Source organism: Ruegeria sp. F5 (genome assembly GCF_056533845.1).
The window spans coordinates 55,110-109,248 of the sequence record NZ_JBQFOU010000010.1; the positions used below are offsets into that span (position 1 = coordinate 55,110).

General features: G+C 61.7%; 62 protein-coding genes (2 of these 62 only partly in view). 25 read left to right on the top strand and 37 right to left on the bottom strand.

What is annotated here, in order from left to right:
- Together ACR0K1_RS15840 and ACR0K1_RS15845 are read left to right on the top strand one after the other, a co-directional pair.
- Positions 1–32, top strand: the 3' portion of a protein-coding gene (locus ACR0K1_RS15840; protein ID WP_480851258.1) for an adenosine kinase. It extends 958 nt beyond the left edge of the window; the window shows 32 of its 990 coding nt (coding positions 959–990); the start codon falls outside the window, past its left edge; its stop codon occupies positions 30–32.
- A 140-nt stretch (positions 33–172) separates the two neighbouring features.
- Entirely contained in the window at positions 173–832 is a 660-nt protein-coding gene (locus ACR0K1_RS15845; RefSeq protein ID WP_480612116.1) for an NYN domain-containing protein, read from the top strand.
- 5 nt (positions 833–837) lie between these two features.
- On the opposite strand, the gene ACR0K1_RS15850 is transcribed toward ACR0K1_RS15845, so the two are convergent.
- Positions 838–1,323: an RNA pyrophosphohydrolase gene (locus tag ACR0K1_RS15850; protein ID WP_480612115.1), complete on the bottom strand. Its 486-nt coding sequence runs from the start codon at positions 1,321–1,323 to the stop codon at positions 838–840.
- Between the two features lie 133 nt (positions 1,324–1,456).
- On the opposite strand from ACR0K1_RS15850, the gene ACR0K1_RS15855 reads away from it, so the two are divergent.
- Complete coding sequence (locus ACR0K1_RS15855; RefSeq protein WP_480612114.1) at positions 1,457–3,484, top strand: FAD-dependent oxidoreductase; 2,028 nt, start codon at positions 1,457–1,459, stop codon at positions 3,482–3,484.
- A gap of 46 nt (positions 3,485–3,530) precedes the next feature.
- On the opposite strand, the gene ACR0K1_RS15860 is transcribed toward ACR0K1_RS15855, so the two are convergent.
- On the bottom strand, positions 3,531–3,971 hold the full coding sequence (locus ACR0K1_RS15860; RefSeq protein WP_480612113.1) for a DUF4399 domain-containing protein: 441 nt from the start codon (positions 3,969–3,971) through the stop codon (positions 3,531–3,533).
- 227 nt (positions 3,972–4,198) lie between these two features.
- Between ACR0K1_RS15860 and ACR0K1_RS15865 the strand changes: the two genes are divergently transcribed.
- Positions 4,199–5,104, top strand: coding sequence for a LysR family transcriptional regulator (locus ACR0K1_RS15865; RefSeq protein WP_480612112.1), 906 nt, complete (start codon positions 4,199–4,201; stop codon positions 5,102–5,104).
- Positions 5,105–5,354: 250 nt separating this feature from the next.
- On the top strand, positions 5,355–6,668 hold the full coding sequence (locus ACR0K1_RS15870; protein WP_480851259.1) for a hypothetical protein: 1,314 nt from the start codon (positions 5,355–5,357) through the stop codon (positions 6,666–6,668).
- Between the two features lie 89 nt (positions 6,669–6,757).
- Here ACR0K1_RS15870 and ACR0K1_RS15875 read toward each other — a convergent pair whose 3' ends face one another.
- From ACR0K1_RS15875 to ACR0K1_RS15890, 4 genes are read right to left on the bottom strand one after another with little or no spacing between them, the layout of a single operon-like run.
- Positions 6,758–7,660 carry an OmpA family protein gene (locus ACR0K1_RS15875; RefSeq protein ID WP_480612110.1) on the bottom strand — a complete coding sequence of 301 codons (903 nt, stop codon included), beginning with the start codon at positions 7,658–7,660 and terminating at the stop codon, positions 6,758–6,760.
- Positions 7,657–8,214: a peroxidase-related enzyme gene (locus ACR0K1_RS15880; protein ID WP_480612404.1), complete on the bottom strand. Its 558-nt coding sequence runs from the start codon at positions 8,212–8,214 to the stop codon at positions 7,657–7,659. Before ACR0K1_RS15880 ends, ACR0K1_RS15875 begins: the two co-directional genes overlap by 4 nt.
- A 29-nt stretch (positions 8,215–8,243) precedes the next feature.
- Positions 8,244–8,954 carry a GNAT family N-acetyltransferase gene (locus ACR0K1_RS15885; protein WP_480612109.1) on the bottom strand — a complete coding sequence of 237 codons (711 nt, stop codon included), beginning with the start codon at positions 8,952–8,954 and terminating at the stop codon, positions 8,244–8,246.
- A complete protein-coding gene (locus ACR0K1_RS15890; protein ID WP_480612108.1) occupies positions 8,951–9,673 on the bottom strand; it encodes a competence/damage-inducible protein A in 723 nt (240 codons plus the stop codon). The genes ACR0K1_RS15885 and ACR0K1_RS15890 overlap by 4 nt, the downstream gene beginning before the upstream one ends.
- A 51-nt stretch (positions 9,674–9,724) precedes the next feature.
- Here ACR0K1_RS15890 and sfsA point away from each other — a divergent pair, with 51 nt between their 5' ends.
- The 3 genes from sfsA to map all read left to right on the top strand — a co-directional run bounded on the left by sfsA (position 9,725) and on the right by map (position 12,082).
- A complete protein-coding gene (gene sfsA, locus ACR0K1_RS15895; protein ID WP_480851260.1) occupies positions 9,725–10,441 on the top strand; it encodes a DNA/RNA nuclease SfsA in 717 nt (238 codons plus the stop codon).
- Positions 10,438–11,148 (top strand): imm11 family protein, encoded by a 711-nt coding sequence (locus ACR0K1_RS15900; RefSeq protein ID WP_480612106.1) that lies wholly within the window; start codon positions 10,438–10,440, stop codon positions 11,146–11,148. Before sfsA ends, ACR0K1_RS15900 begins: the two co-directional genes overlap by 4 nt.
- A 121-nt stretch (positions 11,149–11,269) precedes the next feature.
- Positions 11,270–12,082: a type I methionyl aminopeptidase gene (gene map, locus ACR0K1_RS15905; protein WP_480612105.1), complete on the top strand. Its 813-nt coding sequence runs from the start codon at positions 11,270–11,272 to the stop codon at positions 12,080–12,082.
- Here map and ACR0K1_RS15910 read toward each other — a convergent pair.
- Genes ACR0K1_RS15910 through ACR0K1_RS15925 form a run of 4 tightly spaced genes read right to left on the bottom strand, consistent with a single transcriptional unit; the run spans position 12,070 to position 14,695 of the window.
- The gene (locus tag ACR0K1_RS15910; protein WP_480851261.1) at positions 12,070–12,249 is read right to left on the bottom strand and encodes a hypothetical protein; all 180 of its coding nucleotides are present in this window, start codon (positions 12,247–12,249) and stop codon (positions 12,070–12,072) included. The genes map and ACR0K1_RS15910 overlap by 13 nt on opposite strands.
- 26 nt (positions 12,250–12,275) lie before the next feature.
- The gene (locus tag ACR0K1_RS15915) at positions 12,276–12,911 is read right to left on the bottom strand and encodes an HAD family hydrolase (RefSeq protein WP_480612103.1); all 636 of its coding nucleotides are present in this window, start codon (positions 12,909–12,911) and stop codon (positions 12,276–12,278) included.
- A 15-nt stretch (positions 12,912–12,926) separates the two neighbouring features.
- A complete protein-coding gene (gene rsmD, locus ACR0K1_RS15920) occupies positions 12,927–13,487 on the bottom strand; it encodes a 16S rRNA (guanine(966)-N(2))-methyltransferase RsmD (protein WP_480612102.1) in 561 nt (186 codons plus the stop codon).
- Positions 13,484–14,695, bottom strand: a complete 1,212-nt coding sequence (locus ACR0K1_RS15925) for an NAD(P)/FAD-dependent oxidoreductase (protein ID WP_480612101.1) — start codon at positions 14,693–14,695, stop codon at positions 13,484–13,486. The genes rsmD and ACR0K1_RS15925 overlap by 4 nt, the downstream gene beginning before the upstream one ends.
- 99 nt (positions 14,696–14,794) lie before the next feature.
- Here ACR0K1_RS15925 and ACR0K1_RS15930 point away from each other — a divergent pair, with 99 nt between their 5' ends.
- The 4 genes from ACR0K1_RS15930 (at position 14,795) to ACR0K1_RS15945 (ending at position 16,316) form a co-directional block, all read left to right on the top strand.
- Complete coding sequence (locus ACR0K1_RS15930; protein WP_480851262.1) at positions 14,795–15,280, top strand: redoxin family protein; 486 nt, start codon at positions 14,795–14,797, stop codon at positions 15,278–15,280.
- A gap of 104 nt (positions 15,281–15,384) precedes the next feature.
- Positions 15,385–15,630 carry a glycine zipper 2TM domain-containing protein gene (locus ACR0K1_RS15935; protein WP_480612099.1) on the top strand — a complete coding sequence of 82 codons (246 nt, stop codon included), beginning with the start codon at positions 15,385–15,387 and terminating at the stop codon, positions 15,628–15,630.
- Between the two features lie 11 nt (positions 15,631–15,641).
- Positions 15,642–15,989: an EF-hand domain-containing protein gene (locus ACR0K1_RS15940; protein ID WP_480612098.1), complete on the top strand. Its 348-nt coding sequence runs from the start codon at positions 15,642–15,644 to the stop codon at positions 15,987–15,989.
- A 15-nt stretch (positions 15,990–16,004) separates the two neighbouring features.
- Positions 16,005–16,316, top strand: coding sequence for a hypothetical protein (locus ACR0K1_RS15945; RefSeq protein WP_480612097.1), 312 nt, complete (start codon positions 16,005–16,007; stop codon positions 16,314–16,316).
- Here the strand turns inward: ACR0K1_RS15945 and ACR0K1_RS15950 are convergent.
- The 4 genes from ACR0K1_RS15950 to ACR0K1_RS15965 are packed head-to-tail and all read right to left on the bottom strand — an operon-like array spanning position 16,313 to position 19,055.
- Positions 16,313–16,606: a 4a-hydroxytetrahydrobiopterin dehydratase gene (locus ACR0K1_RS15950; protein ID WP_480612096.1), complete on the bottom strand. Its 294-nt coding sequence runs from the start codon at positions 16,604–16,606 to the stop codon at positions 16,313–16,315. The two genes, ACR0K1_RS15945 and ACR0K1_RS15950, sit on opposite strands and share 4 nt — an antisense overlap.
- Complete coding sequence (locus ACR0K1_RS15955; RefSeq protein WP_480612095.1) at positions 16,603–17,790, bottom strand: GNAT family N-acetyltransferase; 1,188 nt, start codon at positions 17,788–17,790, stop codon at positions 16,603–16,605. Before ACR0K1_RS15955 ends, ACR0K1_RS15950 begins: the two co-directional genes overlap by 4 nt.
- A 45-nt stretch (positions 17,791–17,835) precedes the next feature.
- The gene (locus ACR0K1_RS15960; RefSeq protein WP_480612094.1) at positions 17,836–18,603 is read right to left on the bottom strand and encodes a glycerophosphodiester phosphodiesterase family protein; all 768 of its coding nucleotides are present in this window, start codon (positions 18,601–18,603) and stop codon (positions 17,836–17,838) included.
- The gene (locus ACR0K1_RS15965; RefSeq protein ID WP_480612093.1) at positions 18,600–19,055 is read right to left on the bottom strand and encodes a RidA family protein; all 456 of its coding nucleotides are present in this window, start codon (positions 19,053–19,055) and stop codon (positions 18,600–18,602) included. The genes ACR0K1_RS15960 and ACR0K1_RS15965 overlap by 4 nt, the downstream gene beginning before the upstream one ends.
- Positions 19,056–19,393: 338 nt before the next feature.
- Here ACR0K1_RS15965 and ACR0K1_RS15970 point away from each other — a divergent pair, with 338 nt between their 5' ends.
- Both ACR0K1_RS15970 and ACR0K1_RS15975 read left to right on the top strand, forming a co-directional pair.
- Positions 19,394–20,164: an MlaA family lipoprotein gene (locus ACR0K1_RS15970; protein ID WP_480612402.1), complete on the top strand. Its 771-nt coding sequence runs from the start codon at positions 19,394–19,396 to the stop codon at positions 20,162–20,164.
- Positions 20,154–20,753 (top strand): MlaC/ttg2D family ABC transporter substrate-binding protein, encoded by a 600-nt coding sequence (locus tag ACR0K1_RS15975; RefSeq protein WP_480612092.1) that lies wholly within the window; start codon positions 20,154–20,156, stop codon positions 20,751–20,753. Before ACR0K1_RS15970 ends, ACR0K1_RS15975 begins: the two co-directional genes overlap by 11 nt.
- Positions 20,754–21,014: 261 nt before the next feature.
- On the opposite strand, the gene fliP is transcribed toward ACR0K1_RS15975, so the two are convergent.
- The 4 genes from fliP to fliF are packed head-to-tail and all read right to left on the bottom strand — an operon-like array spanning position 21,015 to position 24,199.
- Positions 21,015–21,746 (bottom strand): flagellar type III secretion system pore protein FliP, encoded by a 732-nt coding sequence (fliP, locus tag ACR0K1_RS15980; RefSeq protein WP_480851264.1) that lies wholly within the window; start codon positions 21,744–21,746, stop codon positions 21,015–21,017.
- Positions 21,746–22,033: a FliM/FliN family flagellar motor switch protein gene (locus ACR0K1_RS15985; protein WP_480612090.1), complete on the bottom strand. Its 288-nt coding sequence runs from the start codon at positions 22,031–22,033 to the stop codon at positions 21,746–21,748. Before ACR0K1_RS15985 ends, fliP begins: the two co-directional genes overlap by 1 nt.
- On the bottom strand, positions 22,026–22,622 hold the full coding sequence (locus ACR0K1_RS15990) for a FliH/SctL family protein (protein WP_480612089.1): 597 nt from the start codon (positions 22,620–22,622) through the stop codon (positions 22,026–22,028). Before ACR0K1_RS15990 ends, ACR0K1_RS15985 begins: the two co-directional genes overlap by 8 nt.
- Positions 22,622–24,199 carry a flagellar basal-body MS-ring/collar protein FliF gene (gene fliF, locus ACR0K1_RS15995; RefSeq protein ID WP_480612088.1) on the bottom strand — a complete coding sequence of 526 codons (1,578 nt, stop codon included), beginning with the start codon at positions 24,197–24,199 and terminating at the stop codon, positions 22,622–22,624. Before fliF ends, ACR0K1_RS15990 begins: the two co-directional genes overlap by 1 nt.
- A gap of 119 nt (positions 24,200–24,318) precedes the next feature.
- Here fliF and ACR0K1_RS16000 point away from each other — a divergent pair, with 119 nt between their 5' ends.
- The 5 genes from ACR0K1_RS16000 to ACR0K1_RS16020 are packed head-to-tail and all read left to right on the top strand — an operon-like array spanning position 24,319 to position 28,971.
- Positions 24,319–24,816, top strand: coding sequence for a flagellar basal body-associated FliL family protein (locus ACR0K1_RS16000; protein ID WP_480612087.1), 498 nt, complete (start codon positions 24,319–24,321; stop codon positions 24,814–24,816).
- A gap of 9 nt (positions 24,817–24,825) precedes the next feature.
- Positions 24,826–25,344 (top strand): hypothetical protein, encoded by a 519-nt coding sequence (locus ACR0K1_RS16005; RefSeq protein WP_480851266.1) that lies wholly within the window; start codon positions 24,826–24,828, stop codon positions 25,342–25,344.
- The gene (locus ACR0K1_RS16010; RefSeq protein WP_480612085.1) at positions 25,341–25,919 is read left to right on the top strand and encodes a MotE family protein; all 579 of its coding nucleotides are present in this window, start codon (positions 25,341–25,343) and stop codon (positions 25,917–25,919) included. Before ACR0K1_RS16005 ends, ACR0K1_RS16010 begins: the two co-directional genes overlap by 4 nt.
- Before the next feature lie 47 nt (positions 25,920–25,966).
- Positions 25,967–26,836, top strand: a complete 870-nt coding sequence (gene motA, locus ACR0K1_RS16015; protein ID WP_480851267.1) for a flagellar motor stator protein MotA — start codon at positions 25,967–25,969, stop codon at positions 26,834–26,836.
- On the top strand, positions 26,833–28,971 hold the full coding sequence (locus tag ACR0K1_RS16020; RefSeq protein ID WP_480612083.1) for a hypothetical protein: 2,139 nt from the start codon (positions 26,833–26,835) through the stop codon (positions 28,969–28,971). Before motA ends, ACR0K1_RS16020 begins: the two co-directional genes overlap by 4 nt.
- A gap of 40 nt (positions 28,972–29,011) precedes the next feature.
- Here ACR0K1_RS16020 and ACR0K1_RS16025 read toward each other — a convergent pair whose 3' ends face one another.
- Both ACR0K1_RS16025 and ACR0K1_RS16030 read right to left on the bottom strand, forming a co-directional pair.
- On the bottom strand, positions 29,012–30,364 hold the full coding sequence (locus tag ACR0K1_RS16025) for an MmgE/PrpD family protein (RefSeq protein WP_480612082.1): 1,353 nt from the start codon (positions 30,362–30,364) through the stop codon (positions 29,012–29,014).
- A complete protein-coding gene (locus tag ACR0K1_RS16030) occupies positions 30,361–32,802 on the bottom strand; it encodes a GcvT family protein (RefSeq protein ID WP_480612081.1) in 2,442 nt (813 codons plus the stop codon). The genes ACR0K1_RS16025 and ACR0K1_RS16030 overlap by 4 nt, the downstream gene beginning before the upstream one ends.
- A gap of 380 nt (positions 32,803–33,182) precedes the next feature.
- On the opposite strand from ACR0K1_RS16030, the gene ACR0K1_RS16035 reads away from it, so the two are divergent.
- Positions 33,183–33,512, top strand: a complete 330-nt coding sequence (locus ACR0K1_RS16035) for a hypothetical protein (protein ID WP_480612080.1) — start codon at positions 33,183–33,185, stop codon at positions 33,510–33,512.
- A gap of 4 nt (positions 33,513–33,516) precedes the next feature.
- Here ACR0K1_RS16035 and ACR0K1_RS16040 read toward each other — a convergent pair whose 3' ends face one another.
- Positions 33,517–34,017 (bottom strand): potassium channel family protein, encoded by a 501-nt coding sequence (locus ACR0K1_RS16040; RefSeq protein ID WP_480612079.1) that lies wholly within the window; start codon positions 34,015–34,017, stop codon positions 33,517–33,519.
- Positions 34,018–34,082: 65 nt separating this feature from the next.
- Positions 34,083–34,988, bottom strand: coding sequence for an oxygen-dependent tRNA uridine(34) hydroxylase TrhO (gene trhO, locus ACR0K1_RS16045; RefSeq protein WP_480612078.1), 906 nt, complete (start codon positions 34,986–34,988; stop codon positions 34,083–34,085).
- A 96-nt stretch (positions 34,989–35,084) separates the two neighbouring features.
- Here trhO and pncA point away from each other — a divergent pair, with 96 nt between their 5' ends.
- Entirely contained in the window at positions 35,085–35,678 is a 594-nt protein-coding gene (pncA, locus tag ACR0K1_RS16050; protein WP_480612077.1) for a bifunctional nicotinamidase/pyrazinamidase, read from the top strand.
- On the opposite strand, the gene ACR0K1_RS16055 is transcribed toward pncA, so the two are convergent.
- Complete coding sequence (locus ACR0K1_RS16055) at positions 35,675–36,202, bottom strand: hypothetical protein (RefSeq protein WP_480851268.1); 528 nt, start codon at positions 36,200–36,202, stop codon at positions 35,675–35,677. The genes pncA and ACR0K1_RS16055 overlap by 4 nt on opposite strands.
- Positions 36,203–36,365: 163 nt before the next feature.
- On the opposite strand from ACR0K1_RS16055, the gene pncB reads away from it, so the two are divergent.
- Positions 36,366–37,658 carry a nicotinate phosphoribosyltransferase gene (gene pncB / locus ACR0K1_RS16060; RefSeq protein WP_480612075.1) on the top strand — a complete coding sequence of 431 codons (1,293 nt, stop codon included), beginning with the start codon at positions 36,366–36,368 and terminating at the stop codon, positions 37,656–37,658.
- An 8-nt stretch (positions 37,659–37,666) separates the two neighbouring features.
- Here the strand turns inward: pncB and ACR0K1_RS16065 are convergent, their stop codons facing one another.
- The 6 genes from ACR0K1_RS16065 to ACR0K1_RS16090 are packed head-to-tail and all read right to left on the bottom strand — an operon-like array spanning position 37,667 to position 45,172.
- The gene (locus ACR0K1_RS16065) at positions 37,667–39,118 is read right to left on the bottom strand and encodes an aldehyde dehydrogenase family protein (RefSeq protein WP_480612074.1); all 1,452 of its coding nucleotides are present in this window, start codon (positions 39,116–39,118) and stop codon (positions 37,667–37,669) included.
- Between the two features lie 45 nt (positions 39,119–39,163).
- A complete protein-coding gene (locus ACR0K1_RS16070) occupies positions 39,164–40,759 on the bottom strand; it encodes an ABC transporter ATP-binding protein (RefSeq protein ID WP_480612073.1) in 1,596 nt (531 codons plus the stop codon).
- Positions 40,756–41,571, bottom strand: a complete 816-nt coding sequence (locus ACR0K1_RS16075; RefSeq protein ID WP_480612072.1) for an ABC transporter permease — start codon at positions 41,569–41,571, stop codon at positions 40,756–40,758. Before ACR0K1_RS16075 ends, ACR0K1_RS16070 begins: the two co-directional genes overlap by 4 nt.
- Positions 41,568–42,515 (bottom strand): ABC transporter permease, encoded by a 948-nt coding sequence (locus ACR0K1_RS16080; protein ID WP_480612071.1) that lies wholly within the window; start codon positions 42,513–42,515, stop codon positions 41,568–41,570. Before ACR0K1_RS16080 ends, ACR0K1_RS16075 begins: the two co-directional genes overlap by 4 nt.
- A 40-nt stretch (positions 42,516–42,555) precedes the next feature.
- Positions 42,556–43,626, bottom strand: a complete 1,071-nt coding sequence (locus ACR0K1_RS16085) for a ligand-gated ion channel (RefSeq protein WP_480851269.1) — start codon at positions 43,624–43,626, stop codon at positions 42,556–42,558.
- Positions 43,627–43,684: 58 nt separating this feature from the next.
- On the bottom strand, positions 43,685–45,172 hold the full coding sequence (locus ACR0K1_RS16090) for an ABC transporter substrate-binding protein (RefSeq protein ID WP_480612069.1): 1,488 nt from the start codon (positions 45,170–45,172) through the stop codon (positions 43,685–43,687).
- Between the two features lie 169 nt (positions 45,173–45,341).
- On the opposite strand from ACR0K1_RS16090, the gene panB reads away from it, so the two are divergent.
- From panB to glpK, 3 genes are all read left to right on the top strand, one after another.
- The gene (panB, locus tag ACR0K1_RS16095) at positions 45,342–46,181 is read left to right on the top strand and encodes a 3-methyl-2-oxobutanoate hydroxymethyltransferase (protein ID WP_480612068.1); all 840 of its coding nucleotides are present in this window, start codon (positions 45,342–45,344) and stop codon (positions 46,179–46,181) included.
- Positions 46,178–47,029 (top strand): pantoate--beta-alanine ligase, encoded by an 852-nt coding sequence (gene panC, locus ACR0K1_RS16100; RefSeq protein ID WP_480612067.1) that lies wholly within the window; start codon positions 46,178–46,180, stop codon positions 47,027–47,029. The genes panB and panC overlap by 4 nt, the downstream gene beginning before the upstream one ends.
- Before the next feature lie 71 nt (positions 47,030–47,100).
- The gene (gene glpK, locus ACR0K1_RS16105) at positions 47,101–48,579 is read left to right on the top strand and encodes a glycerol kinase GlpK (RefSeq protein WP_480612066.1); all 1,479 of its coding nucleotides are present in this window, start codon (positions 47,101–47,103) and stop codon (positions 48,577–48,579) included.
- A 268-nt stretch (positions 48,580–48,847) separates the two neighbouring features.
- On the opposite strand, the gene ACR0K1_RS16110 is transcribed toward glpK, so the two are convergent.
- The 8 genes from ACR0K1_RS16110 to ACR0K1_RS16145 form a co-directional block, all read right to left on the bottom strand.
- Entirely contained in the window at positions 48,848–49,420 is a 573-nt protein-coding gene (locus ACR0K1_RS16110) for a hypothetical protein (RefSeq protein WP_480612065.1), read from the bottom strand.
- A gap of 233 nt (positions 49,421–49,653) precedes the next feature.
- A complete protein-coding gene (gene smpB / locus ACR0K1_RS16115) occupies positions 49,654–50,136 on the bottom strand; it encodes an SsrA-binding protein SmpB (protein WP_480612064.1) in 483 nt (160 codons plus the stop codon).
- Between the two features lie 47 nt (positions 50,137–50,183).
- Positions 50,184–50,726: an isopentenyl-diphosphate Delta-isomerase gene (gene idi, locus ACR0K1_RS16120; protein ID WP_480851270.1), complete on the bottom strand. Its 543-nt coding sequence runs from the start codon at positions 50,724–50,726 to the stop codon at positions 50,184–50,186.
- 200 nt (positions 50,727–50,926) lie between these two features.
- Positions 50,927–51,340, bottom strand: a complete 414-nt coding sequence (locus tag ACR0K1_RS16125) for a c-type cytochrome (RefSeq protein ID WP_480612062.1) — start codon at positions 51,338–51,340, stop codon at positions 50,927–50,929.
- Positions 51,341–51,454: 114 nt separating this feature from the next.
- The gene (locus ACR0K1_RS16130) at positions 51,455–52,471 is read right to left on the bottom strand and encodes a P1 family peptidase (RefSeq protein ID WP_480612061.1); all 1,017 of its coding nucleotides are present in this window, start codon (positions 52,469–52,471) and stop codon (positions 51,455–51,457) included.
- Between the two features lie 82 nt (positions 52,472–52,553).
- Entirely contained in the window at positions 52,554–53,300 is a 747-nt protein-coding gene (locus ACR0K1_RS16135) for an SDR family oxidoreductase (RefSeq protein WP_480851271.1), read from the bottom strand.
- 60 nt (positions 53,301–53,360) lie between these two features.
- Entirely contained in the window at positions 53,361–53,780 is a 420-nt protein-coding gene (gene arfB, locus ACR0K1_RS16140) for an alternative ribosome rescue aminoacyl-tRNA hydrolase ArfB (protein ID WP_480851272.1), read from the bottom strand.
- Positions 53,781–54,043: 263 nt separating this feature from the next.
- On the bottom strand, positions 54,044–54,139 hold the 3' portion of the coding sequence (locus ACR0K1_RS16145) for a queuosine precursor transporter (protein ID WP_480612058.1). The gene runs 552 nt beyond the window's last position; 96 of the gene's 648 nt are visible here — the last part of the coding sequence; the start codon falls outside the window, past its right edge; its stop codon occupies positions 54,044–54,046.

Genomic DNA, 54,139 nt, shown 5'->3' on the forward strand with positions numbered 1-54,139 from the left:
AGGAATTGCTGCGCGCTGAAGGGTTGTTGTAAGACTCTGAGCCACGCAAAAAGCCCTGTGCCACGCCCCCTCACAGCGATTTGTCGCAGACTTATCTACGGAGCGGCAGGTCAAATTTCCGCCTCAAAATCAGCCTATGGAAAGCGGACCGATGCAAGGGAATGAAACGGGCATGACAAAGCGGGTCGTCGTATTGGTCGACGGGGACAATATCGGTGCCGGTTACGGCGATGAGATTCTGCAGATCGCGCGGGCAGAGGGACGGGTCGACGTTGCGAGGGTCTACATGAACGCCCGAACCAACGCGCTCTGGCACAATGCGGACAGCTTTCATCTGATCCACAGCGGCACCGGGAAGAATGCCACCGACCTCATGCTGGCCATTGATGCGGTGGACATGGCCCTGCGGATGCACATTGACGCCATCGTTGTCGCAAGTTCGGACGGGGATTTCGTACATCTGCATCGGCGGCTGAGAGAGTGCGGTGTCAAATCAATCGCGATCGGCGAGGCCAAGGCCCCGCCCCTTATTCGCAGTTCATGCGCGCAGTTCCACGAATTGTCGCCCCCACGGGTTGAAGCGCCGTCAAATCCTGGCAGCTGGGAAATGGATCACCGGATCCGCGAATTGATAGTGGCGAACGGCAAGAACGGGGCGGGAATGCGGATGACCATTCTGGGGGCCAAGATGCATCGCCTTTACGGGATCAAGATCAGCGAACGGCCCGAACGCACCTGGCGGCGATACCTTCAGTCCAAACCTGATCTATACGATCTGGACAGCGCCGGGCAGAATGCGCATGTCCGGCTGAAAGCCCAACAGAATGCATAAAGCCGTCAGTCAAGGTGTCCCGCAAACGCCGCCACGACCTGTTCATACACCTCCCGCTTGAACGGCACGATTTCTTCGACCAGTTGCGAGGGGTCCTGCCATTTCCAGCGGGTAAATTCGGGGTGATCGGTTTCGATATTGATCTGATCGTCGCGGCCCTTGAAGCGCAGCAGGAACCATTTCTGTTCCTGACCCCGATACCGGCCTTTCCAGATTTTCGGAACGACGTCATGAGGCAGGTCATAAGGCAGCCAGCCGTCGGTCTCGGCGATGATCTCGACCAGATCAGCGGTGACGCCGGTTTCTTCCCACAGCTCGCGCAGGGCAGCGTCGCGCGGGTCCTCGCCCTTGTCCACGCCACCCTGGGGCATCTGCCAGGCGTCGGCGTGGCGATCATTGCGCTGACCCACGAAAATCTTGCCTTGCGGATTCATCAGCATCAGCCCGACGCAGGGGCGATAGGGCAGTTTGGCGATCTGGTCGGGGGTCATGCGCGGCCTCATCAGCAGGGTCTGACGCGTCTGTAGCAAGCACCGCGGCAAAGGCAAAGGGCATGACGTTAGGTTTCGCGTGACAAAGCTGACGCGCGCGTCAATCTTGGCCGAAATTGAGGGAGAGTTCGTCATGACCGCGTACCCAAACATGCTGGCCCCGCTGGATCTGGGCTTTACCACATTGAAAAACCGCGTGCTGATGGGCTCGATGCATACCGGGCTCGAGGAAACCGGCGACTGGAACCGGGTGGCCGAGTTTTATGCCGACCGGGCGCGCGGCGGCGTGGCGCTAATGGTGACGGGCGGAATCGGTCCGAACCTTGAAGGTTCGGTGCTGCCGGGGGCGGCGATGATGACCTCGGACAAGGATGTGGCGAACCACTCGGTCGTGACGGAGCGCGTGCATCAGGCGGGCGGCAAGATCGCGATGCAGATCCTGCACGCAGGCCGCTATGCTTATGGGCCGAAATGCGTTGCCCCCAGCCCGGTGAAATCCCCGATCTCGCCCTTCCCGCCACATGAACTGGACGAGGACGGGATCGAGAAGCAGATCGCCGACATCGTCAATGCGGCCCGATTGGCGCAAAAGGCAGGCTATGACGGCGTCGAGATCATGGGGTCCGAAGGGTATTTCCTGAACCAGTTCCTGGTGACCCACACCAACAAGCGCGAGGACCGCTGGGGCGGGTCTTATGAGAACCGGATGCGCCTGCCTATCGAAGTTGTACGCCGCACACGCGCGGCGGTGGGGACAGATTTCATCATCATCTACCGGCTGTCGATGATCGATCTGGTGCCCAATGGCTCGACCCATGACGAGGTGGTGCAACTGGCGCAAGAAATCGAAAAAGCCGGGGCCACGATCATCAATACCGGGATCGGCTGGCACGAGGCGCGGATTCCCACCATTGCCACCAGCGTCCCGCGCGCGGCCTTTGCGTGGGTGACGAAGAAACTGATGGGCAAGGTCGGCATCCCGGTGATCACCTCGAACCGGATCAACACGCCCGAGGTCGCCGAAGAGGTTTTGTCGACCGGCTGCGCCGACATGGTGTCTCTGGCCCGCCCGATGCTGGCGGATGCGGATTTCGTGAACAAGGCCATTGCTGGCCAATCGGCGCAGATCGCACCATGCATCGCCTGCAATCAGGCCTGTCTGGATCATACTTTCAATGGCAAACTGACCTCGTGCCTGGTCAATCCACGCGCCTGCCATGAGACCGAGCTGGTGATCACCAAGGCCGCGGCCGCAAAGAAGCTCGCTATTGTCGGCGCAGGTCCAGCGGGGCTGTCCACCGCGATGACCGCCGCCCAACGCGGCCATGACGTCACCCTGTTCGACCGCGCCGGTGAGATTGGCGGTCAGCTGAACATGGCCAAGCAAGTGCCGGGCAAGGAAGAGTTCTGGGGCCTTGTCGACTGGTACCGCACCATGATGGCCGATCTGGGCGTGACGGTGGAACTGAACCGCGAGGTCAGCGCCGACGATCTGACCGGTTTCGACGAGGTGGTGATCGCCACCGGTGTCACCCCGCGTGACCCCGAGATTCCGGGTCAGGCGCGTGACAATGTCCTCAGCTATGTGGACGTGCTGCGCGGCAAGGCCGAGGTCGGCACCTCGGTCGCCGTCATCGGGGCCGGAGGGATCGGGTTCGACGTGTCCGAGTTCCTGCTGGAAGAAGGGCACAGCGCAACCACCGACCTGCCGCTGTGGATGAAGGAATGGGGCGTGACGGACCCGGAACAGCATCGCTCGGGGCTGGCACCGGAAGGGCCGCAGCCGCAGGCCCCCAACCGTCAGGTCACGCTGCTGCAGCGCAAGGCGCAACGGCATGGCAAGGGGCTGGGCAAGACGACGGGATGGATTCACCGCGCGACGCTGAAGATGAAGGGTGTCAATTTCGTGGGCGGCGTGAATTATGAACGCATCGACGACGCGGGCCTGCATATCAGTTTCGGCGAAGACCGCGCCGACCCCACCGTTATCGCGGCGGATACCATTGTGCTGTGCTCCGGTCAGGTCTCCGAGCGCAGCCTTGCCGATACGCTGACCGAACGCGGCATCCCCTGCCACGTGATCGGCGGTGCCAATGTGGCCGCCGAACTGGACGCCAAACGCGCCATCAATCAGGGGACGCGGCTGGCGGCGGAATTGTAAGGAAACCGGCCCTGGTTACACAGGGCCGGTCACAAACCCCTGTTGGTTATTCGACCGTGATCGTAATCACATCCGATACAATCGGCGTCGCATGCGGCACGTGCCCTGCATCGCCCAGCACCAGTTGCAGCGTGTGTTCGCCGGGTGCCAGGTCCAGAGTCACCTCGGTCTGGCCGCCGCCGAAATGCATGTGGTTGTCGTCTGCGGGCAAACCATAAGCCAGCTCATCCGCGCCGTCTTCGCCCTCACCCAATGGTGGGCGGTCGATCAGCAGGTGATGATGGCCGGTGTTCTCTGCCTCGGTCCCGGCGGGCGCGACGCCCATGCCGCTTAGGCCAAAGACAATCGTCACCGGTGATTGCACCGTGTCGCCATCCGCCAGATTCACGAAATAGACTTTGGCGTCGGGGTTGGATGGTGTTTCTCCTCCGGCCAGCGCAAACGTGGCGGACAGGCACAGCGCGGCAACGGCTAAAATGGATTTCATGATTTCCTCCCACGTCACAAAAATGCCATTCTCATCATAGCACGTCAGAAAAAAAGTCCAGAAAACCTGTTGTGACAGGGCGGGCTGGCCGATCACGCGCAACTGTTTCCGCGTTTCCCATCTGCAAACGATCCACTTTAAATCCCTGATATTATCCCATGTCTGCCCCGTTTCCGCCCAGATTGGGGGCCAAAGTCGGGACAATAACCAATGCCTGGGGTACTAGAATGGATCGACTGACGGAAATGGAAGCCTTTGCCAATGTGGTGGACCAGGGTGGCTTCACCGATGCGGCAAAAAAGATGGGCATCTCCAAATCAGCCGTGTCCAAGCACGTATCGAGCCTTGAGGCGCGGCTTGGCGCAAGGCTTCTGAACCGCACCACGCGCCGTGTTTCGCCGACCGAGATCGGGTTGGCCTATTATGACCGCGCCCGCCGTGTACTGAATGACGCGGGCGAGGCGGATTCGCTGGTGACATCGATGCAATCGGCCCCGTCGGGCCTGCTGCGGATCAGTGTCGCGACCGATTTCGGCGTCAATCACCTGTCGCCGGTGCTGTCGGATTTCCTGTCGGCCTATCCCGAAATCACCGTCAACATGGTGCTGAACAACCGCTACGTGGAACTGATTTCCGAAGGGTTCGACGTGGCCGTGCGTATTGGCGAGCTGGAAGACAGCACCCTGCGCGCCCGCAAGCTGACCGAAACCGTCAAACGGATGGTCGTGGCCCCCAGCTATGTCGAAAAATTCGGACGCCCGCAAAAAATCGACGATCTGAACGAACACAAGCTGCTGCATTATTCCAGCCAGTCTTCCGGCAATGTCTGGAAACTGACCGCGCCGTCGGGTGAAAAGCGGCAGGTCCGTACCGCCGGCTGGCTGAGCGTCAATGACGGCCAGTCGCTGCTGAACGCGGCGATCTCGGGTCTGGGGATCGCGTATCTGCCCAGCTATCTTTACGCCTCGGCGATCAAGTCCGGCGAGGTGGTGGACGCGATGCCCTCGCTGCCAGACGAGGTACAGGGCGTCTACGCGGTCTACCCGCCAGGCCGTTTCACACAGCCCAAGGTACGCGCTTTCATAGATTTCCTGGCCGAGGCCTTCCACGACCGAGGCCCGATGGATTGGTAATTTCTCCCGGTGAACTCAGACGGCCCGCACTTTCGTGCGGGTCTTTTTTTTGGGGGCGGGGGAAGCCGTCGCGCGTGAAGGCTTTGAGCCGTTTTGTTGCGGATGCCACGGGGCATACAGATAACCGGCTCATAATTCAGGAAAAACTGCGCAAACTCTCATCAAATTCTGCCATCTAGTCGTGGCAAAAGAGTTTCATAAGAGTTCACAGACGTTTCTGTGACCAGATTTGAGAACTTTGGGTCCGGACATGATTCACGATATAGCTGTTTTCTGCTACTCAGCCTTCCTTATCTTAGCTTTAATCAGCCCATTTCTGCCCGCATTTCTTATGTGGAGACTGGCGGGCCTTTCCGCCACTGCCTACATAGCGGGAAAGCTCTTGGAAGGACCTGTTCATTGGTCCGATCAAAACTTGGGCTACGTTATCGGCACAGCGATAATTATTCTCTTTGTCTCAATTATCGCCCTCGCGATATTCATAAGGCTGACGGTTTCTGCGATACGAAACACCCTGAACGCCAACACCATGATCGGCCCCAAAAACCGCTTCATGTATTGCTTCGATGTTATCGCTTTAGCAACCGTGGGTTGCTGCGTTGGTCCGGCTCTGGCGATATCGCTTGCATATATGCTCTCGGGTGTGTCCGCGGGGGTGAACCTCGATATTGGCACAGCCATTCTGGCTTCCGCCGCCGCTGTTGTTGTTCTTGCAATTTCAAGACGAAAGCTCGCGATCATGCTGGCCGTCAACTTTGTCACTTTGGCGGTCGCCGCAACCATGGGTGCACAGCAACCCAACCGAATACTCACCGCCGCCGAAGCGCTTGCGGAGGGTCAGGCTTGGTGCCTGGCAACCTCAAATGGGGCAGGGCCTGTTTCTGAAATTCAACAGCTTGGTTTTTTTGCTCTGCCAAAGGGCCATGCATACCCACATCTCGGGCTTTTGAAACGCGTTGATAACCAGACCTCGTTGGTCGCGCACTGGTCGATACGGCGGCAAGAGTTCGTTAAAAACGTCAAAGCAACCTGGGGCGTTCCAACCTGCTACCCTATCGAGAATTTCGCCGAAGCAATCAAAAACGGGGAGGTTGAGAACACCATCTACGGCGTGGGTTCTGATGTATATTCCATCGGGCCAGAGCTTCATCCACACGCCTACACGGATCGGCTTTCCATCCGCAGCAATCAACTGATCGGGTCGGACGGCACCTATTCTTCGATCACAGAAACACTGGAACTGATCTACAACCCACGTGAACCAAATGTGTTTGAAAACGCTATATCGCCGGCGATGATGCCCGACCCCAACATGTTGGACCCTGATGACCTGATGGGGACAGATAGGCTGATAGTCGATGGGTTTGACGAGAATACAGAACGACGCATAATCCTGTATTGCCTAAGTGGGCGATACGCTGATGAGGTTTGTCACGCTCAGGTCTTTGAAGGATCACTGGGCTACAGTTTCAACCTTCCATTGCTTAAAATAGGCCAATGGCCTGAGGCAGCGGATCGTGTGAAGGCTTTGTTTGCATCGCTGCGCATAAATTCGCGTCAGTAGTTTACCCCCAGCGTAGGCTACAGTCGTTTCCGCACGTGAGAATCCCTTCCAATTACAACGCAAGCGCCATACCACCCGCACCCACCCCCCTAATTCACCAGCAACACCGCCTCGACCCGGCGGTTCAGGTCGCGGCCTTCGGCGGTCTCGTTCGAGGTGAGCGGGGACAGATAGCCGACGCCATCCGCCTCGATCCGATCCGCAGCGACGCCGTGCGCCTCGATCAGGCGGGCGCGGACGGATTGGGCGCGTTTGGTGCTGACATCGGTGTTGGCCTGCAGGGTGCCGGTGTCATCCGTGTGCCCCACCAGCGCCAGCCGCAGATCGGGGTTGTCGGACAGGAACCCCGCCAGCAGCGACAGCGAGGCAAACGGCCCTTCGCCCAGCGTCACTTCTCCGGTGCGGAAATGCAGGTCGTCGAGAATGACGTGGCCGTTCTGTTGCAGATCCTCCAGCAAGCCGCCTGCGCCGTCGACCGTTTCCTCGATCACCACGGGGGCGGGATCGGGCGCGTCCACCGGCGTGACGCGGATCAGCTGGACGTAGCCGTCGGGCGGGTTGCGGCTGACCAGCAGGCTCAGCACCTCGGGGCCTTTGGTGGCCGACAGGAACCGGTAATCCTGAATGGCCACGTACATGTCGGGGGTCGGAACGACCTCGGTGCCGAAGCGGAAATCGAAACCGCCGCAGGCGCGCGCCTCGCATTCGAAGAGGATGTCAAAGCCCTGCGCCTCGATCTGGTCGCGCAGCGGGGCCAGCAATTGCAGCGTGGTGCTGGACCCGGCCTGCAGCCGCCAGGTATAGCGCTCGACCCGGCCTTCGACGTTGCGGGCGGGCACCGCGCCACCGGCAAAGGGGCCGGTGGGCAGGTCATAGCTGTCCAGCGGCGAGGTCCGGTCGCTGATCTGCCGGGCGCTGGATGGCAGGGTCAGGTCCTGCGCGGCGGCGGGACCGGCAAGCAGCAGGGTACAAAGGGCAAGACGCCGGATCATCGAAACTGCGCGTGGTAATCGGGGTTTGGAACCATGCCCGTGGCGCCGGCCACCCGGTTCGACATGTTGAAAAACCCGGTCACGTTGGCGATGTCCCAGATATCGCGGTTGCTGAACCCGGCATCGCGCAGACGCTGGCGATCGGGCTCTTCGATCTCGGCGCTGGCGGTTGTCATCTTGGCAGCGAAATCCAGCATCGCGCGCTGTCGCGTGTCCAGGGGTGCAACGCGGTAATTCATCACCAGCATCTCTCCCAACTGCGGGTCGCCGGAAAGCTGCCGCACCGCCGCACCATGCGCCACTAGGCAATAGAAACACTTGTTGATCGCTGACACGACGACCGCAATCATCTCGCGGTCCAGTTTCGACAGATCGCTGTCGGCCAGCATCAGGTCGTTATACATGGTGGTGAAGGCGTTCAGCTTGTCGATATCGAACGCATAAGCTTTCAGAACATTCGGAACCATGCCCAGCTTTTCGACGCAGATATCGAAATATTTTTGCGTCTCGGGCGGCAGCGGATCGACCATCGGCAGGTCAAGCGCGGTTGGCATGTCTTTTTTGGTCACGTTGGTCCCTCTTGTCAGGCACGCTGACGGTAGTGATATTCGCCCGCGATCTCCATTCCGAGGGCACGATACAGGCCGTTGGCCCCGGCATTGGCCTTGGTGCAGATCACGCTAAGGGTCTGCGCGCCATTGTCCAGAGCCCAGAAGGCCGCAGCGCGCATGCCCCATTGGCCAACCCCCTGACGGCGATGCGCGGGCAGGATTTCCAGCGCATGCACCATGGCGATGTCGCCGTGCAGCGCCACAAATGCCGTCCCGACGGGGCGGTTGTCATGGCGCAAGAGCAGGCCGGTTTTGGGGCCGGGCGCGCGTTCCATCACCGCGACCCGCTCGGGCCCGATACCGCCCTGCGCCCAAATTTCACGCATGATCGCAAGTGGTTCCCAGACGTCGAACGCCACCAGCGGGGGCAGAGGCGGATCGGTCAGCTGGCCGACAGGGCAACGATAGATATTGACCGGATCGAGGATATCATAGCCGCGCGCGGCAAGCCGGGCGTCCAGCGCCTCATCCCCCGGGCGCAGGCAAAAGATGCGGTTCTGGCCCATCGCCAGCATCGCGGCCTCGGCGGCGTCGATATCGCTGTCGGTCGCCGGTCCCAGCCCATTGGCGGCAGATACGCGCGACCCGCCGCCCTGCCCTTCGCGCAGTTGGAAAGGTCCGCAGGTGTCATACCGGGCCGCAGGCCAGGTGCCATCGACGACGTCTGCCCAGTTGATGGTCAAAGATCAAGCTCCTTCGCCAACCGAGTCATGGCGGCATCGATCTGCGCCCCGTCCGTGCCCCGCACCACCACATTGGCCCCGAAAACGCCGTTGATCTGGAATGGGTAGCAGCCGATCGAAAGCTGCTCGAACGCATCCGCCAGCGCTGCCAGAGTGGCCGCGATATCGCCCTCGCCCCGGTTCACGCGCAGGGTCTGGGACAAAAGCGGGCTGCCGCCGGTAAGCGTCGACAGAACGCTGGCCACCATCGCCTGAAACACCAAAGGCACCCCGGCCATCACATGCACATTGCCAAGGGTAAACCCCGGCGCGGTCGAGACCGGGTTGTCGATCAGGGCCGCGCCCTCGGGGATGCGCGCCATGCGCAGGCGGGCGGCATTCAGCTCCAGCCCGGATTTGTCATAATGGGCCTGCAGCAAGGCGCGGGCATCGGCGCGGATATCGATGGGCGTATCAAAGGCACGGGCGATGCAGTCGGCGGTGATGTCGTCATGGGTCGGACCGATGCCGCCGCTGGTGAACACGTTGTCATGCGCCTTCGACAAGTCCCTGACCGCCGCTTCTATGGCCGGGGCGTCGTCGCTGACGATGCGCACCTCTTTCAGGTCGATGCCATGCTTGGTCAGTTCCTGCGCCAGGTAATGCATATTGGCGTCGCGGGTGCGGCCCGACAGGATCTCATCCCCGATCACAAGCATTGCTGCGGTTGGATTGGCCATGGCGCGCCCTCCCTCTTGATCGGCCCACAGGGCAGGTATAGGCCCTTGGCCATGCGATTTGAAACCCCCCTTGTCCCCGCCCGCCTGATCCGCCGCTACAAGCGCTTTCTGGCCGATTGCACATTGGAAGACGGGCGCGAGGTGGTGGCCCATTGCGCCAATCCCGGATCGATGATGGGTCTCGCCGAGCCGGGCGAGAAAATCTGGCTGGAGCCCAATGACGACCCCAAGAAGAAATTGAAATACGGCTGGCGGCTGGTCGATCATGAGAACGGGCATTTTACCGGTGTCGATACCTCGGTCCCGAACAAGGCGCTGCGGGCAGCGCTGGAGGCGCGCGAAGTGCCCGAACTGGCCGCATACGAAACCGTGAAACCGGAAGTCAAATACGGCGAAAACAGCCGTATAGATTTCCTGCTGACCCAGCCCGGCCTGCCGGATGCCTATGTCGAGGTCAAAAGCGTCACCCTCTCGCGCCAGCCCGGTCTGGCCGAGTTTCCCGACAGCGTCACCACGCGCGGCACCAAACATCTGGGCGAACTGGCGGCAATGGCGGCGCAGGGGCACCGGGCGGTGATGCTGTATCTGGTGCAGCGCACCGATTGCGACCGCTTTGCGCTGGCCGCCGATATCGACCCGGCCTATGCGGCGGCGTTTGAAGGGGCGCAGACGCAGGGTGTGGAGCGGCTGATCTGTGGCACGTGTATTTCCACGGAAGGAGTTTGGGTTAGCAACGGTCTAGTTTGGAACCGCGATTTCCAGACTTGAAAACAGGTTCTGACGGTGATTCTGTTCAACCGATTGAAACAAACGTTATTGAGAGCGCAGTGACACATAAGAAAGTTTGGGAATCCCTTCTTCTCCACAGTACCCGAAACATTCAGCCCATCAGCGTTCATTTGGATGCTCCGAGGCCGAAGGGGTACGTGGCGTTTCAGGACAGATATGAGGATGCTCAGGACATCCCGGTATCGGAGTATCCCGAGTACATCTATTTCACGTACTACGACCTTCAAAAGAAGAAGAAAGAGAACTTGCCAGACATATTCACGGGCGCGATGGCTTTGATTTATGCCTCCGAAGAAATGCGTAACGTGCTCACGCAGTTTGAACTGGGCCGCACCCGTTTTCACGAGGTACCATTGCTGGAATACGACCAGAAAACACCGTATCCGGGGCGACGCTGGTTTTTGATGCATATTCTGGAGAACCGGAAGACCTTTCTGCCTGATCTTTCTACGGGTCTACGTGCGGTCGGAACGAGTGGCGAAGTCTGGCAAGCAATTCCCGAAGGTAAGAACCAACTTGCCGTGGACCCTACTGCGGCCAGCGATTTGGACCTTTGGCTGGATCGTACTGTTCGGCGCCGAGTGTTTTTTTCGGATCGCCTTAAATCAGCGATCAAAGATTCGCGACTAAGTGCGCGCTGGATCGGCTTCCGTCCGTGCAAGGTCGTGGCAGTTGCGTCCCCTTGAAGTCGGCACCCGCGGCACCATCTGAACGACCGAACAGAGCCCACAACCTCACACCCTCTGGTACTTTCTGCACAAGCAGCGTAAAAGGAATGCTGCGCGAAACATTTGGAGCCTAGCGTCGATGAAAGAACATCGTGGCCGTCTGACCAAAGACGGTATCCGCATCTACGAACAGGGTGACTTTGCCGGCATGCACGCGGCAGGGGCCTTGGCGGCGCGGATATTGGATGACATCGCCGAGCATGTTTTCCCCGGTCAAAGCACCGGTGCCATCGACGGGCTGATCACCCGGATGGTCGAGGATGCGGGCGCGACCTCGGCCACCATTGGCTACAAGGGCTATCAGCACGCAAGCTGTATCAGCGTCAACCATGTGGTCTGCCACGGCATTCCCGGCGACAAAAAGCTGAAGGATGGCGACATCCTGAATATCGACGTGACCGTCATCGTCGATGGCTGGTTCGGCGACACCTCGCGCATGTATGTGGCGGGCAAACTGCCGCGCAAGGCCGAGCGGCTGATCCAGGTGACGCACGATGCCCTGTTCAAGGGCATCGAGATGGTCAAGCCGGGCAACACCTTCGGCGATATCGGCCACGCGATTCAGGCCTATGTCGAAGCACACCGGATGTCGGTCGTGCGCGATTTCTGTGGTCACGGGCTGGGCCGGGTGTTCCACGCACCGCCGAATGTGCTGCATTACGGGCGTCCGGCAACGGGTTCGGTGCTGGAAGAGGGTATGTTCTTCACCATCGAGCCGATGGTCAATCTGGGCCGCCCCGAAACCAAAACGCTGGCCGATGACTGGACCGCCGTGACCCGCGACAAGTCGCTGTCGGCGCAGTTTGAACATTCGGTGGGTGTAACGGCGGACGGGGTCGAGATTTTCACCCTGTCACCCGGCGACAAGTTTCATCCGACCTATTCGTCCTGATCCTGCGCCTGATCGCGCAGCAGCTTCAGCAGCATCGTCTCGGACCCCCATGGCGTCACTGCGTCATGGATGAACACGGGCGCGCGCCTTGGTTTCGGCGGAGGGCCGGTTGCGGCGTCGGTATCCGGTTCGAAAGCCCAGAGCGGCGGAGTTAAGGCGCGGTCCATGGCTCGGACCATAGCATGTTTTCGGGTCAGAGTCCCAAAAGCCGGGGAACATCCGCCATGTCGGAAAACACTTCTGCGCCAATTTCCGCCAGTTTCGCGCCGTCGTCATGGGCCGCATAACCCAGACAGCGCATCTCGGCGCGGATCGCAGCGGTCACACCATTGTGGCTGTCTTCAATGACGACCGGCGCGGATGCGCCAAACTGCTGAGCGGCAAGCCGGAACATCTTAGGGTCCGGTTTCGCCGTCCCCAACTGGTGCGCCGAGAACATGGCCCCGTCAAAACGATCCCACAGACCGTTCTGCCCCAGCGTGATCGCCATCTTGTCCGGGCTGCCGTTCGAGGCGACACAGAACGGGATACCGTGGTGATCCAGCGTATCGAGCAACTCGCGAACGCCAGGTATCAGCGCCACGCCCTGCCGCAGGCGCGCATAGGTTTCCGCATAGACCTGATCGACCCAATCCTCGGGCAGATCCGCCCCCAAATCGCGCGCCTTGTCACGCACGCCGGTCATTGTACCGCCCAGAAAGAAACCGACGCTGTCCTCCAGCGTCAGGTCCAGACCATAGCGGCCCAGATTGTCGACAAGCACCTGATTGGACAGCGGCTCGCTGTCGACCAGAACGCCGTCGCAATCGAAAATCACCAGATCGTGCATGGGCCCTCGCCTGTTTCAGTCTGAAATATCGCGCCACATCAATGAGATATGGGTGTCGCCATATTTTCGCGTATCGTGTTGGGCAAACCCGTTCGGCGCGACCATCGGGGTGCTTTCTTCCCAGACCAGCAGCGCGTCATCGGCGATCCATCCGCCCGCAAGAGCGGCCTCAACGGCCTTCTGGCCCAGCGCCTTGCCATACGGTGGGTCGAGGAAGATCAGGTCACAGGCCGGACCGGGATTTTCGCCCAGCTTTGTGGCATCCCGGCGGATCAGGCTCGTCCGGTCGGCGCTGCGGGTCAGGTCTATGTTCGTGCGAATGAGGCGCTGCGCCACCCGACCGTCATCCACAAATGTTGCGTGCTCGGCACCGCGCGACAGCGCCTCGAGCCCCAGCGCGCCGGTGCCTGCGAACAGGTCCAGAACCCGCAGACCTTCGAAATCGATCAGATGGGTCAGCACGTTGAACAGGCTTTCCCGCGCCCGGTCGGTGGTGGGGCGCAGATGCGCGCCTGCGTCCCCCTTGCCGACCGAGGCCAAGGCGCGGCCCCGGAAGTCTCCGGCGATGATCCTCACGCTTTGAGCAGCGGTTTCAGATCCGCCTGCGCGTCGGCCACAACCGCCGGATCAGCGGTCTTGCCTGCGTCGATAAGGCGTTTTCCGACCATATAGGCGCGCGGGTCGTTCATCGCATCAACCGCAATCAACTGGTCGCCCTTGTAATACCAGAAGGACACGGTCGCGCCCTCGCCCTTGCGGGTCACGACGCGGTCATAGCCGGTGTTCAGGCCCGCGATCTGCAGCTTGACGTCATACTGATCCGACCAGAACCACGGCGTCGCGGTATAGCCCTTGGCTGCGCCCAGCATGTTCTGGGCCACGATCTCGGCCTGATCGATGGCATTGGGCACGCTTTCCAGCCGGATACGCCCCTCGCCATGGGGGAAGGACGCACAATCACCCGCCGCCCAGATCGACGGGTCCGAGGTGCGGCCATGGGCGTCGGTCTTGATTCCGTTGTCCAGCTCCAGCCCCGCCATCTCGGCCAGTTGGGTCGAGGGCGCGATGCCCACGCCGACCACGACGAAATCGACCTCAAGCTCGGTGCCATCACTTAGCGCGGCACCCGTGACCTTGCCGTTTTCACCGATCAGACGGTCCAGCCCGACGCCTTCGCGAATATCGGCCCCGTAGCCGCTGTGCAGCGCACGGAAGTAGTCGCTGGTCTCGGGCGCGGCGACCCGTTGCAGGATGCGATCCGCCATCTCGACCAGAGTGACCTTTACGCCGCGCTTGGCACAAACCGCCGCAGCCTCGAGCCCGATATAGCCGCCCCCCACGATCAGCGCGCGCGCGCCGTCGGTGACGCGGGGCTCCATCTCGTCGATATGGGCCAGATCGCGCACCACATGCACGCCGTTCAGATCACCGCCAATCGCGGCCGGAAGGCGGCGCGGGTCGGACCCGGTGGTGAGCGCCAGCTCGTCATAGGCGATGACCTCATCCCCGACCATCACGGTCTTGGCCTGCGGGTCGATGCCGGTCACGCGCTGGCCCAGACGCAGGGTGATGTTGTTATCGGCATAAAAGCTTTCGGGGCGCAGAAACAGGCGCTCCAGCTCCATCTCGCCCAGCAGATAGGCCTTGGACAAAGGCGGGCGCTGGTAGGGCAGATGCGGCTCGGCCCCGATCAGGGTGATGTCCCCTTCAAACCCGTCTTTGCGCAGCCTGGCGACAAGCGAAGACCCCGCCTGCCCCGCACCGATCACGACAATATGGCTCATGCTCCTCCCACCCTGTCGAATTCCCGTGGTTAACTTGCTTCGCTCACCTATATTGCGGCTGAGCCCGACTCTGCAAATCCAAACGACAGGAGCTTAAAAATGATTTCAACAGGTGACACTCTGCCCGACGCAACGCTGACCCGGATCGGGGCCGAGGGGCCGGAAGAGGTTCGGCTGTCCGACAAGGTCAAAGGGCGCAAGGTGGTGATTTTTGCAGTGCCGGGCGCGTTTACGCCAACCTGCAGTTCCGCCCATGTTCCCAGCTTCATGCGCACCAAGGATCAGTTCGACGCCAAAGGCGTGGACGAGGTCATCTGCATCTCGGTCAACGATCCCTTCGTGATGAAAGCCTGGGGCGAGGCGACCGGCGCGACCGGGGCAGGCCTGACCATGCTGGCAGACGCCGCATCCGAGTTCACCAAGGCCATCGGCATGGAATTCGACGCCCCGCCTGCGGGCCTGATCGCGCGCTCCAAACGATATGCGATGCTGGTCGAGGACGGCAAGGTCACGGCGCTGAACCTGGAAGAAAGCCCCGGCACCTGCGAAGTGTCCGCCGGCGAGACGTTGCTTGCGGCCATGTAACCCTGCGCGGCCCCGGCAGCGTCGGGGCCATCCACGCCGTATTTCACTTGATAGAACGCCCCGATGCGCGAATACTCGGCGCATATGAACCGGGGAGTTAATTCATGAAACTCAAGGCTTTTTCACTTATCCTGACCGGCGCGGGGCTGTTGGCCGCCTGCGGACCGGCCCCAACCCCGCAGCAACAGGCCGCCCGCCAGCACGAGATTGCCTGCCTCGGCGGCACGCTGGGTGGCGCGTTGATCGGCGGGGCCATCGGCAACCAGTTCGGCGGCGGGTCGGGCAAAACCATCCTGACCGCAGCAGGGGCCGCCGCGGGCGGCTTTGAAGGTCAGAGATTCGCATGCTGAGGAGCGCCGCCATGAAACGTCAGATTATCGTCATCACAGCGGCTCTTCTGGCCGGAGCAGCCAGTGCCGAAACCGTGGGCGAGCTGCATGAAAACGAGCTGAAAGCCATCGACGCCAACAATGACGGCTTTCTGTCCAAGGACGAGTTTAACGCTTTTTCCGACTACGCCTTTCAGGAAATGGATGACGACAAGAACGGCACGCTGGGTCTGGACGAGGCCAAGCCGTTTCTGGACATCAAACAATTCCAAAATGTTGACCGCAACAATGACAGCCTTATCTCCAGAGCAGAATATGACGCGCAGATGGACAGCGACTTCAACGCTGCGGATTTGGACGGCAACGGTCAGCTGGATTAGGGTCAGGAGCGGGCGATGAACAAATGGATCGGTCTGGGGGCTTTGGCTCTGGTGGCGGCCTGCGACGTACCGCAGGCCCCTGTTGTCACCGGGCCGGACGGGCAGGCGCGCATCCAGATCAATACCAGCGGGCTGACCTGCTATGAAACGCGCTGTCTGGACATCAACCCGGCGGCGCGCAGCGTCCGGTCAATCGGCAACCGGACCACGGGCATCCCCCGCAATATCGACGTCAGCGATGGCACCGTGACACCGGATGAATTCCGGCAGCTGGGCATCACGGCGGCGCTTGCCGGTGGTCAGGGCTCGCAAAGCGACCGGGGTTAGACCAGACCGTCCATCTTGCGCGCCAGCTTGGCATCCAGCGCCGACAGGCCGCCGACATCATGGGTGGACAGCACCACCTCGACCGTGCGGTAGACATTCGACCATTCGGGATGGTGGTTCCACTTTTCAGCCCAGATCGCCACCTGCGTCATCCAGCCGAAGGCAGCGACAAAATTGTCGAAAATGAAGGTCTTGGTAATCGCGTCCCGGCCTTCAACCATGGTCCAGCCGTTTTTGAACAGCGGGTCCAGCAGCGGTCCGCGCGTCTCGGTCGACAAAAGTTCGGTCATTGGTGTTCCTCCGGGTTCGATTTTCTGAACGGTCCGTATTCGGTCAGAATCTCGATCTCTTCTCCCACCGCCCGGCCCTCGGCGTCCAGAAATTTCTTGACCGCGTCGGCAAATCCGGGATCGGCGACCCAGTGCAGGCTATGCGTGCGGGTCGGCAGGTAGCCGCGCGCCAGCTTGTGCTCGCCCTGCGCACCGGCCTCGACCCGCTTCAGGCCATGGGCGATGGCAAAATCGATCGCCCTATAATAGCACAGTTCGAAATGCAGGCAGGCATGGTGTTCGACGCAGCCCCAATAGCGACCAAACAGCGTCTCGCGCCCGATAAAGTTCAAGGCCCCCGCGATGGGATAGCCGTTGCGTTCGGCCAGCACCAGAGCGATGTCATTCGTCATGGTTTCCTGAGCGATATCAAAGAATTGCCGCGTCAGATAGGGTGAGCCCCACTTGCGCGCGCCGGTGTCCTGATAGAACCGCCAGAACGCGTCCCAGTGCTCGGGGCGCAGCTCGTCACCGGTTAGGGTGCGGATATCGCCGCCAAAGCCGCAGGCCTGCGCCCGTTCCTTTCGGATATTCTTGCGCTTGCGCGACGACAGGGCCGCCAGAAACGCGTCGAAATCCGGGTAGGTTTCGTTCAGCCAATGGAATTGCTGCGTATACCGCACCATCAGGCCCATTTGCGCGCCGGCCAGCGCCTCATCCTCGGTACAGAACGTGGCATGGAGCGAGGAGACCTGATTGTCAGCGGCCAGTTGCACCGCCCCCTGCGCCAGCGCCGACATGCCAATCGCCTCGTACCCCGGGCGCACCAGAAAACGGCGACCGGTGGCGGGGGTGAACGGCACGGCGATCTGCAGCTTGGGATAATACCGCCCGCCCGCGCTTTCATAGGCATGGGCCCAGCTATGGTCGAAGATATATTCGCCCTGAGAATGCGATTTGGCATACATCGGGGCCGCTGCGATCAGCATCCCGTCCAGATAGGCCGTCAGATATTGCGGCTGCCAGCCCGTGCCGCGCCCGACGGAACCGCTTTCCTCGAGCGCCAGCAGAAACCTATGCGTGGTGAAGGGATCGAGCGGGCGTCCGCCACCTGCCGCTTCGGGGCAGGCGCAGGCGTCCCACTCTGCCGCAGATATCTGCGACAGGGATGCCAGTACCTGAACCTCGATCTGTGCCTGATCCATATGCCCTCCGCGCCCCGTCTTTATCTGTGACTCCGGCGGGTGGGATCAAGCCGGATGGGCCGCCGGATAGCCCTCGAAGGTCACATTATCGGCAACCTTGCGGGCCTCTGCCTCTTGTTCGGGCGACCGGACGGTCCAGCACAGGACCGGCACGCCGCGCGCTTTCAGTTCTGCCACGCGGGGGCGGTTCAGATCGTGCACCTCGTGACTGATGAAACTGGCCCCGACCCGGTCGAAATCAGGGATGTCGCGCAGATGGTCGCAGACGCTTTGCGGCAACAGCTCGACCTTGGGCTTGTAGGAACAGGTCACCAGACCCCGCGGCAGGTGCGGGGCCAGACGGGCCAGTTCGGCCACGCTGTGCGGATTGAACGACATCAGCGCGACGGGGCCGTCATAGCCCTGCAACGCCCGGACGGCATCCGCCTCTAACGGGCCGATATCGGGACCCATCGCACCATCCTGATCCTTGAACTCGATCAACAGCGGCACCTTGCCCGCCACCATCCCAAGCACCTCGTCCAGTGTCGGGATGCCATCATCGGCCTGCAACAACGCGGTTGCCTGCGCCTGTGCCGCTGAAACCTGCCGGATCGGGCCGGGCTGCCCGGTCAGACGCGCCATGTCATAATCGTGAAAGACCATCGCCCGGCCATCCGAGGTCAGCTGCAGATCGACCTCGATCCCGTAGCCTGCATCAATAGCCGCGCGAATGGCCGCCCGGCTGTTTTCCGGGCGGTTGTCCGAGATATCGTGCAGGGCCCGATGTGAGATCGGAGCCCGCAGGAATTCAGAAGGCAGGGGCGGTGTCATTGGACCTCGAATATGCCTTCGATTTCGACCGCCACGCCCAGCGGCAGTGACGCGGCACTGACAGCCGAGCGGGAATGACGGCCCGCATCGCCCAGCGCCTCGACCAGAAAATCCGACGCGCCGTTGATCACCTGCGGCTGGGCGGTGAAATCGGCGGTCGAGTTCACGAAACCGGTCAGCTTGATCACCCGCACCAGCTTGTCGATATCGCCGCCGCACGCGGCCTTGACCTGCGCCAGCAGGTTGATGGCGCAGACCTTTGCCGCAGCCGCGCCTGCGTCAACATCCATGTCATCGCCCAGCTTGCCGGTGATCAGCTCATCCGCCTTCGAGATCTGGCCCGAGACGTAGACGATATTGCCCACGCGCACGAAGGGCACATAATTGGCCGCAGGCGCAGGCGCGTCCGGCAACGTGACGCCCAGGCTTTCCAGTTTTGCTGCGATGGTCATGTGATGCTCCTCACCCTGTGTTCGACTCGGGCGGACGCTAACCGGGAAGTGGCGCTGGGAAAAGCAGGAAACCGCCATTTTGCCGATCACCCGCGATCTGGGCATAACTTCTCTTATTGCGAACTGTTGAAGCTGTGTCACTTTACGGCGCGCCGGCAGACAGGTTAAACGCTAGGTGTTTCATTCGAGGCGTGAACCATCTATGACTCAAAAACTTGTGTTGAACCGGCACAGGCGTATTGATTGAAAGCCCTGTATCCAAATCAAAGGGCAACTTTGGAGTAACGAGACCCGTGTCGAGCAGATTTGGCCTGAAGCACATTATTGTCCTGTCCCTGATGACCGTTTTGTCGGCCTGCGCGACCCGACCCCCTGAAAACGCCCCCCCGGGCGAGGTTTTTGACCCGTATGAGGGGAACAACCGCGCGGTCCACAAATTCAACCTTGGGGTTGACCGGTTTCTTTTCCGCCCGGCCTCGAAAGGTTATGTGAAGATCGTTCCCGACCCGATGGTGACAAGCTTCAGCACATTTGCCGAAAACATTTCTCTTCCCGGTCAGGCGCTTGACTATCTGCTGCAGGGCAATCCGAAACAGACCGGCAACGCCTTGTTGCGATTTGTCATCAACATGACCGTGGGCGGTTTCGGCCTGTCTGCGCCCGCCGATGAGCTGAACCTGCCGCCGGTGGACACCGATTTTGGCGAAACCCTGCATGTCTGGGGCGTTGGCGAAGGGGCCTATGTCGAACTGCCCTTCTACGGTCCCTCGACCCAGCGGGATGCGATCGGCGTTGTGGTCAACCTGTTCTCGAACCCGATCAATTTCAGCCCGACCCGCCCGGTGGACAATATCGGCGTTTACGCCGAGGTTGTGCGGCGCATGGGCGACCGGGGCCGGTTCTCGGACACGGTCGACTCGATTCTGTATGACAGCGCAGACAGTTACGCGCAGGCCCGGCTGATCTATCTGCAAAATCGCCGCTTTGAACTGGCAAGAGATGATGAGGACGCCTATCTGGGGCTATACAGCGATCCCTATGCAGAAATCGGGACCGACCCAGTCAGAGACCCCTATCTTGACCCCTACGAGGACCCATATGCCGAATAACGCATTGAACCGACGTGGATTTATAGCCGCAGGCCTGGCACTGGCCGTCCTGCCCCTGCCCGCCTTCGCCCAGACCGAAGCCAGCGCCAAGGCGCTGGTCGACAGTGTGGTTACCGAAATCAACCGGGTGATCGACTCCGGCAAATCCGAAAACGCCATGCTGCGCGATTTCGAGAAGATTTTCGTGCAATATGCCGATGTGCCGATCATGGCCCGCTATGCATTGGGCGCGGATGCCCGCACCGCAAGCCCGGCGCAGCTGCGGCGATTCACCAAGGCGTTTCAGGGCTATATCTCGCGCAAATATGGCCGCCGGTTCCGCGAGTTTATCGGTGGTGAGGTGAATGTCCGCAACGCCCGCAAGATCAAGGCGGGGTACGAGGTCAGAACCTCGGTCAAGCTGCGCGGGTCTTCTCCGTTCGATGTGACCTTTCTGGTCTCGGACAAATCCGGGCGCGACAAGTTCTACAACATGTTCATCGAGGGCGTGAACCTGCTGCTGACCGAGCGCACCGAGATCGGCGCGATGCTGGATGCCCGCAAAGGCAACCTGAACCAGTTGATCAAGGATCTGGACCGGACCAGCTGATCTGTTTGCTCCGCCCGGTCAGAGGCCGGATTGATGTCCTGTGAACGGTGCTGCGGTTCTCGCAGCCAATTGCCGGGCCGATGACATTCCCGATGCGCCGCTCTGGTTTTCGGACCGGTGCATCACGCAGTCATTCTTGCCCATTAGGTTGCCAAATCTGAAGGTCCTTCGGACGGTTACCCGGCTCAAGAACCGACAACCCGCAGCCGTCAGACCCTGTCCAACTCTGACCTCCCCCAATCCACCGCCGTTCAGCGCGAGCTAGGGCATGTAGCTGCGCACCAATGCGCTGGCGATCAAGGCCCACCCATCCGCAATCACGAAAAACGCCAGCTTGAATGGCAGGGAGACGATGGCCGGGGGCACCATCATCATGCCCATCGACATCAGGACGGCAGCAAGCACCAGATCGATGATCAGGAACGGCAGGAAGATCAGAAACCCGATCTGAAAGGCGCGGGCGATCTCGGACAGCATGAAGGATGGCATCAGAACCGACAGAGGGGCCTGCGGCGACAGGGCCAGCGCGTCCCCTTCGGGGCGCAGGGCGGCCATCGCGTAGAATGTGTCCGCATCCAGCCTGGCCGCCATAAACTCCCGGAACGGGATCAGGGCGCGTTCCAAGGCCGGTTCAACCTCCATCCGTTCTTCCAGCATCGGGCGGATGCCGGTGGTCCAGGCCTCGGTGAAAACGGGGTCCATGATGAAATAGGTCAGAAACAGCGCCAGGCTGACGATCAGCATGTTGGGCGGCGATTGCTGCAGCCCGATCCCCTGCCGCAGGATGGCCAGAACGGTGATCAGAAACGGAAAGCAGGTGATCATGATGGCCAGCCCCGGCGCGAGGCTGAGCACGGTGATCAGCAGGATCAACTGGACCGTCCGGGCCGAGATCGACCCGCCTTCGCCCAGCGACAGCGTCACCTCCTGCGCCATGGCCAGTGACGGCGTCAGCACGAGGACCGCGCAGGCCAGCCAGATCAGGGGGCGCATCACCCGATCCCGTTTTGCAGATCGGCTATTTCCGTCAGGCGCACAGCAAGCTGACCGGCCTGTTCGCCCTCCATCTCCTCCAGCAGGCCGCGGGCGACCAGCTGGTCTCCGACATATAGATCGACCGGATCCTCGATCCGTTTGTCGAGCGTCAGCACCGCGTTCTCGCCCATGTTCAGCAGGTCGCGGATCAGCGGGCGGGCGCGGCCGACCGAGACTGTCACTTCGATGGGCACCGAGTCGAACGGGTTGGGTTTCTGCTGTGTCGGGGTCTGGGGGTCACTCATTTGCCAATGCCTCGTTTGCTTCAAATGCGTACGCTTCAAATGCCCCGGCGATCGACGCCAGTAGGGCGCTGCAATCAACCTCGCGCCGGGACATGCCAACCTGCAATCTCGCCTGACCGGCCTCCAGCGAGGGGTCCTCGATCACGCTGGGCGGCGGAGAGATTTCGCTGGGGATCAGGGATTGCACTGCCTCGCCCTGCCCCTCGGGCACCAGGATTTGTATAGGCTGCCCGATCTGCTCGCGGGCCATGCTGCACAGATGTTCGACCACCCGTGTGCCAAGGCCCTTGTCGAGACTCTCGGGCAGAACAGCGCGGACCAGGCTTTGGAACATGGGTTCCAGAGACAGCGTCATGCGCGACAGCGCCTCGTGATGGGTGAAGGACATGTCCTGCAGCGCCTGCCCCAGTTCGGCGGACAGGCGGGTCCGGCTTTGTTCCTGCGCCTGAACCGCATCTTCCCATCCCGCGCCATAGCCCTGTTCGAAGGCCGCCAGCCGGTGTTCTTCGAGCGTATCGTCGTTCAGAACGTGAACCCTGCCATCCGCCGATGCGGTTGCGAAATCCTCTAGAAGATGAGCGATGGTCATCACACGTGCTCCTCACCCTCTTCCAGCCAGCTGCGCAGAATCTCGACCGTCTCTTCCTGCTTGTCGCCGATCATCGCCCGCAGCCGCTCCACCGGGTCTTCTGCAACTGCGCCTAAGGTCGGAACATCGGCCTGAGCCGGCAATTGCGCAAAGCCGGACCCGTCGTCCGTCGCAATCTCTCCGGTCAGAACATTGGTGTCCTCAGTGCCCGATGCTGCGGGCAGCAATGCCGGGGCCTCAGCGGGTTTCATCAGGATCGGGCGGATCACGAACAGGGCCAGAACCAGCGAGACAAGCGCCAGAACCACCATCTGGATCAGCGACATCGCATCCAGATGGATGTTCTGCCACACAGATGCCGAGACCAGCGTCCCCTGCGGCTCAACCGCTGGCAGGTCCAGGGATTTCAGTGTGATCACATCCCCCCGCGCCGCGTCGAACCCGACGGCAGAGGCGACCAGTTCTTCCAGCGCCTCAAGTTCTGCCTGCGGCAATGGGGCGAAACTTTCCGCGCCCGCCGTATCCACCACACGGGTTCCGTTAACCAGCACCGCAACCGTCAGCCGCTTGATGGCACCGGGGGCAGTGTGAACCTCAAGCTCGGTTTCCGAGACCTCGTAATTCACCCGCTCTCGGGTCTGCGTGGCGGTCGAATTGGATTCGTCCCCGCCCGCACCGTCCCCATCCGGCAAGTTCGAGGCCACCGTGACGTCGGAGGACTGGTTTCGGGCGCTGTCAGAGCGTTCTTCAACGTCGGTGCTGATCGCCACCCGGCCTTTCGGGTCAAACCGCCGCTCACGGATCGATTCCGTCTTTGTCACCGTATCGACACTGACCTCGACAACCGCATTGCCCGCACCCACACGCGCCTCGACCAGCCGCAGGACCCGTTCGCGCAACTTGCGCGACTTGTCGTCAGCGGTGTCGGCTGCCACAGCAGTTTCCTGCCCCCCGATAACGGACCCGTTCGAATCGATCACCGTGACGTTTTCCGGGGCCAGACCACTGACGGCAGAGGCCACCAGAAACCGAATGGCCTTGGCCTGATCACCGGTGATCTGCCCGCCCGAGGGCACCAGATAGACCGAGGCCGTCGGGGCCACGCTGCGCTGAAACGGGTTGGCCGATCCGTTGGCGATGTGAACGCGCGCCTGGCTGACATGGGGGCTGCCGACGATGGTGCGCGCCAATTCCCCTTCTTTCGCGCGCCAATAGGCGGCATCGAACATCTGAGACGTGGTGCCAAAGCCGCTGAGGGAATCCAGCAGCTCGTACCCCCGATTGCCATTCGCAGGCAGCCCCTCGCTGGCGAGGGTCATGCGCAGCTCATCCCGCTGCCCGCCCGGAACATAGATCGACCCGCCGCGAATCTCATACGGAACACCGCGCTGATCCAGCGATCGGACGATATCGCCCGCAGCACCGCTTTCGAGCTCCGCATATAACAGGGTCATAGACGGAGCGCTCACCACGCGCGACAGCCCGAGAACCCCCAGAAACACCAGCACCGCCGCACCGGCAACGATGATTTGTTTTCGCCTGTCCAACCCGGCCCAGACAGTTCCGATCTGCTGCACGCTCACCTCCGACTCACCGGCGTTCTGCCCGGTGCACCTCTTGTTTGGACGATTGCCCTTAACAATCGGTTAGTCCCTGCGGGGTTATGACGGATGCACCAGAAACGGATGAGGACGTCATGACAGACGCAACTGCCGAACAGGCTGAGGCCCCTGAAAAGAAGGGCAAGAAGGGATTGGTCACCGGGGTGATTCTCGCCGTGATCGGGGCTGCGGGCGGGTATGGCCTGACGTCTTTCGGGCTGATTCCCTTTGCGGGAAAGGGCAATGAAACAGGCGCCTTTGCAAGCGATGCGAAGACGCCGCCGGATGCCCTTGCCGATGTTGGTTTCGTCAACCTGCCGCCGGTGGTCGTATCGGTGAATGCGGGCGGTTCGCGCCATCTGAAATTTCACGCGCAGCTGGAAGTCAACGCCCCGTACATCGCTGATGTGGAAAAAATGCTGCCGCGAATCATGGACGTTCTGAACGGCTATCTGCGGGCAATCGAAGCCGCGGATATCGAGGAACCTCTGGCGCTGATTCGCATCCGCGGGCACCTGCTGCGGCGCATTGCGATTGTTGTGGGCGAGGGCCGCGTGCGCGACGTGCTGGTCATGGAATTTGTACTGAATTAGGAGGCGGAATTGGAGCTGATTGCGGATATTTTGCTGGTCGCAGGCGCGCTGGGGGCGGGGCTTTACTGTTTTGTCCTGTCACGGCGGCTCAGACGGTTCACCGATCTTGAACAAGGCGTCGGCGGGGCGGTTGCGGTTCTGTCTGCGCAGGCGAACGCGTTGAAGAAATCTCTGGACGGGGCGCGGTCTGCATCGGACCGGTCTGGGGACGCGCTGAAAGGTCTGACCGAACGGGCCGAGTCGGTGGCTCAGCGGTTGGAGCTGATGATGGCCTCGATGCATGACGTCATCCCGGAGGAGGAACCGGAGGCGGAGCAGCCTGAAACAGCGGACCAGCCCAAGGATCAGTCCGAAAGCCAGGACGAACAGGCGGACGGCCCGCAGGAAACCGGGCCGAACACTAATGAGCCAACGGAAGACACCAAGGCGAAGCCCGCCGAACCGGTTGCGCCGGATCCGCCAACGAAGGCCCCCGAAGGGCTGATGTTCTTCCGTCATGACCGAAAACGGCAAGAGGCTGCGGAATGACGGGTCGCCGGACCGCCAACAGACGTCCGCGCAGCGGCGTCCTGACGTTGATCTCATTCCTGATGATCGGCTCTGCCGCGATTCGGGTGGGGCTTGAAGCGGGGCCGGCTTTGGCAAAAACGGCCGAGCCGCCAAAGGTCGAAGGCCCCCCAGCGACGACTGACAACCGGGATCTTCAGGTGGTTCTGACCGAACTCCTGCGCCGTGAAGCGCAGGTGAAGGAACGCGAGGATGCGTTGCGTGACAAGGAAAGGGCGCTGGAGATTGCGGATCAGGCCATCGAAACCCGCCTGACCGCTTTGATTGAGGCCGAAGAAGCCCTGCGCTCAACGCTGGCCGTTGCGGACAAAGCCGCCGAAACCGATCTGACGCGGCTGACCGAAGTTTACCAGAGCATGAAGCCAAAAGACGCCGCTGACCTATTCGAAAACATGGACCCGACATTCGCGGCGGGCTTCCTGGCGCGGATGCCTGCGGATGCGGCGGCTGGCGTGATGGCAGGCCTCAGCCCCGAAGCCGCCTATACTATCAGTGTCGTCATGGCCGGGCGCAATGCCCGTGCCCCGCAGGAGTAGACGCCCGTGCCCCTCAAACCTGAACAGGACATTGCCGGAGATCACACATGATTGGAATCGTTGGGATTGTCGTCATTTTCGTCATGGTGTTCGGCGGCTATCTGGCCGCTGGCGGCAAGATGACTATTATTCTGAAATCCCTGCCCTTCGAGATGATGATGATCGGCGGCGCGGCGGTCGGCGCGTTTCTGATCAGCAACGACATCGGCGGCATCAAGCATACGATCAAGGATATGGGCAAAGTCTTCAAAGGCCCGAAATGGAAGCCCGAGGATTACCGCGACTTGCTGTGCTTGCTGTTTTCGCTGATCCGCATTGCCCGTGCCAACCCTGTCGATGTCGAGCAGCATATCGAAGACCCGGAAAACTCGACCCTGTTTTCCGCCTATCCCAGGATTCAGGCCGATAAAGAGGCGGTGGATCTGATCTGCGACACGATGCGGTCCGCCGCGATGAATTACGACGATCCGCATCAGGTCGAGGAAGTTCTGGAAAAGCGGATGGAAGCGAATTTCCATCACGCCATGCATTCCAGCCACGCGCTGCAGACGGTGGCGGATGGCCTGCCGGCCTTGGGTATCGTCGCGGCGGTTCTGGGTGTGATCAAGACCATGGGCTCGATCGATCAACCGCCGGAAGTGCTGGGAAAACTGATCGGCGGCGCTCTGGTTGGCACGTTTCTGGGCGTGTTTCTGGCCTACGGGCTGGTCGGACCCTTTGCCGGAAAACTGAAAAACGTGGTCGAGGAAGACAACCATTTCTACCAGCTGATCAAAGAGGTTCTGGTTGCAAACCTGCACAACCACAACGCCGCCATGTGCATCGAGGTGGGTCGCCAGAACACGCCAACCCATAACCGACCGGGCTTTACCGAGCTGGAAGATGCGTTGAAAGAGCTCAAGCAGGCGGCAGCATGACGCGGTTGGGCACATTGGCCGCGGTTCTGATCGCGGCTGCGACAGGCGCGCTATCTAAGGAAGTGACGGTCCGCTCTGGTGAGCATGATGGCTTTACGCGATTGGTGGTGAACGTGCCTCCGGATACGGGCTGGACGCTGGCGCAACGTAAAAACGGCGCGCGGCTGACCCTCGCGCTGGACGAGGTCACGTTTCACACCGACTCGGTTTTCAGCCGGTTGACGACTGAACGGCTGGATTCGGTATCGCAGGTCCGGCCCGGATCACCCCTCGAGCTGGAGTTCGGGTGCGATTGCGTGGCCTCGGCGTTTCTGTTCCAGAACAAAATGATCGTATTGGATATCGCGCCGGGGAAATTCCTGCCACCCGTGATCGCAGGCCTCCCACCGCCCGTTTTTGGGCAGGGCGCGCCGCAGCAGGCGTTGCGGAAAACACCTGATCCGATATCGCAACTTGATCTGCCCCTTCTGAACCTGAACCGGCAGGGTTTTGTGGATCAACTCTCTGCCCGGCTGTTGCAGGGGGCTGACCGGGATATTCTGGATTTGAACCTGGCCACCATGGGGCCCCGGACCTCATTCGCGCGCGAAAGCGTTGCGGTGCCATACGAACCGGGTGCAAACGTCAACCTGTCTTCAATCCTTGATGAGCTTCCCGGCCTGCTTGGCGCAAGTTTACTGCAGATCGACACCGAACCCGCCTGTATCCCGGACGCGGATCTGGGATTGGCAAACTGGTCCGATGGGCGCCCTTTCCCGGTCCAGGCCTCGGCATTACGGGCCGGGCTGTTTCAGGAGTTTGACCGCGTCGACGAAGCGCGGGCGCTAAAGCTTGCCAAACTCTACGCGTTTCACGGTTTCGGTGCCGAGGCAATCCGGGTTCTGGACCTGTTGCAGGATCCTGCGCAGGAAACGCAGTGGATTTCCACAATCGCCAGGATTGTCGACGAGCAAACAGTGACCGGGCAGTTCCCATTCAGCGGATTGCAGAAATGCGAAGGCGACGTGGCGCTTTGGGCCGCTCTGGCGGAACAGGCCTTGGCCCCGGACGCCCGCGTTGAAGCCATCGAACAGTCCTTTGCGCGCTTGCCGGACCATCTACGCCGCAACCTTGGGGCAAGACTGGCCACGATCCTTGTCGATGGGCAGCAGACCGAGGCCGCGCGGCGGATTCTGCGTTCGGTCGACCGTCTGGGCGGCGAACCCCGGCCAACCGTCCAACAGGTCAAGGCGCAGGTCGCAGAGGCGGAAGGGCAGGATGGGCGGGCTGAGTCCCTGTTGACGGAAGTTGTCACATCGCCGGATGCAGCCCTCGATGCGCCTTTGGCACTGGCCCGGCTGGTCGAGAAACGTTGGGTTGATCGCGGTTCGGTCTCGGCGCAAGAGCTTGGTCTGGCCGCCGCCTACGCGACCGAGTATCGCCGATCAGAGCTTGCCGCGATGACCGCCAGAACGCATGCGATTGCGCTTGGTCTGGGTCAGGAGTTTGATCAGGCATTTGATCTGATCAACGCCCTGCCCAAGGATGCAGATTTTCCGGGAACTTTGAACAGACACCTGCAGGTGCTGGCTGAACGGTCGGATGACATCACCTTCTTAAGGCAGGCATTTGCGGTGCTCGCCGATTTCCCGGACGAACTGTCCACGGACGCTGCGGTTGCCCTGTCCGACCGCCTTGCTGCGCTTGGGTTTCCGGCGCAGGCTTTTGATCTTGCCAACAGGCAGCAGGACCGGGTCAGGCGATTTGAACGGGCGCGCTTGCGGGCACGGGCTGCCATTTCGAACAACCGTCCGCATCAGGCGATGCTGGAGCTTGCGGATGATCCGTCCGAGCACGCGGCGCGGCTAAGGGTTCAGGCCATGGCCGCTGCCGGAGACTACGCCGGGGCTGGTGATTTGCTGTTGGGTCTGGGCGATACCCAAGCCGCCGACCGTTACTTTTGGTTGACCGATTTGCCAGAACGGGTGGGCGCGGAGGGAAAATACGCAGTGCTGACCGAAACGACACAGGCATTATCTGAACCGCCGATCCGTCTGCCGGACACGCCGCTGGCGGATGCGGCGGGCCTGCTAGAAGACAGCCGGAAGACACGGCAAAGGATTTCAGGCCTGTTCGCAGATATCCAACAGCAATAGGGCCGAGACACAGGCCCGTTTCGCTTATCCCTCTACGAGGTCAAGATGCAGGTGGGGCAAATAAAAGCTCTGCGAGCTCCGCATAGCGAGACCCGGTTCTGGTCCAGCCAAGGATTGCAGCGCAGATGGCGTCGGCGCGCTCGGTGCCGATAACGGGGGATGCGAATTGCATGTATTTTGCGATGATCTCGTCTTTGGTCAGCGGATCTTCTGCCCCTCCGCGGGCGGGAATGTCACCTGATTTCAGGACGCGGCCATCGGTTGTGGTGACCTCGACATCCGCCCATCGGCCCTGCGGGAACCGTGCGTTGTGACCTTCGCTTTCGGCGACACTGATCTTTGGTATCAAATCCGCAACGGCGGGGTCCGACAGGCCCTTGCCCGAGATGTGTTCGACCCCGATCCGCCCATGCACAGCCTGAACGGCGACCGCGAAGGGCAGCGAATACTGCGCCTGGGACGTGGTTTCCGGCAGGCCCGCAAACAGACAGGCGGCTTGCCGGAAGCTGTTGATATGGATCGCACCGATCTGCGCTGCGGTCAGACCATGTTCCAGCATCACGGCGCGGACGGCGTCGATTGCGGCATGAGCCCAGCGGCAGATCGGATAGGGTTTGATGTATTGATGCTCGACCTGCCAGACGTCACCCAGATCGGCCCAGTGGGGCGCGGCCTCTTCGGCCTCGATGGTGATGGCGGGCGCGCCGGTAAAGCCCTGCTCGGCCAGAACGGCGGCCGAGATTCCGACCAGCGCACCCCATCCGGACCCGTCATGCAGCATGGTGGGGTTGGCAATCTCGCGCATCATCTGGCTGCGGGGGCCGTGATATTCGGCGATGCCCATCGCCTGCCGCATCTGATCCGGCGTCTGCCTGCGCAGCCGCGCGGCCATGGCCACCACGCCCAGCGCATTCCACGCACCGGATGTGTGGTAGTCGCTGACGCTGGCATGCAGTGACAGCCCGGCGCGCCCGGCAATTTCATAGCCGGTGATCACGGCCGCCAAGGCCTCGGGGCCGGTCAGATCCGGGCGATGTTCGGCAAGGGCGGCAAGGGCGGGCAGGACCACGACGCCGATATGGCCTTTGACCGGATTGTACCCGTCATGACCGTCCAGATTGTCGGTCTGGGTGGCGGCAGCATAGGCCGCACCCGCCATGCTGACCGCGCGCCCGTCAAACAGCATGCGCACAGAGAACGCCGGATCGGTGCTGCCATAAAGCAGCGCCGCCGTGTCGCGTGCGATCACCCCGGCCTGCATCGGGCCCGAGGCGATCAGGATGCCCATCGTATCCAGCATCAACAGCGCGGCGGCCTGGCGCGCGCTTTCGGGCATATCCTCTACCGACCGGTTGAGCGCAAAGTCAGCGACGCGGGCGAAGGTATCGGTCACTTGGCCCCCTCCATCACCGGCTGAACGTCACGCAAGCGCAGGCCCTTTGGATCGAACGGCGGCTCGGACAGCACCCTGGCCGTGTGCGGCTTGCCGAGGATGAATATCTCGACCGTGTCACCGGGACCGGCCACTTGCGGATCGGCGTATCCAATCGCCAGCGACTTTCCGACCGAATATCCAAACGCGCCCGAGGTCACGCGCCCGACAGGTTTGCCACCCGGTGTGAAGATCGGCTCGCCCCCGGCGGCGTCGGCATCCACGGCGTCAACTTCAAAGATCGACAGAACCTCGCGCGCGGGGTTGTCTTTGACGGACAGATAGGCGTCTTTGTGCAGGAAATCCTTGTCCAGCTTGATCAGGCCGGACAGGCCGACTTCTTGCGGCCAGTATTCCTGAGAATACTCCCGGCCCCAGGACCCATAGCCCTTTTCGATGCGCAAGGATCCCAGTGCACGACCGCCGACAGGGCCGCCGCCCAGCGTCTTTGCAGCGTCCAGAAGCGCGGAATAGAGCCTGATCTGGTCAGCTTCGGCGCAATGCAGCTCCCACCCCAGATCGCCGGTGAAACTGACGCGGATGGCCAGACACGTCACCCCGGCGACGTCGATGGTCTGCGAGCGCATGAAGCGGAACGCCTGGTTCGACAGGTCCGCATTGGTCAGTCTTTGCAGCAAATCGCGGGATTTTGGCCCGGCCACGTTGAAACCCGCGATGCGGTCGGTTGCGACCTCGAACGAAGTGCCTTCGGGCAGGTCGACCATGTTGAAGAAGCGCTGATGATAGCGCTCGGCCATGCCTGAGCCGATCATCATATACGCGTCCTCAGCGGTCTTGGTGATGGTGAAATCGCCCGCGACACCGCCCCGGACCGAGATCATCGGGGTGAGGCAGGACCGCCCCACCTCGGTCGGGACATGGTTGGCGACAAGGCGGTCCAGCCAGTCCCGCGCGCCGGGGCCCTTGATCACGTAATTGGTGAAATTCGAGATATCGATGACGCCGACTGTGTCGCGCAGCATCCGGACCTCTTGCCCCGCAGGCTCCCACCAGTTCTGGCGGGTAAAGCCGTTGGTTTCCTGCGCACCCGGCTGATCGGCGAACCACAGCGGATGTTCCCAGCCGCAGTTCAGGCCAAAGACGCAGCCCATCTGCTTCTGCATCTCATAGGCCGGGCGCACACGGGCGGGACGACCGGCACTGCGTTCTTCGTTCGGGAAATGGATGGCGAAACGGTGGGTGTACTGATCTTCGACCCGCGCCTTGGTAAAGGCCTTGTCGGCCCAGTCGCCAAACCGGGCCAGATCCCAGGCGAACATGTCATATTGCGGCTCGCCCTCGATCATCCATTGCGCCGCCAGCAGGCCGAGGCCACCGGATTGCGAAAAGCCCGGGATGATCCCGGTGCAGCAGAAATAGTTCTGCAATTCCGGTACCGGACCCCACAGCGCGTTGGCGTCCGGCGACCAGATCATCGGGCCGTTGATCACCCGCTTCACCCCGGCGGTGGCCGCCACCGGCACGCGCTCGGTGGCGCGGATAACGTTTTCCATGATCCGGTCCAGATCGTCGGGGAACAGATCATGGGCGAAATCCAGCGGCGTGCCGTTTTCGGCCCAGAACCGCATGTCTTTCTCATAAGCGCCGATCAGCAGGCCGTTGCCTTCCTGCCGGAAGTAATACTCGCCATCCCGGTCGGCGATAGAGGGCAGGCGGCGGCCGATCGCGGCGACCTCATCAATTGCATCCGTGACGAAATACTGGTGTTCGGTCGGCTGCAGGGGCAGCTCAAGCCCCGCCAGTGCCGCAACTTCGCGCCCCCACAGACCCCCTGCGTTAACAACCCATTGCGTGTGGATGTCGCCCTTTTCCGTGCGCACGATCCACGAGCCGTCGGGCTGCGGATCAGTGCCTGTTACGGGGCAAAACCGCTCAATCGTGGCCCCCATCGCCCGCGCCCCGGCGGCATAGGCATGGGTCACGCCCGAAGGGTCCACATTGCCGCCATCGGGTTCGAACATGATGCAGCGGATGTCATCGAACTGCGCCAGCGGGTGCAGTTCCCTGGCCTGCTCGCGGCTGATTTCATGAAAGTTCAGCCCGTAAAACCGCGCCTTGGCTTCCTGCAGGCGCAATTGCTGTTCCCGTTCCTCGGTCTGCGCCAGATACAGCGAGCCGGGCTGGAACACGCCACAGCCCTGCCCGGTTTCCTGCTCAAGCTCTTTATACAGGTTCATCGTATAGTGCTGGATGCGGGTGACGTTGTTGTTGTCGTGCAGCCCGTGGATACCGGCGGCGGCGTGCCAGGTCGAGCCGCTGGTCAGTTCGTCCCGTTCCAGCAGGACCACATCGGTCCAGCCAAGCTTGGCCAGATGGTACAGGATCGAGCAGCCAACCAGCCCCCCTCCGATCACAACGGCCTGAGCGTGGGTTTTCATGGGTTTGCTCTCCTCATGCGCAACATTGCCCTGCGGCAAAGTCAGCCACAGGCCTGCGGCAGCTTATGCTCTGTTCCCGACGCAAAATGTCGGTAAAGGCGTGTCCAACAGCGGAAACAAGCGCAGCGTAGGCGGATCGCCGCCTTTCGCCGTGCCGCGCACGACGCGGTGAGCAGTTGTGAGTTGAAATGACCTGCGCTGATTCTTTCATTGACCTCAAGGCACGGAAAACCGTGCGGAACAGGTCGGAACGCGACGGGACAGGCTGGGTCAGAAAGCGGTGAAAACCGCCGGGATCAGCGGAATTCTTGAAAAAGTTCCTAAAATGTTCTATATTTGTTCTGCAAGGATGTCCAAGGCGGAACGGAGGTATCTGAGCCATGACCAACGCTGCCCGTCAAAGCTGGTACGACGCACCCAGCAACGATTATCACATGCTGCCTGTCACCGATCGGCAGATGCGCTATGCCCGCGCCATCGCGCAGCAATCGGCGCTGGAAATCCCGGTCGAGGCGCAGCGCGACCGCCGGTCTCTGTCGAACTGGATTTCGGCGCACAAGCCCAGCGCCACCTCGCAATTCGACAATTATCCGACGGGCAAACAGGTGGCCTTTGCCGAGCGTATCTCGCGCAGCAAGCGCCGCCCGATCCCGTCCGAATGTTTTCGCGACAAGCAGATGATGTCGCGCTGGATCGATCAGAACAAATAGGGCGCTACTTGCCGTGGTTGCGCGCATAAAGCGCGACGGCGGCGGCCACGAACATCCCCAGCAGGATATAGCCCGTCACCGCCTCGGACACCGCAAGCGCCCGGCACAGCCCGGTCGGGGCCATGTCGCCATAGCCGACCGTGGTGAAGGTAACGTACGAAAAATACAGGATATCCGCCGGACCGCGCGCGCCGACCACGCAATTGTCGTGGTACCCGAACGCGCCGTAGGCGGCGGCAAACAGGAAGGGCACGACCTGAATAAAGGACACGCCCATCAGAAACAGCAGCCTGCGCGGGGATTTTACCTGGGTCATGTAGAACCAGGATTGCGACACGACCCACACCACCAGCCCTATCGAAGCGATGGTTCCGATCGTATCGCCCGCGGCTGCCTCGCTCAGGCGCGACAGGCCGAACCACGCGAGAAAACTGGCCAGGATCATCCCGGCCGCCGCCATAAGCGTCGATTTCCATTCGTCGAAAGTTGCGGGGTCGCGGGACATTTCTGCTCCATCTTGCTGGCCTGCCCCGGATATTCCGGTTTCCGGCGCAGGCCCGCAAGTTGAATTCAGTCTGATCCCAGATGTTCATCCCCGCGTGCCCGCGCCAGCAGAATCTGCTTTTGCCGCTCGCGGAAGCGCATCTTGTCCGCCTCGGAGGTCTCGTTGATGCATCGGTGGCAGGACACGCCGTGCTCGTATTCGGGCCGCTTTACATCTTCGGGCAGGATCGGGCGGCGGCAGCCATGGCACAGCTTATGCGGCCCCTCGACCAACCCGTGCCCGACCGAAACGCGGTTGTCGAACACGAAACACTCGCCCTGCCAGGTGCTGTCTGCGGCGGGCATTTCCTCGAGATAGCGCAGGATGCCGCCTTTGAGGTGATAGACATCCTCGACCCCCTGCCCCAGCAGGAAGTTGGTGGATTTCTCGCAGCGGATACCGCCGGTGCAGAACATCGCGACGCGCTTGTTGTGGAAGCGGTCCTTGTTGTCCTCCCACCAGGCCGGGAAATCGCGGAAACTGGCTGTTTCAGGGTCTATTGCGCCCTCAAACGTACCAATCGCCACCTCGTAATCGTTGCGGGTATCGATCACCACCACATCGTCCTGACGGATCAGATCGTTCCAGTCCTGCGGTTCGACATAGTTGCCGACACGGGCGCGCGGGTCGATATCCGGCTGACCCATGGTCACGATCTCTTTCTTCAGCCGGACCTTCATCTTGCCAAAGGGCGGGTGATCGGCGGTGGCCTCTTTCCACTCCAGCCCGGCACATCCCGGCAAGGCGCGGATATGGGCCAGCACCGCATCGATCCCGGCACGCGGGCCGGCGATGGTGCCGTTGATCCCCTCCTGCGCCAGCAACAGGGTGCCTTTTACCGAAGCAGTGCGGCACAGGTCCAACAGCGGGTCGCGCAGCGCGGCGTGATCCGGAAAGCGGGTAAAGTGATACAGGGCAGCGATTGTGTACATGCGCGCGGTCTAAACCCGCCGCGCCAGAGTCGCAAGGGACCGCATTGACGCCCGGCCCGCAGCCCCCTACCGATACGGTTGTGCAAGGAGACCGCCATGACCCACGCCCTGATCGTAATCGACGTCCAGAACGATTTCTGCCCCGGCGGCGCGCTGGCGGTGGCCGGAGGGGACGAGGTTGTCGCCCCGATCAACGCCATGATGGACCAGTTCGATGCGGTGATCCTGACGCAGGACTGGCACCCGGCAACCCATTCGTCCTTCGCCAGTTCACATGACGGCAAAGACCCGTTCGACATGACCGAGATGCATTACGGCCCGCAGGTGCTGTGGCCCGATCACTGCGTCCAGGGCACCGAGGGGGCCGATTTTCACCCCGATCTGCACACCCATGCCGATCTGGTCATACGCAAGGGCTTCCGCCCGGGCATCGACAGCTATTCGGCGTTTTTTGAGAACGACCAGAAAACGCCCACCGGGCTCAAGGGCTATCTGGAATCGCGCGGGATCACCCACCTTACGATGGTCGGGCTCGCCACGGATTTCTGCGTGCATTTTTCAGCGGTTGACGCGGCAAGGCTCGGCTTTGAGGTCACCGTCAGGATGGATGCCTGCCGGGCCATCGACATGGACGGCTCGCTGGAAGCCGCCAAACAGGCCATGCGCGCGGCCGGGGTCAAACTGGCCTAAGGGGACGCACCCGCTGCTGCCAGATATTTCAGCAGCGCAAACAGCATGACGGCAATCCCAAGGGCGAACCCGATGCGCCCCGACAGGGGGCGGCGTTTCGGCTTTTCCTCGGCTTGGTTTGGTGAAACCCGGCGTGGTGCCGGGCGGATTACCCCGGCAGCGGGCCGCGCGCGCCTGACATGGTTCAGAAACTGCCACAGATCGAAATCGCCGCAATATTCGCCCTGCAGGCCCCGGCGTCGCATGTTGTCGAACAGATCGCGAAGAATCTGCAGCCGGTCGGCCAGATCCTCGGCCGGGAAAATGTCTGCCGCAATGCCGCTGCGCCGCGATTCCAGGCTGAACCCGGCATCCAGAAACATCGCACGGATTTTCGGCGACGTTCCCCGCAACGCATCCGCCGTCCGGATGTCGCGAAACACCGCGCGCACCGGGCGATCCGTGCCCGGCTGATCTCCTGCCTCGGCAGGATCGGTCTGGCCCTGTGCAACCTTTACAATGTCAAAATCGTACTCGAGACCCATTCACAAACTCAGTTCCGTCTTTCCATCCCCCACCTCACTAACCTGTGAAAACAACGCACAATATGCCCGCATTGTGACTGGACATTGGCATTGTCACCAAATCAGCGACTCTTGCCATTCACCGTGCCGATTGATCTAACAACGGAAATCGCAGGAGTTCCCCATGGTCGATATCGCGACCCGTGTCTACAATCACAAATGGAAGATCGACCCGATTGTCCGGTCTTTGATCGACACGGACTTCTACAAACTGCTGATGTGCCAGTCAGTGTTTCGAAACAAGCCTCAAACCGATGTGGTGTTTTCCCTGATCAACCGGTCGAATCACGTGCCATTGGCCCGTTTGATCGACGAAGGCGAGCTGCGCGAACAGCTGGATCACATCCGCTCGCTCAGTCTCAGCCGGGGGGAAAGCACATGGCTGCGCGGCAACATGTTCTACGGCAAACGGCAGATGTTCCGCTCGGATTTCATGGAGTGGTTCGAGGACCTGCGCCTGCCCCCCTATCATCTGGAACGCAAGGGCGATCAGTACGAACTGACCTTCGAGGGCAAATGGCACGAGGTCATGCTGTGGGAAATCCCGGCGCTGGCGGTGCTGATGGAGCTGCGCTCGCGCGCGGTTCTGAACGGCATGCGCCGGTTCGAGCTGCAGGTGCTTTACGCCCGTGCGATGACGCGGGTTTGGGAAAAGATCGAGAAACTGGGCCGGATTGACGGGCTTGGGATCGCCGATTTCGGCACCCGGCGGCGGCATTCCTTCCTGTGGCAGGACTGGTGCGTGCAGGCGATGATCGAGGGGCTGGGATCCTCGTTCACCGGCACGTCCAACTGCCTGATCGCCATGCGGCGCGAGGTCGAGGCCATCGGCACCAATGCCCATGAGCTTCCGATGGTCTATTCCGCGCTGGCCGAGACAGACGAGGATCTGGCCCGGGCACCCTATGACGTGCTCAGCGACTGGCATGACGAACATGACGGCAATCTGCGCATCATTCTGCCCGACACGTACGGCACCAAGGGGTTTCTGGATCACGCGCCGGACTGGCTGGCGGGCTGGACCGGTATCCGCGTCGACAGCGGCGACCCGGCGGCTGCGGCTGAAATCGCAATCGATTGGTGGACCGCGCGCGGCGAGGACCCGGCAAACAAACGGATCATCTTTTCGGACGGGCTGGATGTCGAGAAAATTCAGGAACTGCACGCCCGGTTCGCGGGCCGCGCCAGTATCTCGTTTGGCTGGGGCACCTTGCTGACCAACGATTTCCGCGGGCTTGTTCCCGAGGATGGGCTGGCCCCCTTCTCGCTGGTCTGCAAGGCGGTTTCGGCAAACGGGCGACCAACGGTGAAACTGTCCGACAACCCGGAAAAGGCGATGGGTCCGGCGGACCAGATCGAGCGGTACAAACGGGTGTTCGGCGTGGGCGCACAGGAACCTATCGAAGTGATCGTCTGAGCGCATGCTCAGCCGTGATAGGCGGCCACCGTTTTCAGCTGGGAAAAGCCATAAAGCGCCTCGAACCCTTTTTCGCGGCCATGACCGGATTTTCCGACACCGCCAAAGGGCAGTTCAACGCCGCCTCCGGCCCCATAATTGTTGATGAACACCTGCCCTGATCGCAACCGTCTCGCCAGCCGCATCTGCCGCGCGCCGTCGCAGGTCCAGACGCTGGCGACAAGGCCGTACTCGGTGCTGTTGGCTATGGTCAGAGCCTGTTCTTCGGTTTCAAACGGGATCAGGACCTGCACCGGGCCAAAAATTTCCTCTTGCGCCAGAACGTGATCCGGCGGCACATCCGCGAACAATGTCGGCAGGACATAAGCGCCTGTCTCGGGCGTGTCCTCCACGATCTGCCCCTGCGCCGCGAGGGTCAGATCGGCCCCTTGCGCCAGATAACCAGTGACGATCTCTTTCTGCCGGTTCGAGATCAGCGGCCCGAAGCTTAGATCGGCTGTGGCGGGGCCCACTGTCAGCTGCGTATAGGCATCGGCCATGCGCGATTTGACCAGATCGTAGATACCGCGCTGCACCAGAATCCGGGACGAGGCGGAACAGGTCTGGCCCGCATTCTGAATGCCCGCATTCACCAGAAACGGCAGCGCCGCGTTCAGATCGGCGTCGTCGAAAACCAACTGAGGCGACTTGCCGCCCAGTTCCAGCGTCACCGGCACCACATTGCGCCCCGCCGCCTGTTGCACCAGCGCCCCGGTCGCGACCGACCCGGTGAACGAGATATGGTCGATACCCGGATGGCCCGACAGCGCCGCACCAGCCTCGGCCCCCAGACCGGGCACGACGTTCAGCGCACCCGCGGGCAGCCCGGCCTCGGTCGCCAGATGGGCGAAGGCGAGCGCGGTCAAACAGGCCTCTTCTGCCGGTTTCAGGACGCAGGCATTGCCCATCGCCAGCGCCGCACCGACCGAGCGGCCGATGATCTGCATCGGATAGTTCCACGGCACGATATGGCCCGTCACCCCATGCGGCTCGCGCAGGGTGTAGACGGTGTAGCCGTCCAGATAGGGGATGGTTTCGCCCATCACCTTGTCCGCCGCGCCGCCGTAGAACTCGCAATACCGCGCCAAAGCCACCGCATCCGCTCGCGCCTGCGTCAGCGGCTTGCCCACATCAAGCGCCTCGAGCAAGGCCAGATCGTCGAGCCGGTCCAGCACAAGCTGCCCGAGCCGGGCAAGGATGCGGCCCCGTTCCAGTGCGGTCATATGGCCCCATTCCCCGTCCCGCGCCGACTGCGCTGCCGCAACCGCCGCGTCCACATCTGGCGCACCGCCTCGTGCGATCCGGCACAGTTCGGCCCCGTCGGACGGGTTGACCAGCGGCAGGGTTTCACCGGGCACTGGCGGCACCCATGCGCCGCCGATCAGGCAGAGGCCGGGGTCGAACCAAAGCGGGTCAGTCATGTGGTTCTCCTTCTCATACAGGCTCTAAACAGGGGTTTCCATCAATCAAGCCGCCCCAAGAGTTTCCGGCAAGACAGGCGCGGCGTCGATCAGGGATCGGGTATAGGGGTGCTGCGGGTTTGCGAAGACCTGCGTAGTCTCCCCCTGTTCGACGATCTGCCCGGCCTGCATCACCAGAACGCGGTCGGTGATCGTGCGGACAACGCTCAGGTCATGGCTGATGAACAGATAGGTCAGATCATAAGCCGCGCAGAGCTCGGCCAGCAAATCCAGAACCTGCGCCCGGACCGAGACATCGAGGGCCGAGACCGCCTCGTCAAACAGGATCAGTTCAGGTCTGATGATCAGCGCCCGGGCGATAGCAATCCGCTGCCGCTGACCGCCTGAGAACTCGTGGATGTACTTGCCCGCATCATCGGGGCTGAGGCCCACGGCACTCAGCATCTCGGCCACGCGGTCCGTTTTCTCGGACCCGGTCGGCGGGTCGTCCAGCAGGTGAAACGGCTCGGTGATTAGGCGCGAGACCCTGTGGCGCGGGTTGAAGCTGCCGAACGGGTCCTGAAAAACGACTTGCATCTTGCGGCGCACTTCAAGGTTGGGCGTATGACCCGTAAAGACGGGCTGTCCGTTCAGCAAAATCTCGCCCCGCTGCACCTCTTCAAGGCCCAGAATGGCCCGTGTCAGGGTCGATTTCCCGCATCCTGATTCACCGACAAGCCCCAGACGCTCACCTTTGTTGAGGGTGAAGCTGACCTGATCGACGGCGCGATGATGGCCATGCGGGCCGAACAGGCCCTGACGCGGCAGGCGGTAGTCGCGCACGACATCTGTCACTTCAAGCAGGGGCACCGGCGGTGGTGCGGTGGGCAACGCGACCTGATGGCCCGAAGCCTCGAACAGCATGCGGGTGTAGGGGTGCTGCATATGGCGCAGCAGGTGATCCGTTGCCCCAGTTTCCACCACCTCGCCCCGGCGCATCACCACGATCCGGTCCGCCATATCGGCCACCACCGCCAGATCATGGGTGATCATCAGCAGACCCATCCCGTATTCCGACACCAGCCCTTTGAGCAGGTCCAGAATCCGCGCCTGCGTGGTGACGTCCAGCGCCGTTGTCGGCTCATCCGCGATCAGCAGGCGGGGGCGCAGGGCGATGGCCATGGCGATGACCACGCGCTGGCGCTGACCGCCGGACAGCTCATGCGGATAGCGCGACAGCGGGAACCGGTCGGGCGGCAGGCCTACACGGGTCAGCACCTCAGCCGCGCGGGCGCGGGCCTGCGCGGGCGGCATGGCTTTGTGGATCAGGATCGTCTCGGTCACCTGATCGCCGATGGTCTTGACCGGGTTCAGCGCCGTCATCGGTTCCTGAAACACCATGCCGATGGACGCGCCGCGCAGGTCGCACATGGCGGCCTCGGGCGTGGTCAGCACATCCTGCCCGTCCAGCCGGATCGCACCCGTTGCCTGTGCGCCGGTCGGCAGCAATTGCATCACGGCCAAGGCGGTCATGGATTTGCCCGATCCGCTTTCGCCCGTCACGGCCACGATCTGGCCCGGCGCGATGGACAGGCTGACCTGTTTCAGGATCGGCGCGCCGTGGATCGACACAGACAGGTTTTCGACCTCAAGCAAACTCATGCGCGCGCCACCCTGATCCTTGGGTCCAGCCAGTCTCGCAGCCCGTCGCCCAGCAGGTTCAGCCCCAGCACCGTGACGATGATCGCCAGCCCCGGAATCAGAGCCAAATGCGGGGCGAAACTGACCATTGTTTGCGCGTCCGCCAGCATCCGGCCCCAGCTTGGCGTCGGCGGCTGTGCGCCCAGACCGACATAGGACAGCCCGGCTTCGGCCAATATTCCCAGTGAAAACTGGATGGTCCCCTGCACGATCAGCAGGTTCGCGACATTGGGCAGGATGTGCTCCACCGATATTCGCGCCGCCCCTTTGCCCGCGACACGGGCGGCAAGGATGAACTCGCGCTCCCACAGCGACAGCGCAGCACCACGGGTGATGCGGGCGAAGACGGGGATGTTGAAGATGCCGATGGCGATGATGGCGTTGATCGCCCCGGCCCCGAACACCGCCGTGATCAGGATCGCGATGACCAGCGAGGGGAAGGCAAAGACCAGATCGTTGCCACGCATGATGACCTCATCCAGCCATGAGCCCTTGCGCGCCGCCGCCGTCAGGCCCAGCGGCACGCCTAAGCCGATGCCGATGACCACCGCCACCAGCGCCACGGCAATCGAGGTGCGCGCTCCCACCATGATCATCGAGAACATGTCGCGCCCGAAGTGATCCGTCCCGAACCAGTTCTGCGCGTTCGGGGTTTGCAGCTTGGACGCGATATTCAGCGCGGCGTGATCGGCCGGGGTCCAGACAAAGGACACAAGGGCGGCCAGCAGCACCAGCGAGGACAGGAAACCGCCGAGGATCAGGTTGCGGCTCATGTGCGGCTCCTGAGGCGGGGATCGACGGCGGCATAGGCCAGATCGACAAGGAAATTCACCGTGATGACGGCAAAGACCAGCAGCATCACCACCGATTCCACCACGATCAGGTCGCGGGCGGAAATGGCCTGAAACACCAGCCGGCCCAAACCGGGCAGATAAAACACCTGCTCGATGATGATCGACCCGGCCAGAAGGAAGGAAAATTGCAACCCGATGATGGTCAGCACCGGGATCAGCGCGTTGCGCACCCCGTGCCGCCACAGCGCCTGACGGCGCGAAAGACCCTTGGCGCGGGCGGTGCGCATGAAATCCTCGCCCAGAATATCCAGCAGGGACGATCGCATGACCCGCGCCAGAATCGCCGCCTGCGGCAGCGCCAGCGCAACGGCTGGCAGGGTCAGCGAACGCAGCCCGATCCAGAGCCCCTTGTCCCAGCCCGCGAACCCTCCGGCGTTGAACCAGCGCAGGTTGATGGCGAAGATCAGCACCAGCATCATGGCAAACCAGAAATTGGGCACCGCGATACCCAATTGCGTCGCCCCCATCACCGCCTGATCCCCCGCCTTGCCCCGGCGCGCGGCGGCGTAGATACCGGCGGGAAAGGCGATAAGCGTGGACAGGGTCAGCGCATACAGCGCCAGCGGCAGCGACACCCACAGCCGGTCCGCGATCATCTGCGACACCGGCGTGCGATAGGTGTAGGAGGTGCCGAAATCCCCCACCAGCATGCCGCCGGCCCAGTCGAAATACCGCTGCAGCTTGGGCACATCCAAACCCAACTCGGCCCGCAGCGCGGCCAGCGTGTCGGGCTGCGCGTTCACACCCAGCATGAAGGATGCCGGATCGCCCGGCGCGACCTCGATCACCGCAAAGATCACCACCGAGGCGACCGCCAGGCTGAGGATCAATGAGAGCAGGCGTTTGAGGGCATAGCGTAGCATCCCCGCCACGTTAGGGTCGCAGGCGACACGGGTCCAGCACCTAAGGCACCAGAAGATAGACGAAAACCGCGTAGCCGACGATGGCGGCATAGCCCAGCGGGTAAATCCACTTGATCGCGTAATTGTCCAGCGTGCGGGCCAGCCCCTCGCGCCCCGAGACCTTGAGCTTGCGCAGCGCCACGTTGAACACGATCAGCGCCCCGGTCATCAGGAACATCCATTGCAGGATGAAATCCAGAAAGGTCAGATAGCCCAGTTTTGGCAAATCCTCGGAAATCGCCCAGTTGAACGCCACGAAAACCAGCAGGTTGGCCCCGGCAATCTCGATCCGTTTGCGGTATTCATCCAGAAAGAACAGCGCCCAGCCGACGGTGATCAGGACCAGCATCGGCAGAAACACCCGGATGACATAATAGGTCTGGTGCCGGCTGCCCTGAAACGCCAGCGCCACCTGATCGCTGTCCCGCCCCGACAGGCCTTTGACCGTCGATGCCTCAAGCTGCGCGTTGCCGAGGATCCATTCCTCTTCGCCCAGCAGATCGCCAAGGCCCGAATGATCTTCGAGCGGGTAGTAGCTCACGTAATCCGACGGGAAAATCGAGACGACCTCGAAATAGAAATCCTGGGTATCGAACGGGTATTTGCGAAAATCAAAATGCGGCGCCTGCAGGGTGAGCGAGGATTTTTCCAGATAGACAACGCGCCCGTCAGATCGCAGCGAGGCCGCGGATTGGTGAATCCATTTGTTGGACTGCTGATTTTGAATGACAAACGCAGGCAGGACCGAACCGATCCGCGCCGCATGATCGGCAAGGTCTTTTGGGTTGAAGACCCGGATGTCGCGGCCCAGTTCTTCAGCATCGAAGGCCAAGGCGGGATCGGTCCATTCGACCCGCAGCACAACCACCGCCCCGTAGTTTTCGGCCTTTTGATCGACGCTGGTGATCTGGTCGATGCGGATACCGATCCCGACCTCAAGCGGGTTCTCGGGCGTCCCCGTCAGAGCGTCCAGCCGGCCCCCCAGCGCGCTCTGTGCGTAAGTCGGACCGACCGAAACAATTGTCAGGCAGGCCGCAAAGACAATCAGACAAAAGGCACGCAAAAAACACATTGGACAATCCGGGCTGGGCCAGCTTGGCGCCGGGGCCGCGCAAACGGCCCCGCCATAGTTATTCTGACCAGCTGATGGCGGTCAGATCAATTGCCGCCGTCGGCGCGTTTTCCCAAAGCCCCTGCACACCCGCCTTGGCGACGCCCAGCTTGGCCCACTGGAACAGGTAGCCGTTCACATAGTCGCTGGCGATCAGGCGCTGGGCCTCGCCCAGTATCCTGGCGCGCTCGTCCGGGTCGGTGGTGATGTTCAGCGTGTCCATCAGGGCCTGAAAATCGGTGCTGTCATACTGGAAATAATAGTCCGGGCGCGCATAGATGCCGATATCCATCGGCTCGGTATGGCTGACGATGGTCAGGCCGAAATCCTTGCCCTTGAACACCGATTCAAGCCATTGCGCCCATTCCACATTGATGATCTCGGCGGTGATCCCGACCTCGGCCAGTTGCGCCGCGACGATCTCTCCGCCGCGCCGGGCGTAAGATGGGGGCGGCAGGTGCAGCGTGGTCTCGAACCCGTTTTCAAACCCTGCCTCGGCCAGCAGGGCCCTGGCTTTTTCCGGGTCATAGGCCGATTCACCGGTCAGATCGACATAGGCCGGATGATGCGGCGCGAAATGGGTTCCGATCGGCGTGCCATAGCCGAACATCGCCCCGTCGATGATATCCTGACGGTTGATGGCATGGGCCAGCGCCTGACGGACGCGGATATCGTCAAAAGGGGCCCGCTTGTTGTTGGTGGACAGGATCGTCTCACCCTCGTTCGAGCCGACCAGAACCTGAAACCGCGGATCAGCCTCGAACTGAGGCAGATTTTCCGGTGCCGGGAAATTGTCGAAATAGTCCACATCTTCGGCCATCATGGCGGCAAAGGCCGCCGTGGGATCCGAGATGAACTTGAACGTCGCGGTCTCTAACGCGGGCTGTTCACCCCAATAATCGGGATTGCGGTTCAGCGTGATGCTGTCGCCCTGCACCCAGTTGCCAAAGGTAAAGGCCCCGGTGCCGACCGGGTTGGTCTTGATGTCGTCGATGCTTTCCGGGGCCACGATCACCGCGTCCCCCCAGGCCATGTTGAACAGGAAATTGCCATTGGGCTCGGACAGGGTGACCTTGACGGTCAGCGGATCGATGACCTCGACATTTTCGATCCCGGCAAACAGGGCTTTCTGCGCGTTGACGCTGTCTTCGGCGCGGGCTCGGTCAAGGCTGAATTTGACGTCCTCGGCATCCATCGTGGTGCCGTCATGAAAGGTCACGCCGTCGTGCAGCTTGAAGGTGAAGACCTTACCGTCATCCGATATTTCCCAGCTTTCCGCCAGCGCCGGTGCGATCGAGCCATCAGCCATGAACCGGGTCAGACCTTCGAAAATATTGGTGTAAACCACCGAATCGATGACCTGCGCCGCCGCGCTGGTCGGGTCCAGGTGCGGCGGTTCAAGCTGCACCGCGATGGTGATGTCGGATTTGGCCAGCGCCTGCGTGGCCATCACGCTGGCACCCAGCGCCAGGACCGAGGCAAATGACCGAAACATCTGCTTTGTCATGAAATTCTCTCCCCACTGAAAATGGATACCTGCTGTTTTGCAGGTTTTTCTGCCCTCAATGTCCCCGTAAACCCAAGGTCAATCAAGGAAATGTTCGCGCAACCGGGGTTTCTATCCCCTTGCCTGATCTGCTATGCCGCGCTGCAACATAAATGTCGCAGGAGCGAGCATGAGCGCCACCGCCCGCAAAAAAGCCCCGAATGCCGAGGATATCCGCGCCCGCAAAGGCAGCGATCCGCTGGTCAGTCTGACCGCCTACACAACCCCGATGGCAAGGCTGATGGATGCCCATTGCGACTTTGTTCTGGTCGGCGACAGCGTGGGCATGGTGCTGCACGGGCTGGAATCAACCCTTGGCGTGACGATGGAGATGATGATCCTGCACGGGCAGGCCGTCGCGCGTGGGTTGGAAAGCGCCATGATGGTCATCGACATGCCCTTTGCCAGCTACGAGCACGACCCGGCGCAGGCCTTCCGCAACGCCGCGCGGCTGATGTCGGAAACCGGCGCGGGCGCGGTCAAGCTGGAAGGCGGCGTGGAAATGGCCGACACCATCCGCTTTCTGGTCAAGCGCGGCATTCCGGTGATGGCGCATATCGGTCTGACCCCGCAATCGATCAACACCTTGGGTGGCTACAAGGTGCAGGGCCGCGACGAACAGGCCGAAGCAGTGCTGGCCGATGCCCGCGCCGTGGCCGAGGCAGGCGCGTTTTCGGTCGTGTTAGAGAAGGTTCCGCAGGGTCTGGCCAACCGGATCACGGCCGAGGTTGCGATCCCCACCATCGGCATCGGGGCCTCGGCCGGGTGTGACGGGCAGATTCTGGTGGTGGATGACATGCTGGGCTTTTTCACCGCGTTCAAACCGAAATTCGTCAAGCGCTATGCCGACCTCGGGCCGCTGGCCGAAGCCGCGATTGCCGAATACGCCGCCGAGGTGCGGGCGCGCAGTTTCCCGGCAGATGAACATGTGTTTGCCGATCAGGCCCCGGCCAGAGGCCGCAGCACATGACCGTTCAGATCCTGCGCCGCCTGACAGACCTGCGCGCGCTGACCACCGCATGGCACCGCGATGGCGAGGTGATCGGCGTCGTTCCCACAATGGGCGCGCTGCATCAGGGGCATCTGTCGCTGGTCGAGGCGGCCCGGGATGACTGCGACCGCGTGATCGTCACGATCTTTGTGAACCCCAAACAGTTCAACAACCCCGAAGACCTTGCCAATTATCCGCGCACCGAAACCGAGGATGCCCGAAAACTGGCCCCTTTCGGCGTGGACGCGATCTATGTGCCGGAACCGGAAGAGATTTACCCCGAGGGTTTTTCGACCACCGTCACGGTCTCGGGCCTAACCGATGTGATGGAGGGCCCCTTCCGTCCCGGACATTTCGACGGCGTGGCCACCGTGGTCGCCAAACTGTTCCTGCAGACGCAGGCAGACAGGGCCTATTTCGGGGAAAAGGACTATCAGCAACTGATGATCGTCCGCCGGATGGCCCGTGATCTGGACATTCCCATCGAGGTGATCGGCTGCCCCACGGTGCGGGAACCTTCGGGGCTGGCGATGTCGTCACGCAATCAACTGCTGTCTGCCGAGGGGTTGAAAATCGCCGCCAAGAAAAGCGAAATCATGCGCGAAATGGCCACCCGTCTGGCAGCGGGCGATGCCTTTGCGCCGCTGGCGCAGCAGGCCAAGGCGGACCTGATCGCTGCCGGGTTTACTGAGGTCGAATATATCGACCTGCGCTGTGCCGAGACCTTGCAGACGCTGGCCCATGCCTCGCGCCCGGCCCGCCTGTTCGTCACCGCCTGGGCCGATGGCGTTCGGCTGATCGACAACATCTCTGTTTCGCAGGCCTGATTTCCGCTCTGGCACCGGCGTGGCTGTTTGCGCTAAAGTCCCGCAAAACGACAAAGGGGAGGAGCGCAGGCATGACCTGTATTCTGGCAATCGATCAGGGCACAACGTCCTCGCGCGCGATATTGTTCGACGCGCAGATGCAGCGCATCGCCACCGCACAGCGCGAGTTTCCACAGCATTTCCCGCAGGAAGGTTGGGTCGAACATGACCCCGAGGATATCTGGGACAGCGTTCTGACCGTCTGCCGCGAGGTTATGGCGACGGCAAGTGTCTCTGCCGATCAGATCGCCGGGATCGGCATCACCAACCAGCGCGAAACCACCGTCATCTGGGACAAAGCGACCGGCAAACCGATCCACAACGCCATCGTCTGGCAGGACCGCCGCACCGCCGAGATTTGCGCCCATCTGCGACAGGCCGGGCACGAGGAGGATGTGACCGCCCGGACCGGGCTGCTGCTGGACCCCTATTTCTCGGGCACCAAGGTCAAATGGCTGCTCGACACGGTTCCGGGCGCCCGCGACCGCGCCGCGGCCGGAGAGCTTTTGTTCGGCACCATCGACAGCTTCCTGATCTGGCGGCTGACCGAAGGCCGCAGCCATGTAACGGATGCCACCAACGCCGCCCGTACCCTGCTGTTCGACATCCATCAGGGAGAGTGGAGCGCCGGGATTTGCGATCTGTTGGACGTGCCCTTGAAGATGCTGCCAGAAGTGAAGGATTGCGCCGCTGATTTCGGGAATACGACTCTATTTGGGGGAAACATCCCCATACTCGGCGTCGCGGGCGACCAGCAGGCGGCGACCATCGGGCAGGCCTGTTTCCAGCCCGGCATGATGAAATCCACTTATGGGACGGGCTGTTTTGCGCTGCTGAACACCGGGGCGCAGCCGGTCATGTCGAAAAACCGTCTGCTGACCACAATCGGTTACCAGTTGGACGGCCAACGGACCTATGCGCTGGAAGGGTCGATCTTCATCGCGGGCGCGGCGGTGCAATGGCTGCGGGATGCGCTGCAGATCATCGACGCGGCCCCGCAAAGCGGAGAATTGGCGGCGCAGGCCGACCCGAACCAGCATGTGGTGTTGGTTCCCGCCTTCACCGGCCTCGGCGCGCCCTACTGGAAGCCGGACTGCCGGGGGGCGATGTTCGGGCTGACTCGCAACTCGGGCCGGGCCGAGATTGCCCGCGCCACGCTGGAAAGCATCGCTTTCCAGACCCGCGACCTGTGGCACGCGATGCAGGGCGACTGGGGATCGGACGCGGATGTCATCCTGCGCGTCGATGGCGGCATGAGCGCATCCGACTGGGCGATGCAGGGCCTGTCGAACTGTCTGGGCGCTCCGGTGGATCGCCCGGTGATGCAGGAAACCACCGCCTTGGGCGCGGCTTGGCTGGCCGGGATGAAAGCGGGGGTCTACCCGGATCAGGAGGGGTTTGCCGCAACATGGCAACTGGACCAGCGTTTTGAGCCCACGCAGCAACCAGACCAGCGCGACGCGGCTTACGCGCGCTGGCAGCGCGCGGTTCAGGCCACGATGGCGTTTTGATTGGGTAAGATTGGGTAGTGGGTGGTGTCTTTGGCACATTGAACATCCGCATTGAGCGACCCCGCGCGATGTCGGTTATGCGGACCGGAGCAGACGTAAGGCGTTTTCGGTTGACCAGTGGCTGAACCAGAGTGGGACCTCTCGCCGTCGTTTGCTGGTTGCGTCCTCCATCCGATTCATCTCCGCTGGTCCGAACATCAATCGATTAGCTTGCCGCACAGTGTTCTTAAAGTTGTCGGAAACGCGCTCTTGGCACCAATTCACAAAACTATTTTGCAACTCGAATCTTCAGCAGAGTCTTGCTAAGGCGTTTTTGTACAGTGCTAACTGAACTTTGGGCCCCGCGCAGCGCGTTTTCATGTGCCGTTTGTCCCGTTTCGTGATAGAGAGCCGCAGCCGCATCAAGCTCGCCCTCTGCAACCATGTCCGCAATCCGCGGTGCCAGCGAGACAAGAACATCCAAGTTCGCCATCGTGACCTCGGCACTCTTTAATTCGTCCTCGGTCGCGACTTTGCTTTTCATGATACTGCTATTCGCCCATGCGATCTCTAACTGTACATCCTCAGACGTACTGCGGATCATATAGGCGTTTGAGCTGCTGCCATCAGGGGCATTGTTAAATTCTACTACGTCCCAACCACCACGCTCTGCTTCGACGGCATAGACAAGGAAGTAGTTCATCTGGCTTGTCATCCGTTCCAGCGTCTGGAAGTTAGTCAGCAATCGCAATTCTGCGGAAGCTTTTGCGGCCAGTTCCTTGACGGACTCCTGAGCGTTAGATGGAAGGACCGAAGCACTGAAAAAAAAGCCTATTGCTGTGGCCACGACAAGAAAACGCATGATCAATCCTCTTGAAGTTTAAAGCGTAACAATGGCGATGTTTCGACCACTTGGCAAATGCGCAGGCCGATGGGGCACGACCAACCGATTGACCGCTTTAGACTCAAAGCCGACACTCCTGACAAGCGTATCGATGCAAAAGGCTCACTTCCGGACGTTTGGCTCAAAGCCTTCGGACGTTCTGCAATCGAACATCATACGCCTCACCGCAAAAGTGAACGATGTATGCAGCCCTAGCTGTGATCCTTCATCAGCCGCTGCTTCTGGCGTGACCAGTCGCGTTTGGCCTGCGTTTCGCGCTTGTCGTGCAGTTTTTTGCCCTTGGCGATGCCAATCTTCAGCTTCGCCCTGCCCTTGTGGTTGAAATACAGCACCAGCGGCACCAGCGTCATGCCCTTGCGCTGGGTCGCGTTCCACAGGTTCGACAGTTCCTTGCGTGACACCAGCAGCTTGCGGCGGCGGCGTTCCTCGTGCTTGAAGACCTTGGCCTGTTCATAGGGCGCGATGTAGCTGTTGATCAGCCACAGCTCTCCGTCATCGACCGAAGCGTAGCTTTCGGCGATGTTCGAGCCGCCCGCCCGCAGGGATTTGACCTCGGACCCTTCCAGCACGATGCCGCATTCGAGATCGTCCTCGATCGCGTAATCGAAGCGCGCCCGCCGGTTTTCGGCGATCACTTTGTAATTCGGGTCTGTTTTCTGCTTTTGCTTGGCCATGACGCGTTGATCTATGCCGCTTCAGCCGCCCTTGCAAGCGCTTGCGCTCAGGTCTTGGCCGAGATGATCAGATCGGGGCCGAAAATCGTATCGGCGTGATTGTGCAGATAGATCTTGAGCCAGGGCGTGAACCGGTCGGGATGGCGCGCCACCTCGGCCAGCAGATCGTGGTAATCGATCCAGCGGATATCCATCACTTCGCTTGGATTAGGCTCGATTTTCAGCGGGCCGCGCACATGGGCCAGAAACACGTCGACCACTTCGTTTTCGACCATGCTGTTGCCCACATCCGCGTGGTATTCCAGCCGATGCCGGTATTCGGGGTATAGGCCGGTGATCCCCAACTCCTCGCGCAGGCGGCGCACCGTGCAGGCGGACGAGCTTTCGTTCCAGTCGGGATGGGTGCAGCAGGTATTCGCCCAAAGGCCGGGGGTGTGGTATTTGCCCAGCGCCCGGCGCTGCAGCAGAATTTCGGTGCCCCGCACGACAAAGACCGACACCGCCTTGTGCTTGAGGCCCCTCTCATGCGCCTCGAGCTTGTCTACGGGGGCCAGTACTCCGTCCACCCAGGCCGGGATCATGATTCCCATCTTTCGTCTCCTGCTGCCGATCCGCCTGCCCGGCGGGAATGTAGGATTGTGCTGCGGCCGGATCGGCTTGGCGTTGCGGTGCATGATCTGTTGCGCCGCCGACCCCAAAGTGGCCGCGATGCTGCATCAGATCAACCGCACGAAAGGCCGCAGGGGCTGCGGCCTTTCGTCCTTGATGGTCATGTCCTTGGGGTCAGGCGTTATTCGCCGGATACGCTGAGAATATAGGCGTACACGTCCTCGCCGCCTTTTTTCAGCTTGAACGTCATTTTCGACTTGGCCGATGTTTCGCCCAGATAGTCTTTCAGAAACGCTTTGGGGTCCTGCGAATAGGCGACAAAGGTTTCTTCATCCCAGACCAGCCCGTTTTCACCCGCCGCAACGATGCTGTCCCCGTATTTGAACCCTTCAAACGTACCAGCCGTGCGGCCTTCGATCCCATACAGGTTCGGGCCGGTTTTGCCGCCTTTGACAATCACTTCACCCGCGGGGTCCGCGATCATGTGGCAGGATTTGCACTTGTTGAAGGTCTTCTTGCCAGCTTCTGCGTCACCTTCGGCATAAGCGGGTACGGCCAGCAGGCCGACAATTGCAGTAGCGAGGATGCGATTCATAGTCATAGCTCCAATACAGTTTGGCTGCCAAGACAGGACCGCCGAGACAGCAGAGAGTCAACGCGCGGATTGCCGCGTGGTGGCTCTTGGTAGCGGCAGCAATTTCGCCGCGCCTTAACTTATGTCATGTAATTCGGACCAGCAGGGCAAAAGGTCACCCGGGGCAGGCGACGCCATGTAAACCGCCCGCGCAATCGCCCGCGCCAGACACAGCGAAGCCGCATGCCCGATCAGGCCTAGCTGCGCATCTGTGTCGGGTACACGCTGTCCGGCACTGACCCCGAACACCAGATCGCCGTCGCCGGGCGTGTGCGATGGGACAACCGAACGGGCGATGCCGTCATGGGCGGCGACGGCCATGCGGTGGCACTGCGCTTTGGTGAGACGCGCATCGGTGGCGACGATGGCGATTGTCGTGTTGCCACGCTCGGCATTGGCCGGTCCGACAAGCTGCGCCTTGCGGCTGACAGGGGCGCGGCCAAGGCCCGATGCAGGGTCTGGTCCCAGCCCGCCGAATTCATCGCCGACCTCGAAAGGTGCGGCCCAGAAATGCCGGTCGCCGGGCGTTGTGACACTGCCCAGCGGATTGGCGGCCACCAGCGCGCCGACCGTGATGCCGCCATCCAGCACCAATGAGGCCGAACCGAGCCCGCCCTTATGCATCGCCGCAAGCGCCCCGGTTCCTGCGCCAACCGATCCCAAAGCGAAATCCCGGGCTGCGTTTTCAAAACCGGTCCGGCCCAGGGCACGATAGGGGTTTTCAGACCAGTTCTTGTCGCCGCCGTTCAGCAGGTCGAACAGGATCGCGCCAGGAACAATCGGCACTCTGACTTCGCCAACCGGATAGCCCCGGCCCTGCGCCCTGAGCGCGTCCGACACCCCGGAACAGGCGTCCAGCCCGAAAGCCGAGCCCCCGGAGAGCGTGATCGCATCCACGTGTGAGACGGATTTGTCCGGGGCCAGCAAATCGGTTTCCCGTGTTCCGGGCGCGCCGCCCATCACGTGAACCGAAGCGGTGAAGGGCTGATCCGCTGTCAGGACAGTTGTGCCCGATTTCAGCGCGGCGTCCTGCGCGTTGCCGACCTTCAGGCCGGGGATATCGGTGATCAGGTTGCGGGGTCCAGGGGTCATTTTGATCTTTACTGTGGGCGGGGAAGCGCGCGGGCGCGCGCTGCCTTCGGCGAGAGTATTTGTGAAAAGATGAAGGGACGGGTCAGATGCATCGGCCTCCGTCCACTTCAAGCGCCGCGCCGGTGATCATGCTGGCCTCGTCCGAGCACAGGAACAGGGCGGCGTTGGCCATGTCTTCGGGGGTCGAGAAGCGGCCCAGCGGGATGGTCGACAGGAATTTGGCGCGAATCTCGGGCGTGTCTTCGCCCATGAAGGATTTGAGCAGGGGCGTTTCGCCCGCCACCGGGCAGATCGCGTTGACGCGGACGCCCGAGGGGGCGAGTTCCACCGCCATCGTTTTCGTCGCGGTAATCATCCAGCCTTTGGAGGCATTGTACCAGTTCAGGTTCGGGCGCGGCGACAGGCCAGCGGTTGAGGCCACGTTCAGGATTGCTCCGGCACCGCGCTGTTTCATCGCAGGCACGAAGGCGCGTGCCGTCAGATAGACCGATTTCATGTTCACGCCGAACACGCGGTCGAAGTCGTCTTCGCTGACCTCTTCCAGCGGGGTCGGCAGGTGGGTGATGCCTGCGTTGTTGACCAAAATATCAAGCGCGCCGAACCGGTCGCGGGCGGCATCGGCCAGGGTCTGCACGGATGCGCCATCGGACACATCGACCTGCTGCGGGCTGGCCTGCGCGCCCAAAGCGGCGGCCATGTCCTGCGCCGCGGTGCCGTTGATATCGGCGATGATCACCTGCGCGCCCTCGGCCACGAATCGCTGCGCGATGCCTGCGCCAAACCCCGACGCGCCGCCTGTCACGATTGCGGTTTTTCCCTCAAGCCGCATGGCTTAACCTCCCCGTCGCCTGTACGCGGCAGAGTAGCGATGCCCCGGCGAGATACCAGTTCAATCTTCCGACACCTTGCCGCGCAGTGCTTTGACGTCGGAACGCGCTTTCTTTGCCGCCAGCCGCCGTTTCACCGAGCCATAGGTGGGCTTGGTGGCGATCCGGCGTTTCGGTTTGACCAGCGCGCGGGTGATCAGGTCGGCCAGACGGGTGCGGGCAATCTCGCGATTGCGGGCCTGGCTGCGGGTTTCCTCGCACTGGATGATGATCGCGCCATCCTTGGTCCAGCGGCGACCGGCCAGCCGTTTCAGCCGCGATTTGACCGGATCGGGCAAAGAGGGCGAGCGCGCAGCCTCGAACCGCAGTTCCACAGCGGTCGAAACCTTGTTCACGTTCTGCCCGCCGGGACCGGAGGAGCGCACAAAGCTCTCGGTCATTTCCCAGTCCTGCAGGATGATATCGTCGGTGATGCGCAACATGAGGCGGACCTTACCTGCCACGCGCGGAAACAGAAAGGGCCGCCCCGGCGGGACGGCCCTTCGAAAGTTCAGGAGGTCGGGTCGGTTAGATCAATCGACCAGCCGGAGCGAACGCTCCGCCAAGGGCTGCCCTAGCAGGCGATCCCCCCGGTTGTTCCGACACCTCTCTCCAATCTCTTTCTCGACACTGGATCACCTCCTTTTCTATCTGTTGCGGTTACCTTTGAGAGTGACACAAGTTGTGCCAATCTCAAAGCGTTTTCTTACGCGGGCTGTGCGGCGGTCAGGCGGGCGACAATCACCTTGAACGGGATCAGGGCGATCAGCGCCAGCGACAGTTTCACCAGCCAGTCGGCAAA

Bases quoted from the DNA above. Each gene is read 5' to 3' on its own strand.
- ACR0K1_RS15970 (WP_480612402.1), top strand. From the start codon at position 19,394: ATGACCGTTTTGTCGGCCTGCGCGACCCGACCCCCTGAAAACGCCCCC.
- panC (WP_480612067.1), top strand. From the start codon at position 46,178: ATGACCGTTCAGATCCTGCGCCGCCTGACAGACCTGCGCGCGCTGACC.
- ACR0K1_RS15985 (WP_480612090.1), bottom strand. From the start codon at position 22,033: ATGAGTGACCCCCAGACCCCGACACAGCAGAAACCCAACCCGTTCGAC.
- ACR0K1_RS15975 (WP_480612092.1), top strand. From the start codon at position 20,154: ATGCCGAATAACGCATTGAACCGACGTGGATTTATAGCCGCAGGCCTG.
- ACR0K1_RS15965 (WP_480612093.1), bottom strand. From the start codon at position 19,055: ATGACCATCGCAGCAAAACTGGAAAGCCTGGGCGTCACGTTGCCGGAC.
- ACR0K1_RS16070 (WP_480612073.1), bottom strand. From the start codon at position 40,759: ATGAGTTTGCTTGAGGTCGAAAACCTGTCTGTGTCGATCCACGGCGCG.
- ACR0K1_RS16080 (WP_480612071.1), bottom strand. From the start codon at position 42,515: ATGCTACGCTATGCCCTCAAACGCCTGCTCTCATTGATCCTCAGCCTG.
- ACR0K1_RS16135 (WP_480851271.1), bottom strand. From the start codon at position 53,300: ATGCGGCTTGAGGGAAAAACCGCAATCGTGACAGGCGGCGCGTCGGGG.
- panB (WP_480612068.1), top strand. From the start codon at position 45,342: ATGAGCGCCACCGCCCGCAAAAAAGCCCCGAATGCCGAGGATATCCGC.
- ACR0K1_RS15880 (WP_480612404.1), bottom strand. From the start codon at position 8,214: ATGCCAACCGCGCTTGACCTGCCGATGGTCGATCCGCTGCCGCCCGAG.
- ACR0K1_RS16035 (WP_480612080.1), top strand. From the start codon at position 33,183: ATGACCAACGCTGCCCGTCAAAGCTGGTACGACGCACCCAGCAACGAT.
- ACR0K1_RS15990 (WP_480612089.1), bottom strand. From the start codon at position 22,622: ATGACCATCGCTCATCTTCTAGAGGATTTCGCAACCGCATCGGCGGAT.
- ACR0K1_RS15850 (WP_480612115.1), bottom strand. From the start codon at position 1,323: ATGACCCCCGACCAGATCGCCAAACTGCCCTATCGCCCCTGCGTCGGG.
- ACR0K1_RS15870 (WP_480851259.1), top strand. From the start codon at position 5,355: ATGATTCACGATATAGCTGTTTTCTGCTACTCAGCCTTCCTTATCTTA.
- ACR0K1_RS15915 (WP_480612103.1), bottom strand. From the start codon at position 12,911: ATGCACGATCTGGTGATTTTCGATTGCGACGGCGTTCTGGTCGACAGC.
- ACR0K1_RS15960 (WP_480612094.1), bottom strand. From the start codon at position 18,603: ATGACACCGCCCCTGCCTTCTGAATTCCTGCGGGCTCCGATCTCACAT.
- ACR0K1_RS16130 (WP_480612061.1), bottom strand. From the start codon at position 52,471: ATGACCCCTGGACCCCGCAACCTGATCACCGATATCCCCGGCCTGAAG.
- ACR0K1_RS16040 (WP_480612079.1), bottom strand. From the start codon at position 34,017: ATGTCCCGCGACCCCGCAACTTTCGACGAATGGAAATCGACGCTTATG.
- ACR0K1_RS16020 (WP_480612083.1), top strand. From the start codon at position 26,833: ATGACGCGGTTGGGCACATTGGCCGCGGTTCTGATCGCGGCTGCGACA.
- smpB (WP_480612064.1), bottom strand. From the start codon at position 50,136: ATGGCCAAGCAAAAGCAGAAAACAGACCCGAATTACAAAGTGATCGCC.
- ACR0K1_RS15910 (WP_480851261.1), bottom strand. From the start codon at position 12,249: ATGGACCGCGCCTTAACTCCGCCGCTCTGGGCTTTCGAACCGGATACC.
- ACR0K1_RS16075 (WP_480612072.1), bottom strand. From the start codon at position 41,571: ATGAGCCGCAACCTGATCCTCGGCGGTTTCCTGTCCTCGCTGGTGCTG.
- ACR0K1_RS16110 (WP_480612065.1), bottom strand. From the start codon at position 49,420: ATGCGTTTTCTTGTCGTGGCCACAGCAATAGGCTTTTTTTTCAGTGCT.
- ACR0K1_RS16065 (WP_480612074.1), bottom strand. From the start codon at position 39,118: ATGACTGACCCGCTTTGGTTCGACCCCGGCCTCTGCCTGATCGGCGGC.
- ACR0K1_RS15845 (WP_480612116.1), top strand. From the start codon at position 173: ATGACAAAGCGGGTCGTCGTATTGGTCGACGGGGACAATATCGGTGCC.
- motA (WP_480851267.1), top strand. From the start codon at position 25,967: ATGATTGGAATCGTTGGGATTGTCGTCATTTTCGTCATGGTGTTCGGC.
- ACR0K1_RS15875 (WP_480612110.1), bottom strand. From the start codon at position 7,660: ATGATCCGGCGTCTTGCCCTTTGTACCCTGCTGCTTGCCGGTCCCGCC.
- ACR0K1_RS16085 (WP_480851269.1), bottom strand. From the start codon at position 43,626: ATGTGTTTTTTGCGTGCCTTTTGTCTGATTGTCTTTGCGGCCTGCCTG.
- pncB (WP_480612075.1), top strand. From the start codon at position 36,366: ATGGTCGATATCGCGACCCGTGTCTACAATCACAAATGGAAGATCGAC.
- ACR0K1_RS15935 (WP_480612099.1), top strand. From the start codon at position 15,385: ATGAAACTCAAGGCTTTTTCACTTATCCTGACCGGCGCGGGGCTGTTG.
- map (WP_480612105.1), top strand. From the start codon at position 11,270: ATGAAAGAACATCGTGGCCGTCTGACCAAAGACGGTATCCGCATCTAC.
- ACR0K1_RS16030 (WP_480612081.1), bottom strand. From the start codon at position 32,802: ATGAAAACCCACGCTCAGGCCGTTGTGATCGGAGGGGGGCTGGTTGGC.
- glpK (WP_480612066.1), top strand. From the start codon at position 47,101: ATGACCTGTATTCTGGCAATCGATCAGGGCACAACGTCCTCGCGCGCG.
- ACR0K1_RS16090 (WP_480612069.1), bottom strand. From the start codon at position 45,172: ATGACAAAGCAGATGTTTCGGTCATTTGCCTCGGTCCTGGCGCTGGGT.
- idi (WP_480851270.1), bottom strand. From the start codon at position 50,726: ATGGGAATCATGATCCCGGCCTGGGTGGACGGAGTACTGGCCCCCGTA.
- ACR0K1_RS15950 (WP_480612096.1), bottom strand. From the start codon at position 16,606: ATGACCGAACTTTTGTCGACCGAGACGCGCGGACCGCTGCTGGACCCG.
- ACR0K1_RS15860 (WP_480612113.1), bottom strand. From the start codon at position 3,971: ATGAAATCCATTTTAGCCGTTGCCGCGCTGTGCCTGTCCGCCACGTTT.
- fliP (WP_480851264.1), bottom strand. From the start codon at position 21,746: ATGCGCCCCCTGATCTGGCTGGCCTGCGCGGTCCTCGTGCTGACGCCG.
- trhO (WP_480612078.1), bottom strand. From the start codon at position 34,988: ATGTACACAATCGCTGCCCTGTATCACTTTACCCGCTTTCCGGATCAC.
- ACR0K1_RS16000 (WP_480612087.1), top strand. From the start codon at position 24,319: ATGACAGACGCAACTGCCGAACAGGCTGAGGCCCCTGAAAAGAAGGGC.
- arfB (WP_480851272.1), bottom strand. From the start codon at position 53,780: ATGTTGCGCATCACCGACGATATCATCCTGCAGGACTGGGAAATGACC.
- ACR0K1_RS15955 (WP_480612095.1), bottom strand. From the start codon at position 17,790: ATGGATCAGGCACAGATCGAGGTTCAGGTACTGGCATCCCTGTCGCAG.
- ACR0K1_RS15945 (WP_480612097.1), top strand. From the start codon at position 16,005: ATGAACAAATGGATCGGTCTGGGGGCTTTGGCTCTGGTGGCGGCCTGC.
- ACR0K1_RS15930 (WP_480851262.1), top strand. From the start codon at position 14,795: ATGATTTCAACAGGTGACACTCTGCCCGACGCAACGCTGACCCGGATC.
- ACR0K1_RS15940 (WP_480612098.1), top strand. From the start codon at position 15,642: ATGAAACGTCAGATTATCGTCATCACAGCGGCTCTTCTGGCCGGAGCA.
- ACR0K1_RS15890 (WP_480612108.1), bottom strand. From the start codon at position 9,673: ATGGCCAATCCAACCGCAGCAATGCTTGTGATCGGGGATGAGATCCTG.
- sfsA (WP_480851260.1), top strand. From the start codon at position 9,725: ATGCGATTTGAAACCCCCCTTGTCCCCGCCCGCCTGATCCGCCGCTAC.
- ACR0K1_RS16125 (WP_480612062.1), bottom strand. From the start codon at position 51,340: ATGAATCGCATCCTCGCTACTGCAATTGTCGGCCTGCTGGCCGTACCC.
- ACR0K1_RS15925 (WP_480612101.1), bottom strand. From the start codon at position 14,695: ATGAGCCATATTGTCGTGATCGGTGCGGGGCAGGCGGGGTCTTCGCTT.
- ACR0K1_RS15855 (WP_480612114.1), top strand. From the start codon at position 1,457: ATGACCGCGTACCCAAACATGCTGGCCCCGCTGGATCTGGGCTTTACC.
- ACR0K1_RS16010 (WP_480612085.1), top strand. From the start codon at position 25,341: ATGACGGGTCGCCGGACCGCCAACAGACGTCCGCGCAGCGGCGTCCTG.
- ACR0K1_RS15865 (WP_480612112.1), top strand. From the start codon at position 4,199: ATGGATCGACTGACGGAAATGGAAGCCTTTGCCAATGTGGTGGACCAG.
- pncA (WP_480612077.1), top strand. From the start codon at position 35,085: ATGACCCACGCCCTGATCGTAATCGACGTCCAGAACGATTTCTGCCCC.
- ACR0K1_RS16055 (WP_480851268.1), bottom strand. From the start codon at position 36,202: ATGGGTCTCGAGTACGATTTTGACATTGTAAAGGTTGCACAGGGCCAG.